Annotated in this window: 46 protein-coding genes and 1 rRNA gene; 13 read left to right on the forward strand and 34 right to left on the reverse strand. The window is 75.1% G+C overall.

Annotated elements, in window-relative coordinates:
- Positions 1–205 precede the first annotated feature (205 nt).
- A complete protein-coding gene (locus ACK586_RS15755; RefSeq protein WP_409331439.1) occupies positions 206–460 on the reverse strand; it encodes a LysM peptidoglycan-binding domain-containing protein in 255 nt (84 codons plus the stop codon).
- Positions 461–1,023: 563 nt separating this feature from the next.
- Here ACK586_RS15755 and lexA point away from each other — a divergent pair.
- The gene (gene lexA, locus ACK586_RS15760) at positions 1,024–1,800 is read left to right on the forward strand and encodes a transcriptional repressor LexA (protein ID WP_409331440.1); all 777 of its coding nucleotides are present in this window, start codon (positions 1,024–1,026) and stop codon (positions 1,798–1,800) included.
- Between the two features lie 35 nt (positions 1,801–1,835).
- On the opposite strand, the gene ACK586_RS15765 is transcribed toward lexA, so the two are convergent.
- The 3 genes from ACK586_RS15765 to hflX form a co-directional block, all read right to left on the reverse strand.
- Positions 1,836–2,969, reverse strand: coding sequence for an SMP-30/gluconolactonase/LRE family protein (locus ACK586_RS15765; protein ID WP_409331441.1), 1,134 nt, complete (start codon positions 2,967–2,969; stop codon positions 1,836–1,838).
- The gene (locus ACK586_RS15770) at positions 2,923–3,687 is read right to left on the reverse strand and encodes a phosphatase PAP2 family protein (RefSeq protein WP_409331442.1); all 765 of its coding nucleotides are present in this window, start codon (positions 3,685–3,687) and stop codon (positions 2,923–2,925) included. The genes ACK586_RS15765 and ACK586_RS15770 overlap by 47 nt, the downstream gene beginning before the upstream one ends.
- 74 nt (positions 3,688–3,761) lie before the next feature.
- Positions 3,762–5,258 carry a GTPase HflX gene (gene hflX / locus ACK586_RS15775; RefSeq protein ID WP_409331443.1) on the reverse strand — a complete coding sequence of 499 codons (1,497 nt, stop codon included), beginning with the start codon at positions 5,256–5,258 and terminating at the stop codon, positions 3,762–3,764.
- A 172-nt stretch (positions 5,259–5,430) separates the two neighbouring features.
- On the opposite strand from hflX, the gene ACK586_RS15780 reads away from it, so the two are divergent.
- Positions 5,431–5,634 carry a hypothetical protein gene (locus ACK586_RS15780; RefSeq protein WP_409331444.1) on the forward strand — a complete coding sequence of 68 codons (204 nt, stop codon included), beginning with the start codon at positions 5,431–5,433 and terminating at the stop codon, positions 5,632–5,634.
- 13 nt (positions 5,635–5,647) lie between these two features.
- On the opposite strand, the gene dapF is transcribed toward ACK586_RS15780, so the two are convergent.
- Genes dapF through ACK586_RS15795 form a run of 3 tightly spaced genes read right to left on the reverse strand, consistent with a single transcriptional unit; the run spans position 5,648 to position 8,333 of the window.
- Positions 5,648–6,565, reverse strand: coding sequence for a diaminopimelate epimerase (dapF, locus tag ACK586_RS15785; RefSeq protein WP_409331445.1), 918 nt, complete (start codon positions 6,563–6,565; stop codon positions 5,648–5,650).
- Positions 6,562–7,566 carry a tRNA (adenosine(37)-N6)-dimethylallyltransferase MiaA gene (gene miaA, locus ACK586_RS15790; RefSeq protein ID WP_409331446.1) on the reverse strand — a complete coding sequence of 335 codons (1,005 nt, stop codon included), beginning with the start codon at positions 7,564–7,566 and terminating at the stop codon, positions 6,562–6,564. The genes dapF and miaA overlap by 4 nt, the downstream gene beginning before the upstream one ends.
- Positions 7,563–8,333 carry a class III extradiol ring-cleavage dioxygenase family protein gene (locus tag ACK586_RS15795; protein ID WP_409331447.1) on the reverse strand — a complete coding sequence of 257 codons (771 nt, stop codon included), beginning with the start codon at positions 8,331–8,333 and terminating at the stop codon, positions 7,563–7,565. The genes miaA and ACK586_RS15795 overlap by 4 nt, the downstream gene beginning before the upstream one ends.
- A gap of 40 nt (positions 8,334–8,373) precedes the next feature.
- On the opposite strand from ACK586_RS15795, the gene ACK586_RS15800 reads away from it, so the two are divergent.
- Positions 8,374–9,978, forward strand: a complete 1,605-nt coding sequence (locus tag ACK586_RS15800) for a DUF349 domain-containing protein (protein WP_409331448.1) — start codon at positions 8,374–8,376, stop codon at positions 9,976–9,978.
- Between the two features lie 70 nt (positions 9,979–10,048).
- Here the strand turns inward: ACK586_RS15800 and miaB are convergent, their stop codons facing one another.
- Positions 10,049–11,536 carry a tRNA (N6-isopentenyl adenosine(37)-C2)-methylthiotransferase MiaB gene (miaB, locus tag ACK586_RS15805; RefSeq protein ID WP_409331449.1) on the reverse strand — a complete coding sequence of 496 codons (1,488 nt, stop codon included), beginning with the start codon at positions 11,534–11,536 and terminating at the stop codon, positions 10,049–10,051.
- 190 nt (positions 11,537–11,726) lie between these two features.
- Here miaB and ACK586_RS15810 point away from each other — a divergent pair, with 190 nt between their 5' ends.
- Positions 11,727–12,182, forward strand: a complete 456-nt coding sequence (locus ACK586_RS15810; protein ID WP_409331450.1) for a hypothetical protein — start codon at positions 11,727–11,729, stop codon at positions 12,180–12,182.
- Positions 12,183–12,213: 31 nt separating this feature from the next.
- Here the strand turns inward: ACK586_RS15810 and ACK586_RS15815 are convergent, their stop codons facing one another.
- The 8 genes from ACK586_RS15815 to ACK586_RS15850 form a co-directional block, all read right to left on the reverse strand.
- Positions 12,214–12,885, reverse strand: coding sequence for a regulatory protein RecX (locus ACK586_RS15815; protein WP_409331451.1), 672 nt, complete (start codon positions 12,883–12,885; stop codon positions 12,214–12,216).
- 5 nt (positions 12,886–12,890) lie between these two features.
- Positions 12,891–13,925, reverse strand: coding sequence for a recombinase RecA (gene recA, locus ACK586_RS15820; protein WP_409331452.1), 1,035 nt, complete (start codon positions 13,923–13,925; stop codon positions 12,891–12,893).
- A 229-nt stretch (positions 13,926–14,154) separates the two neighbouring features.
- The gene (locus ACK586_RS15825; RefSeq protein ID WP_409331453.1) at positions 14,155–14,349 is read right to left on the reverse strand and encodes a DUF3046 domain-containing protein; all 195 of its coding nucleotides are present in this window, start codon (positions 14,347–14,349) and stop codon (positions 14,155–14,157) included.
- Between the two features lie 10 nt (positions 14,350–14,359).
- A complete protein-coding gene (locus ACK586_RS15830; protein WP_409331454.1) occupies positions 14,360–14,995 on the reverse strand; it encodes a hypothetical protein in 636 nt (211 codons plus the stop codon).
- Positions 14,992–15,372, reverse strand: a complete 381-nt coding sequence (locus ACK586_RS15835; RefSeq protein ID WP_409331455.1) for a MarR family winged helix-turn-helix transcriptional regulator — start codon at positions 15,370–15,372, stop codon at positions 14,992–14,994. The genes ACK586_RS15830 and ACK586_RS15835 overlap by 4 nt, the downstream gene beginning before the upstream one ends.
- A 253-nt stretch (positions 15,373–15,625) precedes the next feature.
- Positions 15,626–16,390 (reverse strand): crotonase/enoyl-CoA hydratase family protein, encoded by a 765-nt coding sequence (locus ACK586_RS15840; protein WP_409331456.1) that lies wholly within the window; start codon positions 16,388–16,390, stop codon positions 15,626–15,628.
- A gap of 32 nt (positions 16,391–16,422) precedes the next feature.
- Positions 16,423–17,703, reverse strand: coding sequence for an MFS transporter (locus tag ACK586_RS15845; RefSeq protein WP_409331457.1), 1,281 nt, complete (start codon positions 17,701–17,703; stop codon positions 16,423–16,425).
- A 7-nt stretch (positions 17,704–17,710) separates the two neighbouring features.
- Entirely contained in the window at positions 17,711–18,856 is a 1,146-nt protein-coding gene (locus ACK586_RS15850; RefSeq protein ID WP_409331458.1) for an acyl-CoA dehydrogenase family protein, read from the reverse strand.
- 115 nt (positions 18,857–18,971) lie between these two features.
- Here ACK586_RS15850 and ACK586_RS15855 point away from each other — a divergent pair, with 115 nt between their 5' ends.
- Positions 18,972–23,582, forward strand: a complete 4,611-nt coding sequence (locus ACK586_RS15855) for an ATP-dependent helicase (protein WP_409331459.1) — start codon at positions 18,972–18,974, stop codon at positions 23,580–23,582.
- Here ACK586_RS15855 and ACK586_RS15860 read toward each other — a convergent pair whose 3' ends face one another.
- Positions 23,583–24,170 carry an antibiotic biosynthesis monooxygenase gene (locus ACK586_RS15860; protein ID WP_409331460.1) on the reverse strand — a complete coding sequence of 196 codons (588 nt, stop codon included), beginning with the start codon at positions 24,168–24,170 and terminating at the stop codon, positions 23,583–23,585. It abuts the gene before it with no gap.
- A gap of 213 nt (positions 24,171–24,383) precedes the next feature.
- On the opposite strand from ACK586_RS15860, the gene ACK586_RS15865 reads away from it, so the two are divergent.
- The 3 genes from ACK586_RS15865 (at position 24,384) to ACK586_RS15875 (ending at position 27,755) form a co-directional block, all read left to right on the forward strand.
- Entirely contained in the window at positions 24,384–25,274 is an 891-nt protein-coding gene (locus tag ACK586_RS15865) for an AAA family ATPase (RefSeq protein ID WP_409331461.1), read from the forward strand.
- 7 nt (positions 25,275–25,281) lie between these two features.
- Positions 25,282–26,796 carry a VWA domain-containing protein gene (locus ACK586_RS15870; RefSeq protein ID WP_409331462.1) on the forward strand — a complete coding sequence of 505 codons (1,515 nt, stop codon included), beginning with the start codon at positions 25,282–25,284 and terminating at the stop codon, positions 26,794–26,796.
- A 101-nt stretch (positions 26,797–26,897) separates the two neighbouring features.
- Entirely contained in the window at positions 26,898–27,755 is an 858-nt protein-coding gene (locus ACK586_RS15875) for a DNA-formamidopyrimidine glycosylase family protein (protein WP_409331463.1), read from the forward strand.
- A 70-nt stretch (positions 27,756–27,825) separates the two neighbouring features.
- Here ACK586_RS15875 and ACK586_RS15880 read toward each other — a convergent pair whose 3' ends face one another.
- Positions 27,826–28,668: a PspA/IM30 family protein gene (locus tag ACK586_RS15880; protein WP_409331464.1), complete on the reverse strand. Its 843-nt coding sequence runs from the start codon at positions 28,666–28,668 to the stop codon at positions 27,826–27,828.
- A gap of 146 nt (positions 28,669–28,814) precedes the next feature.
- On the opposite strand from ACK586_RS15880, the gene ACK586_RS15885 reads away from it, so the two are divergent.
- Positions 28,815–29,831 carry a carbohydrate kinase family protein gene (locus tag ACK586_RS15885; protein ID WP_409331465.1) on the forward strand — a complete coding sequence of 339 codons (1,017 nt, stop codon included), beginning with the start codon at positions 28,815–28,817 and terminating at the stop codon, positions 29,829–29,831.
- Between the two features lie 75 nt (positions 29,832–29,906).
- Here ACK586_RS15885 and ACK586_RS15890 read toward each other — a convergent pair whose 3' ends face one another.
- The 10 genes from ACK586_RS15890 to ACK586_RS15935 form a co-directional block, all read right to left on the reverse strand.
- Positions 29,907–31,232 carry an ABC transporter ATP-binding protein gene (locus ACK586_RS15890; protein ID WP_409331466.1) on the reverse strand — a complete coding sequence of 442 codons (1,326 nt, stop codon included), beginning with the start codon at positions 31,230–31,232 and terminating at the stop codon, positions 29,907–29,909.
- Positions 31,233–31,296: 64 nt separating this feature from the next.
- Positions 31,297–32,130, reverse strand: coding sequence for a carbohydrate ABC transporter permease (locus ACK586_RS15895; RefSeq protein ID WP_409331467.1), 834 nt, complete (start codon positions 32,128–32,130; stop codon positions 31,297–31,299).
- Positions 32,130–33,089: a carbohydrate ABC transporter permease gene (locus ACK586_RS15900; protein WP_409331468.1), complete on the reverse strand. Its 960-nt coding sequence runs from the start codon at positions 33,087–33,089 to the stop codon at positions 32,130–32,132. The genes ACK586_RS15895 and ACK586_RS15900 overlap by 1 nt, the downstream gene beginning before the upstream one ends.
- Positions 33,086–34,342 carry an extracellular solute-binding protein gene (locus ACK586_RS15905; protein WP_409331469.1) on the reverse strand — a complete coding sequence of 419 codons (1,257 nt, stop codon included), beginning with the start codon at positions 34,340–34,342 and terminating at the stop codon, positions 33,086–33,088. Before ACK586_RS15905 ends, ACK586_RS15900 begins: the two co-directional genes overlap by 4 nt.
- Before the next feature lie 168 nt (positions 34,343–34,510).
- A complete protein-coding gene (locus ACK586_RS15910; RefSeq protein WP_409331470.1) occupies positions 34,511–35,740 on the reverse strand; it encodes a DUF4032 domain-containing protein in 1,230 nt (409 codons plus the stop codon).
- A 106-nt stretch (positions 35,741–35,846) separates the two neighbouring features.
- The gene (locus ACK586_RS15915) at positions 35,847–36,347 is read right to left on the reverse strand and encodes a TetR/AcrR family transcriptional regulator (protein ID WP_409331471.1); all 501 of its coding nucleotides are present in this window, start codon (positions 36,345–36,347) and stop codon (positions 35,847–35,849) included.
- A 34-nt stretch (positions 36,348–36,381) separates the two neighbouring features.
- On the reverse strand, positions 36,382–36,786 hold the full coding sequence (locus tag ACK586_RS15920; protein WP_409331472.1) for a helix-turn-helix domain-containing protein: 405 nt from the start codon (positions 36,784–36,786) through the stop codon (positions 36,382–36,384).
- Between the two features lie 168 nt (positions 36,787–36,954).
- On the reverse strand, positions 36,955–37,713 hold the full coding sequence (pgsA, locus tag ACK586_RS15925; RefSeq protein WP_409331473.1) for a CDP-diacylglycerol--glycerol-3-phosphate 3-phosphatidyltransferase: 759 nt from the start codon (positions 37,711–37,713) through the stop codon (positions 36,955–36,957).
- Positions 37,710–39,155: a 30S ribosomal protein S12 methylthiotransferase RimO gene (rimO, locus tag ACK586_RS15930; protein WP_409331474.1), complete on the reverse strand. Its 1,446-nt coding sequence runs from the start codon at positions 39,153–39,155 to the stop codon at positions 37,710–37,712. Before rimO ends, pgsA begins: the two co-directional genes overlap by 4 nt.
- A gap of 107 nt (positions 39,156–39,262) precedes the next feature.
- On the reverse strand, positions 39,263–41,842 hold the full coding sequence (locus tag ACK586_RS15935; protein WP_409331475.1) for a DNA translocase FtsK: 2,580 nt from the start codon (positions 41,840–41,842) through the stop codon (positions 39,263–39,265).
- 74 nt (positions 41,843–41,916) lie between these two features.
- Between ACK586_RS15935 and ACK586_RS15940 the strand changes: the two genes are divergently transcribed.
- Entirely contained in the window at positions 41,917–43,863 is a 1,947-nt protein-coding gene (locus ACK586_RS15940) for a S9 family peptidase (RefSeq protein WP_409331476.1), read from the forward strand.
- Between the two features lie 76 nt (positions 43,864–43,939).
- Here ACK586_RS15940 and ACK586_RS15945 read toward each other — a convergent pair whose 3' ends face one another.
- Genes ACK586_RS15945 through ACK586_RS15960 form a run of 4 tightly spaced genes read right to left on the reverse strand, consistent with a single transcriptional unit; the run spans position 43,940 to position 47,889 of the window.
- Positions 43,940–45,637, reverse strand: a complete 1,698-nt coding sequence (locus ACK586_RS15945) for a ribonuclease J (RefSeq protein WP_409331477.1) — start codon at positions 45,635–45,637, stop codon at positions 43,940–43,942.
- On the reverse strand, positions 45,634–46,530 hold the full coding sequence (dapA, locus tag ACK586_RS15950) for a 4-hydroxy-tetrahydrodipicolinate synthase (protein ID WP_409331478.1): 897 nt from the start codon (positions 46,528–46,530) through the stop codon (positions 45,634–45,636). Before dapA ends, ACK586_RS15945 begins: the two co-directional genes overlap by 4 nt.
- A 45-nt stretch (positions 46,531–46,575) precedes the next feature.
- Entirely contained in the window at positions 46,576–47,061 is a 486-nt protein-coding gene (locus tag ACK586_RS15955; RefSeq protein WP_409331479.1) for a dihydrofolate reductase, read from the reverse strand.
- A gap of 9 nt (positions 47,062–47,070) precedes the next feature.
- Entirely contained in the window at positions 47,071–47,889 is an 819-nt protein-coding gene (locus ACK586_RS15960; protein ID WP_425330386.1) for a thymidylate synthase, read from the reverse strand.
- Positions 47,890–47,961: 72 nt separating this feature from the next.
- Here ACK586_RS15960 and ACK586_RS15965 point away from each other — a divergent pair, with 72 nt between their 5' ends.
- A complete protein-coding gene (locus ACK586_RS15965; protein ID WP_409331480.1) occupies positions 47,962–48,372 on the forward strand; it encodes a DUF1232 domain-containing protein in 411 nt (136 codons plus the stop codon).
- Here the strand turns inward: ACK586_RS15965 and ACK586_RS15970 are convergent.
- Complete coding sequence (locus tag ACK586_RS15970; RefSeq protein WP_409331481.1) at positions 48,362–49,582, reverse strand: winged helix-turn-helix domain-containing protein; 1,221 nt, start codon at positions 49,580–49,582, stop codon at positions 48,362–48,364. The two genes, ACK586_RS15965 and ACK586_RS15970, sit on opposite strands and share 11 nt — an antisense overlap.
- Before the next feature lie 62 nt (positions 49,583–49,644).
- Here ACK586_RS15970 and ACK586_RS15975 point away from each other — a divergent pair, with 62 nt between their 5' ends.
- Entirely contained in the window at positions 49,645–50,232 is a 588-nt protein-coding gene (locus tag ACK586_RS15975; protein ID WP_409331482.1) for a GNAT family N-acetyltransferase, read from the forward strand.
- Entirely contained in the window at positions 50,229–50,894 is a 666-nt protein-coding gene (locus tag ACK586_RS15980; protein WP_409331483.1) for a DUF2461 domain-containing protein, read from the forward strand. Before ACK586_RS15975 ends, ACK586_RS15980 begins: the two co-directional genes overlap by 4 nt.
- Positions 50,895–51,122: 228 nt before the next feature.
- Here the strand turns inward: ACK586_RS15980 and rrf are convergent.
- Positions 51,123–51,208: ribosomal RNA gene (gene rrf / locus ACK586_RS15985) — 5S ribosomal RNA — on the reverse strand; the annotation flags it as partial.

Raw genomic sequence — 51,208 nt, forward strand, 5'->3', positions numbered from 1 at the left:
CATCGGGAGCGGCACGGACGGTAGGAGCCAGATCACCACTGGCCAGGATCCCAACCACCGCAACCAGCCGGTGCGGTGCTCAGCACCCTGACACTGAGGGACGGTAGGTCGGCCGCCCCCGCCTCCCGGCGGACCGCAGCACCCCAGGGGTTGACGAAGATCGGCGACAGATTCGTCGACGCCACGGATAGACCTCCCCGCCCGATCACGGGACCTCGAGCACCTGCCCGGGCACCACCACGGCACCCTCCAGGTCGTTCAGCCGCTCGATCGCGTCGACCACCGCGCGCACGTCCTCCCCCGGGTCGGCCACCGCCGCCGCGATGGACCAGACCGTGTCCCCCGGCGCCACGACGACGCTGCTCCCGCCGGCGAGCTCGAGCCCGCTGCCGCTCCCCAGCACCGCGGACAGGACGAGCAGCGCGAGTGCGGACGCCGCGACGGCCAGCGCTGTCAGCACGACCCGCCCACGCCGGGTGAGTCGCAGCGGCCCGTTCCCGCACGGCGCGGGAACCCGCCGGCCCGATCGCACCCGCCCGGCGCCGGTCGCCGCCGCCCACGGAACGGGCCGCGCGGCCGGCCGCACGGTGTCACGGCGCGGCGGCGGCGCGCCTCCCGGGCGGACGCGCGACCGGACCGCCGCGCGTTCGCTCCCCGGTCGCCCGGGCCCGGCGACCCCCGAACCGGGCCCACCCTGCCGGCCGGACGGGACTGCACCTCCGCCGTGCAACCGTCCGCAGACCCCTGCCTCGCGCACCGTGCCCACTCCCGCGCCTCCTCCACGACGGCCACCGCGCACCGGCGGCCCATCGAACAGCCGTTCGAATCGAACGTCTGTGCGATGTCTACCGCACCCCGCCGACAGGAGCGAGCCCGACACGGTCGACTTCGAACATGTGTTTGAGAAGCCGGCCCGAACGCGCTACCGTCCGGGCACGCCTCCGGAACGGCCGGGCGAGGACCGCGGCCGGGCGAGCGGGGCGGACGGACGAGCCGTCACCGGACGGCCGGCGAGGAGGAGACGTGGCGGGCAGCAGCGGGACGTCGGGGGGGCGCGGCGGGTCGCGCCGCGCGGGCGGCACGGCGACCGGCACGCCGTCGGCCCCCACCGCGGAGGTCCGGACCTTTCCGGACCGGGGCGAGGCCGGCGATGGTCTGACCCAGCGGCAGCGGCGCGTCCTGGAGGTCATCCGCGACTCGATCGACCGCCGCGGATACCCGCCGTCCGTACGCGAGATCGGCGAGGCGGTGGGCCTCTCCTCGGCCTCCTCGGTCGCCCACCAGCTGTCGGTGCTGCAGAAGAAGGGCTGGCTGCGGCGCGACCCCAACCGCCCCCGCGCCCTCGACGTCCGGCTCCCCGGCGAGATCGCCGCCGCCGGTGCGGCCGCGCCGCCTCCGCCGGTCGCCGAGGACGCCGCGAGCCCGGCGCCGACCTACGTGCCGCTCGTGGGCCGGATCGCCGCCGGCGGTCCCGTGCTCGCCGAGCAGGCGGTCGAGGACGTCTTCCCGCTGCCCCGCGAGCTGGTCGGCGAGGGCACGCTCTTCATGCTCAAGGTGAGCGGCGACTCGATGGTGGAGGCGGCCATCTGCGATGGCGACTGGGTCGTCGTCCGGCAGCAGCCGACCGCCGAGAACGGCGAGATCGTCGCCGCGATGATCGACGGCGAGGCCACGGTGAAGACCTACAAGCGCAAGGACGGCCACGTGTGGCTGCTGCCGCACAACCCGGCCTACGAGCCCATCCCCGGCGACGACGCGACGGTGCTCGGCCGTGTGGTGACGGTGCTGCGCCGCGTCTGACCTGGAGCCCGGCCGGGTGAGGTCCGGCGCTGGGGTCAGCTGCGGGTCGGCCCGGCCGGCGGCGTGCTCCGGCGGCGTCGCCGGCCCACGAGCCACATGATCGCGGTCGCCAGGGCGGCGGCGAGGAGACCGGCCGTGAGCGGGGAGACGCCGTCCTCGGTCTCGGTGAGGACGTCGGCCAGCGAGCCGTCCGGCGCTCCGGTGGCGCCGGCCGGCGCGGTCGTCGTCGGCACCGGGACGACGCTGACGACGCTCGGGAGCCCCTCGCTGGCCACGACGACCGCGGTCCCGTCGGCGGAGAAGCTGATCGCCTCGCCCTGCGGAGACTCGGGCAGAGCGACGCGGACCGGATCGCCCGCCAGCGCCCCGACGACGTCGGAGCCGGTCAGCGGCCACACGTAGGCGTCGGTGTACGTGCGCAGCGCCAGGGCGGAACCGTCCGCGGCAACCGCGCCGCCGGTGACCAGCAACTGACCGGCCCGGCCCACCGGCCCGCCCGGGGTGCCGGTCAGGGTGAGGTCCACCGAGGCGACCTCGACCAGCCCGACGGTGCCGTTGGGCTCCAGTGCAGCCACCGGCCGGAAGACGTCGCTGGAGCCGAGCACCTCCTTGGTCACGATGTAGGGAGTGCCGTCGGGGGCCAGCAGCAGCGCCTCGGCGTCGTGCGGGCCGTCGGGGTAGGTCAGCCGGTGGACGGCGGTGGAGCCGTCCGGGCGCAGGGCGATCAACGCGACCGTCTCGCGGGTGCCGGTGTTGTCCCCGGTGTCGGCCAGCCAGACCGTGCCGTCCGTCCCGACCGCGAGGTCCTCGGGGTCGAAGGGATCCACGTCCGCCTCGTGCACGCGGATCACCTGGCAGGCCGGGTCGAGGGCGAAGACCTGCACGAGGTCACCGCCGTCGTTGATCGCGAGCATGGTGCCGTCCGCCCCCACGACGAGGCCGGACAGCTCCGTCAGCCGGGGATCGGTGATCTCGCACTGCGTGGTCGCCGGCGCGGCCTCCTCGGCGAGCGCGGCCGGTGCGAGCGCGACCGAGGAGCACAGGACCAGCGCCGGCCCGCCGACGGTCAGGAGGGCGGCAGCGAGCCCCGCGCCGGCCGAGCCTCGGGACGCGCCGGAGCCGTCACGGCGACGCTGGACCCCCGTGGTCCGATCGGCGCGGTGCGGCACCTACCCAGCGTGACAGGACCAGCGCGTCCACCGCGTGAACCACGCCCAGCAGGACGACACCCACGGCGGCGCCGGCGACCGCGTCGCTGACCCAGTGGAAGTTCAGGACGATCATCGCCAGGCCGCACAGCACCGGGCCGACGACCGCGAAGAACCACAGGATGCGCTGGGCTCGCGCGGGCAGACCGAACTCGACCGCCTGCCAGCGCGCCACCCCCCACAGCAGCACCGCGTTGGCCACGTGCCCGGAGGGGAAGGACTCGCCGTCGGGATGGTGCAGGAACTGGCCGCCAGCGAAGGCAGGCGCGGTCCGGCCGATCCCCCACTTCAGCTGGTAGACGACCACGCTCAGCAGCACCAGCGCGAGCACCACGCGCAGCAGCGGCACGACGGTGCGGTACCGAACGAGGAGCCAGCCGACCAGGCAGGCGAGGACGAGCAGCATCGTGCCCCGGCCGCCGATCTGGGTGACCAGCCACAGCGGCTGGTAGGCCGCCGAGTCACGCAGCCCCCACTCCGCCACCTGGTCGGACACCCGGTGGTCCACCCGCTCGGTCAGCCCGTGCCCCAGGAGGTCGAGCGTGAGGAGGGCGGCCACGGCGACCGCGATGAGGACCGCCCACCACGTCGGCCGGCCGGCGGACACGACCGGAGGGTGCTCGGGCACCGGTCGCCGGAGCATGGCCGGGAGGGAGCGCCGCACCACGCCGCTGGTCACCGGGTCACGGTACCCGGCCGTGACCCGATCGTGACCTCGGCCGGGCCGGTGCGCCGCTGCACGGGGTGGCCGGGTCAGGCGACCGGGCCGGCGAACTCCCCGAGGGCCGCGGCGAGGGCACCGTCGACCCGCGCGGCCAGCCGGGTGCCGCCGGACTCGTGGCTCTCGCTGAGCACCTCGCCGTCCCGGTGCACGCGGGCCACCAGGTCGCCGCGGTCGTAGGGCACCAGCACGTCCACCTCGATCTCGGGGTGCGGCAGCCGCGCGGCCAGGATCTCCCGCAGCCGCTCGATGCCCTCCCCGGTGCGCGCCGAGACCCACACCGCGCCGGGCAGCGCCTGGCGGAGGGTGAGCACGTCCTCCTCGGTCATGGCGTCGACCTTGTTCACCACGATGAGCTCGGGGACCGACGAGGCGTCGATCTCCTGGAGGACGACGTGGACGGCGTCGATCTGGCCGACCGGGTCGGGATCGGACCCGTCGACGACGTGCAGCAGCAGGTCGGCGGCGGCCACCTCCTCCAGGGTCGACCGGAAGGCGTCGACCAGCTGGTGCGGCAGGTGGCGCACGAAGCCGACGGTGTCGGTGAGGGTGTACTCGCGGCCCTCCTCGGTCTGCGCGCGGCGGACCGTGGGATCGAGAGTGGCGAACAGCGCGTTCTCCACCAGCACGCCCGCGCCGGTGAGCCGGTTGAGCAGGCTGGACTTGCCGGCGTTGGTGTAGCCGGCGATCGCCACGCTCGGCACGGCGTTGCGGTCGCGGTTGGAGCGCTGGGTCTGCCGGGCGGTCGCCATGCCGGCGATCTCCCGGCGCAGCTTGCTCATCCGCGAGCGGATGCGCCGCCGGTCGGTCTCGATCTTGGTCTCGCCGGGACCGCGGGTGCCGATGCCGCCACCACCGGCGACGCGTCCACCGGCCTGCCGGGACATCGACTCACCCCAGCCGCGCAGCCGCGGGAGCATGTACTGCATCTGCGCCAGCTCGACCTGGGCCTTGCCCTCCCGGCTGCTCGCGTGCTGGGCGAAGATGTCGAGGATCAGCGCCGTCCGGTCGACGACCTTGACCTTGAGGATCTTCTCCAGGGCGTTCAGCTGGCCCGGGGTGAGCTCGCCGTCGCAGATCACGGTGTCGGCGCCGGTCGAGGCGACGATGTCGCGGATCTCGGCCGCCTTGCCGGAGCCGACGTAGGTGCCTGCGTCGGGGGTCGGGCGCCGCTGGCTGACGGCCTCGAGCACCTGGGATCCGGCCGTCTCGGCCAGCGCGGCGAGCTCGGCCAGGGACCGGTCGGCGTCGGCCTGCGTGCCCTCGGTCCACACCCCGACCAGCACCACGCGCTCGAGGCGCAGCCGGCGGTACTCGACCTCGGTGACGTCGGCGAGCTCGGTGGACAGGCCCGCGACGCGGCGCAGCGCGCCGCGCTGCTCGAGGTCGTAGCTCCCGGTGGTGTCGTCGGGCTCGTCCCAGCGGCCGGCCGGACGCACGGCCTCCTCGGCGGGCGGGGTGGCGCCGGCGGCACGCTCGGCGCGGTCCTGCGCGTCGGCGAGCACGGCGCGGTTCTGTGCGGTGGTCATCGGCTCCAGCGTGGCATGCCCGTTCCGCCCGGGCACCTGAGTTGTCTCTTCCGTGGAGATCACTGCTCGTGTCATCGGTGGGTACAACGCCGGCGGAGCCCGCATGCATCCCGCCCCCGTGCGGGTAGGGCCGTCCCGACAGGGAGAGGACACCGGACACGAGGAGGCACCCGTGAGCACCAGCAGCAGCGAGGGGCTGGACGACCCGGGCCGCGACCCGGCAGGGCTCGACCCGCCGCGCAACCCGTTCGGCGGCCCGGACCAGGACACCGGCCGCGGACGGCCCCGGGGCACCGGCAACGTGGGTCCGGCGGACAAGCCCGAGGCGCCGACCGACGAGCCGGAGACACGGGCGGACACCCCCGACCGGCCCTGATCGGGGGAGCGGGTCAGGGCCGGTCGGCCGGCCCCTCCAGCCACTCGGCGGTGAGCTCGCCGACGGCGACGACGGCCGCCGGGCCGCGCAGCACGGTGGTCTGCGGCGAGACGTCGACGGTCAGCCGGCCGCCGGGGACGTCGACCACGACGGTCCCGGCGGCCGCGCCACCGGCGACCAGTGCGGCGTAGGCCGCGGCGCACGCACCGGTTCCGCAGGAGCGGGTCTCCCCCACCCCGCGCTCGTGCACCCGGAGCCGGACGTGCGCGTCGGCGCCCTCGACGTCCCGGCCCTCGGCTGCCCCGCGCAGCACGGTCACGAGCTCGACGTTGACGCCGTCGGGGAACAGCGCCGGGTCGACCTCCGGCCGGCCGGAGAGGTCCAGCGCGTCGAGGTCGACGTCGGTCAGGCAGGCCAGGTGCGGGTTGCCCATCGACACCGCGAGCCCGTCGAAGCGGTGCCCGCCCACCTCGGTCGAGCCGCGGCCGAACTCCCGGGCCGGGCCCATGTCGACCCAGTAGGTCCCGTCGTCCCCCGCACCCACCCGGCGCGGTCCGCCCCGGGTGCCGATCCACACCCCGTCGGCGCACGCGGCCCGGTCGAGCAGACCCTCGGTGACCAGCACGTGCAGGAACAGCCGCACGCCGTTGCCGCACATCTCGGCCAGGGAACCGTCGGCGTTGCGGTGGTCCATGAACCACTCGCAGCGGTCGAGGTCCTCGCCGAGCACCGCCGCGGCGTCGGGGACGTGGATGCTGCGCACGACCCGCAGGACGCCGTCCCCACCGAGGCCGGCGCGGCGGTCGCAGAGCCGGCGGACCATCGCGGCGTCCAGCCGGTCCTGCGGCCAGCGGTTGCCGTCGGGGTCGGGCAGGACGACGAAGTCGTTCTCCGTGCCGTGCCCCACCAGGACGCGGTCGTGCGTGCTCACGGGTCCTCCTCGCCGGCGCCCGCCGGTCGCGTGCGCGGCGCTGCTGTGCTGCTGCACGGCTCACCGCCGCGCACCCGGTCCAGGGTACGGCCGGTGATCACCGCGGCGACGGCGTCGGCCAGGTCGGGCCGCCCCGCGTCGAACCAGCTGGTCGCGGGGTCGCGCCGGAACCAGGAGCGCTGACGGCGCACGAAGCGCCGGGTGGTGGTGACGGTGCGCTCCCGCGCCCCCGCGGCGGAGAGCTCGCCGTCCAGCTGGGCGAGCACCTGGGCGTAGCCCAGCGCCCGGGACGCGGTGGGGCCCTCCCGGAGCCCCTCGGCGGCCAGCGCCTCCACCTCGGCGACGAATCCGGCGGCCCACATGCGGTCGACCCGGCGGGCGATCCGCTCGTCCAGCTCGGCCGGCTCCCGGTCCAGCCCGACGACCACGGCCGGGTAGTGCGGGCGGGGCTCGGGCAGCGAGGCGCGGAAGGGCCGACCGGTCAGCTCCACCACCTCCAGGGCGCGGACGATCCGCCGGCCGTTGCCGGGCAGCACCGCCGCGGCCGCGGCCGGGTCGACCGCGGCCAGGCGGGCGTGCAGCGCGGCGGGCCCCACCTCGGCCAGCTCGGCCTCCAGCCGGGCGCGCACCTGCGGGTCGGTCCCGGGGAAGTCGAGCTCGTCGAGGACCGCGCGCACGTACAGGCCGGAACCGCCGACCAGCAGCGGGAGCACGCCGGCCGCCCGGAGGCGGTCGATCTCGGCGCGCGCGCGGTCCCGGTACTCGGCCACCGACGCCGGCTGCCGCACGTGCCACAGGTCGAGCAGGTGGTGCGGGACGCCGCCACGCTCGGCGAGGTCGGGCTTCGCGGTGCCGATGTCCATGCCGCGGTAGAGCTGCATGGAGTCGGCGTTGACGACCTCACCGCCCAGCCGCCGGCACAGCGTGACGGCCAGGGCGGTCTTGCCCGTCGCCGTCGGCCCCACCACGGCGACCACCGGCGGTAGCGCCGGACCGGTCACGGTGCCGTCGGCGACGCCGTCGGGGCCGCCGTCCAGGACGCCACGAGGTAGCCGACCCCCAGCGGTGCCGCGTCGTGGTGCAGCCGCGCGGTGACCGTGCGGCCCTCGACCACCTGGCCCACCGCGCGCCACACGGGCACCCCGGCGGCCAGCAGCCGCTCCCCCTCCTCGGCGTCCAGGGCGGCGAGCGCCGCGGCGTCGCCGGCGGCGAGCGCGGCGGCGACCGCGGCGTCGAACGGCGCCGCGGCCCCGTCCAGGTAGCCGGGGGCCTTGACGCTGCGCCGGGCGGAGCCGTCGCCCAGGGCGAGGACCCCGACGGTGCCGCCGTCGAGATCGGCGAGGGCGGCGGCGAGGCCGGCCGGGCCGACGCCGAGCCGCAGCCCGGCGTACCCGGCCTGGTCGAGCAGCCAGGCGCCGAGGGTCAGCGCCGGCCGGGTGCGGCGGCCGCCGGGGCGCACGCCGCCGCTGAAGGCCACCTCGACGTCGACCCCCACGCCGCGCAGGTCGCCGGCATCACCGGCGCCGCAGCGGCCGTCGACGCCGGGAGCCACGACGACGACGGCCTCGGGCCCGTCGGCCAGCAGCGCCTCGACCGCCTCGGCGCACGCGCGCCGCAGCGCCGTCGTCTCCTCCGCCGGCCGGCCCTCGACCGCGGGGTGCAGCAGCGGCGGGCAGGGGCAGAAGGCGATCGACAGCGACCCCGCCGGGGCGCCGCCGGCGGACACGGCGGCCGGCACGGCGGCGTGTCCGGCCTGATCAGTCGTCACGGCAGCAGTGTCGCCGATGCGACGTGGGACACTGCGGTGCGTGTCGAGCACGGAGAGCCCCGTAGACGGTTCGCAGCAGGTCCCCACCCCCGACGAGGCCGGGTCCCCGGCCGCCACGGAGGCCGTCGCCCCGGAGGCCGGGACCCCGGCGGCGCCCAGCCCCGCGGACGCGGTGCTGGCCGATCCGACGGCCGCGGATGCCTCCGAGACGGCGGCTGAACCGGCTCCCGCGGCGGCCGCCGGGCCGGTCCCCGCGGAGCCCGCCGCCAGCGAGAGCCCGGCCGGCGCCGAGCCCCCGGCCGGCACCGAGCCGCCCGCGGAGCCGGTGGTGCCGGGCCCGCTGCCCGAGGAGGCGGGAGCCGCCGTCGCCGCTCACCCTGCACCGGCCGCCCTGCCCGCGCACCACGCCGGCGAGCCGGCCACGGCACCGGCGTCGGACCCGACCGCCTGGGGCCGGGTGGACGAGGACGGCACGGTCTACGTGCGCACCGCCGACGGCGAGCGCGCCGTCGGGTCCTGGCAGGCGGGTGATCCGGCTGCCGGCCTCGCCCACTTCGGGCGCCGCTACGACGACCTGGCCACCGAGGTCGCCCTGCTCGAGGCCCGGCTGCGGGCGCACACGGGCAACCCGGGCGAGCTGAAGAGCAAGGCGCAGGCGCTCGCCGAGCAGATCCCCACCGCCACCGCCGTCGGCGACCTCGACGGCCTGGCCGCCCGGGCCCGCGCCATGGTGGAGACGGCGGACTCCGCGGCCGCCGAGTCCCGGGCGGAGAAGGCGGCCCACCGCGCCGCGCAGATCGCGCGCAAGGAGGCGCTGGCCGCCGAGGCGGAGCAGATCGCCGCGGAGTCCACGGCCTGGAAGGCGGCCGGCGACCGGCTCAAGGCGATCGTCGAGGAGTGGAAGACGATCCGCGGCATCGACCGCAAGACCGACGAGGCGCTGTGGCAGCGGTTCGCCGCCGCGCGCGACGCCTTCGGTCGCCGGCGCGGTGCTCACTTCGCCGCCCTGGACGCGCAGCGCGGCGAGGCCCGGGCGGCCAAGCAGGAGCTGATCGCCGAGGCGCAGCGGTTGTCCACGTCGACCGAGTGGGGCCCGACCAGCGCGGCGATGCGCTCGCTCATGGACCGCTGGAAGGCGGTGCCGCGCACCGGTCGTGACGGCGACGACGACCTGTGGAAGCAGTTCCGCGCCGCGCAGGACGTCTTCTTCGCCGCCCGCACCGAGTCGGACAAGGCGCGCACGACCGAGGAGCTGGCCAACCAGCAGGCCAAGGAGCAGATCCTGGCCGAGGCCGAGAAGCTGGACCCGGCCAAGGACCTGCGCGGCGCGCAGAACGCCCTGCGCAAGCTGCAGGAGCGCTACGACGCCATCGGGCACGTCCCGCGCGGCGCCATGCGGTCGCTGGAGGACCGGATGCAAGCCGTCGAACAGCGGGTCCGCGGCGCGGCCGACGCCGGCCGGGTGCGCACCGCCCCGGAGAACCCGATGGTCATCTCGATGCGTGCGGCCGTGACGAAGGCCGAGGAGCAGCTGGCCAAGGCCGAGGCCTCCGCGGACGCCCGTCGGATCTCCGAGGCGCAGGCCAACCTCGCCACCCGGCGGGAGTGGCTGGCCGAGGCCGAGAAGGCCTCCTCCCGCCGGTGACCCACGAGGCATAGGAAGCTCTACCCACGTCCTCGGGCCGAGGACGTGGGTGGAGCTTCCTATGCCTGGGTCAGCAGCCGGTGGACACGGGCAGTGGCTCGGGCACGCCGATCCGCGGCATGCCCAGTGCGACTCCGGGGGTCGTCGGTCTCGTCCCGGCCTCGTATGCGTCGCCGGCCCGCGTGCGCCGGTGCGACAGCAGCGGCCCGTCGGCGACGAGGTGGTGCGGCGCGGCCTGGGTGATCACCGTCTGGACGACGTCGCCCGGGCGGACGCCGGTCGCCGCGGTGAAGTGCACGAGCCGGCCGTCACGCGCCCGTCCGGACAGCCGTCCGGTGCGCGCGTCCTTGCTGCCCTCCCCGGCGGCCACCAGCAGCTCCACCGTGCGGCCGACCTGCGCGCGGTTCTCGGCCCAGCTGATCTCGTCCTGCAGCGCGGTGAGCCGCAGGTAGCGCTCCTGGACGACGTCCTTGGGCAGCTGCCCGTCCATCTCCGCAGCCGGGGTCCCGGGCCGCTTGGAGTACTGGAACGTGAACGCGCCGGCGAAGCGGGCCTGCCGGACCACCTCGAGGGTCTGCTGGAAGTCGGCCTCGGTCTCCCCGGGGAAGCCGACGATGACATCGGTGGTGATGGCGGCGTCGGGCATCGCGGCGCGGACCCGGTCGATGATCCCGAGGTAGCGATCCTGCCGGTACGCCCGGCGCATCCGGCGCAGCACGTCGTCCGACCCCGACTGCAGCGGCATGTGGAGCTGGTGGCACACCGCCGGGGTCTCGGCCATGGCGGCGATGACGTCGTCGGTGAACTCCCGCGGGTGCGGGCTGGTGAAGCGGATGCGCTCGAGCCCCTCGATCCGACCGGCTGCACGCAGCAGGTCGGCGAAGGCGCCCTGCTCGCCGAACTCGACGCCGTAGGCGTTCACGTTCTGGCCGAGCAGCGTCACCTCGAGCACGCCCTGGTCCACCAGCGCCTGCACCTCGGCGAGGATCTCGCCGGGACGGCGGTCCTTCTCCCTGCCGCGCAGCGCCGGGACGATGCAGAACGTGCACGTGTTGTTGCACCCCACGCTGATCGACACCCAGCCGGCGTAGGCCGAGTCCCGCCGGGCGGGCAGCGTGGAGGGGAACACCTCGAGCGCCTCGGCGATCTCGATCTGGGCCTCGGCGTTGTGCCGGGCGCGCTCCAGCAGGGCCGGCAGCGACCCGACGTTGTGGGTGCCGAAGACGACGTCGACCCACGGCGCCCGCCGCACGATCTCGCCGCGGTCCTTCTGCGCCAAGCAGCCGCCGACGGCGATCTGCATGCCGGGCCGGGCGTCCTTCACCGGCCGCAGGTGCCCCAGGTTGCCGTAGAGCCGGTTGTCGGCGTTCTCCCGCACCGCGCAGGTGTTGAGGACGACGACGTCGGCGTCGTCCCCGTCGTCGGCCGCGGTGTACCCGGCGGCCTCGAGCAGGCCGGCGAGGCGCTCGGAGTCGTGCACGTTCATCTGGCACCCGTACGTGCGCACCCGGTAGGTGCGCGCCGGGGCGTCGTCGCGGGGCGAGGCTGCGCTGTCCATGTCGCCGACGAGCGTACGGCGGCCCGGCAGCCCGACCGCTGCGCCGGTTCCCGGCCGCCCCCGGCCGGGAGGCGGCGGCCGGAAGGCGGCGGGCGGGAGGCGGCGGGCGGGAGGCGGCGGGCGGGAGGCGGCGGGCGGGACCGTGGTGCGGCGGGCGGGACCCGGGTGGCGCATGGGACGGACGGCGGTCATGACCTCCCGAGGTACTGCCGAGAACCACGGCGTGGACACCGCTCTTCGCCCCGTCGTGCCGCCGCTGCCCGCGGTGACGCGGCTGTCCGACGACCAGCCGGACGCCGCGCAGGACTTCGTCAACCGGCTGCGCTCGGCCGCGCCGGCGTTCGCGACGGCTGCCGGCGCCGACACGGCGGTCGTGCGCGAGGTCGTGCCGCCCGCCCGGCACCGTCGGTCCCGCTGCCGCCTGGTGCTGCGCTTCCCCGGCGAGGTCGAGGTGGACCTCACCTTCCTCGGCGGGGTGAGCCGCCCGGGCACCGACGACGGCGACTTCGACGCCCAGATCCAGACCTGGCTGGCAGGTGACCGCAGCAACGAGCAGGCCTGGCTGGTGCCCGACGACGAGTCCCCCGACGGCCTGGCCGTCGACGTGACCGCGTGGGCCGGGCTCCTCCGGTCCGAGGCGGTCTGAGCGGACCGGTAGCGAGCCGCCTCGTGCTCGTTCACGGCAGGAACGCGTCGAGCCCCTGCTCGGGGTGACCTGCGCCGGCTCCGGCGTCGTCCTCCTCGGCGTCCCACGAGCCGTCGAGCGCCTCGCGGACCACGATGCCGGCCAGCCCCGCGCCGTAGCCCTTGCGGGCGAGCATGCCGAGCAGCCGGCGGTGGGCGGTCTCGCGATCGACGCGGCGCAGGCTCGGGACGCGCCGGGCCACCAGCCGGCGGGCGGCGTCCCACTCGTCCTGGTCGTCGACGAGGGCCAATGCCTCCTCGGCGTCCTCGGCCTGCACGCCCTTGGCACGCAACTCGGCGCCCAGTGCCCGGCGGGACAGCCCCCGGCCGGCCTGTCGCGAGTTCACCCACGCGCGGGCGAAGGCGGCGTCGTCGATCAGGCCGACCTCGCCGAAGCGGTCGAGGACCGCAGTGGCCGCGTCGGGCGGGACCCCCTTGCGCGCCAGGATCTCCGCGAGCTGGCGGCGCGTCTTCGCGGCCCCGGTCAGCGCCCGCAGGCAGATCGCCCGGGCGACGGCCTCGGCATCGCCGGGGTCGTCCGCCGGGTCGCCCGGCGGCGCGGCTGCATCCCGGTCCGGGGATGCGGCGCGCCGCCGACGCGACCGGGACGGAGCGGCACCCCAGGGGCCGTAGCCCTCGCGCCGACCCTCGGGCTCCTCGCCCACCGGGCTCAGAAGTCGGGGGCGTCGGGAACGGCCGGCGCGTCGATCTGCGGGCCGATGCCCAGCTTCTCCTTGATCTTCTTCTCGATCTCGTCGGCCAGGTCGGGGTTGTCGCGCAGGAACCCGCGGACGTTCTCCTTGCCCTGGCCCAGCTGGTCGCCCTCGTACGTGTACCAGGCCCCGGACTTCTTCACGATGGCCTGCTCGACGCCGATGTCGATGAGGCCGCCCTCGCGGCTGAAGCCGGCGCCCCAGAGCAGGTCGAGCTCGGCCTGCTTGAACGGCGCGGCCACCTTGTTCTTGACGACCTTGACGCGCACCCGGCTGCCGACCGCGTCGGTGCCCTGCTTGAGCGTCTCGATGCGCCGCACGTCCAGGCGCACCGACGAGTAGAACTTCAGCGCGCGGCCACCGGTCGTGACCTCGGGCGAGCCGTAGACCACGCCGACCTTCTCGCGCAGCTGGTTGATGAAGATCGCCGTCGTCCCGGAGTTGTTCAGGGCGCCGGTGATCTTGCGGAGCGCCTGGCTCATGAGGCGCGCCTGCAGGCCGACGTGGCTGTCGCCCATCTCGCCCTCGATCTCGGCGCGGGGCACCAGGGCGGCCACCGAGTCGATGACGATGATGTCCAGCGCGCCGGAGCGGATCAGCATGTCGGCGATCTCGAGCGCCTGCTCACCGGTGTCGGGCTGGCTCACCAGCAGGGCGTCGGTGTCGACCCCGATGGCCCGCGCGTACTCGGGGTCGAGGGCGTGCTCGGCGTCGATGAACGCCGCGATGCCGCCGGCGGCCTGCGCGTTGGCCACCGCGTGCAGCGCGACGGTCGTCTTGCCGGAGGCCTCGGGGCCGTACACCTCGACGACCCGGCCGCGCGGCAGGCCGCCGATGCCCAGCGCGATGTCGAGGGCGATCGAGCCGGTCGGGATGACCTTGATCGCCTGCGCGGCGCTGTCGCCCAGCCGCATGACCGAGCCCTTGCCGAACTGCTTGTCGATCTGGGCGAGGGCCATGTCGAGGGCCTTGTCGCGGTCGAGCGTTGCCATGGTGTTCACCTTCGGGAAGTCACGGTGCTGTGGGTGTCAATCGGATCGGTGCCGACGCTAGGGACGAGGTCTGACACTTCCGGGGGACCGACCGCACCTGTGGAGGAACACCCGGCCTGTGGAACACAGTAGGCCGAACACGTGTTCGACCGCCAGCCCGACACGCCACGGGTCCCAGCGGCCCCAGGAGGCCCGCGACGCGCTCCCCCGTCCGCCGGCTGGCGACCCCTCAGCGGTCCTTGACGGGGACCTCGTACTCCTCGCAGATGGCCAGCCACACCCGCCGCACGGGCAGTCCCGCCTCGAGCGCGTCGGCCGCCGTCCGGCCGCCGAGCGCGGCGAACACGTGGTCGCGCACGACGCTCTGCGCCCGCATCGACCCGAACTGCTCCTCGAGCCTGGCCCAGAACTCCTGCAGACGCACGTCCCCGACGCTAGCGTGCCGACGCGGCGCCCATCCCGGCACGCAGGCGCCGGACGAGCGCGGCCGGATCGTCGACGGCGATGCGCAGCTCGGTCACCGGCTCGGAGCCGGCGCGGCGGTGGGACAGGACGCGGGGCGTCCGCAGCTCGAGGTCGACCTGCGTCGCGGACGCCTGGTTCACCGACACGGCCCGATGCGGGCCGCCCACGTGCAGGCGCACCGTCCGCGAGCCCTCCACCGACCGGCGGCGCACCCGCACCGCCGCGATGTCCGCCCAGGGCAGGTGCAGGTCGACGGCGGCGAACCCGTGCCGCACCCGCAGCCCCGTGCCGTCCACCCAGTGCGGTGTCGTCCGCAGGGCGGCCAGCAGCCCGAGCATCCACAGCACCCCGTAGACCCCGGCGAGGTCCAGGACGAGGCGCAGGGCGTCCCACGGCACGAGCAGGTGCACGACGACGACCTCGATCGCCGAGACGACGACGAAGGCCCAGATCACCGGCGTCGAGGCGCCCGCGGACGGGAATGCCTCCGCCCCGTCGGGCACCCGGGGGCGGCGGAGCACCCAGCGCAGCAGCGCCCGCCACATGGCGAGTTCGAGCTCCAGGCCCCGGCGCGCCACGTCGGCGGCCCGGGCCGCCGCGCTCACGACGCCGCCCCGTCGACCAGCTCGCGCAGCCGCACCAGCACCTCGTCCAGGGCGGCGACCAGGCCCGCCAGGCGGTCCGGGCCGAGGCCACCGAGGAGCTGACCGGCCAGCTCGGCCTGCCCTTCGCCGAGGTCGGCGACCAGCCGGGAGCCGCGGTCGGTGAAGGAGACCAGCGTCGCCCGCCGGTCGGTGGGATGCGGGCCGCGCGCGACGAGCCCGGCGTCGGCCAGCCCGTCCACGAGCCCGGTGACGTTGCGGGGGGTCACGCCCAAGGCGTCGGCGATGGCGCGCTGGGTGCTCGGACCGTGCGCGCGCAGGTGCCACAGCAGGGTGGCCCGCGGGACCGTGAGCCCCAGCGCAGCAAGACCCTCCGCCATGTCGCGGCCGAGCAGGACGGTGACCTCGAGCAGCCGGTCGAGCGCGGTCAGCGGGTCCTCGGCACCGGGAATCGTGCATCTCCTTCATCGTGAAGTGCCTTCACGATAGCTCCCCGCGCCTATGCTGGAGACGTGATCACCACCGGATCGGCCGCCCTCGACACGGCGCTGCAGCTCGGCATCGCCGTCTGCCTGCTGCTGTCGCTGGTGCTGCTCTGGCGCAACTACCGCGGCCGCTGACCCGGCGCCGGGCTCACCGGTTGCGCCAGATCGGCGCCCGCTTCTCGGCGAAGGCCGCCGCGCCCTCCCGGGCGTCCTCGCTGGCCAGCACGGGGTCGCTGATCGCGGCCTGCTCGCGCCAGGCACGGTCGGCGTCCCACCCACGCGCGGCGACCGCGATCCGCTTGGTCGCCGCCACGGCCAGGGGGCCGTTCAGGGCGATGGTCCCGGCGAGTTCCAGAGCACCGGCCAGCGCCCCTCCGGACGCGGTCAGCCGGTTCACCAGGCCGACCTCGGCCGCCCGGGCCGCGTCGATCGGCTCGCCGGTCAGCAGCATCTCCAGCGCCAGCGCCCGGGGCATCCGCTCGGTCAGCCACAGCGCGGCGCCACCGGCGGCCACCAGCGACCGCTTGACCTCCGGCACGCCGAACCGCGCGTCCTCGGCGGCGACGACGAGATCGCAGGCCAGCAGCAGCTCGAACCCGCCGGCCAGCGCCCACCCCTCGACCGCGCCGACGAGCGGCTTGCGCGGCGGCGCCTGGACCAGACCGGCGAACCCTCGGCCGGGCACGACGGGCAGCTCTCCGCGCAGGAAGCCCTTGAGGTCCATCCCGCTGCAGAAGGTGCCGCCCGCACCGGTCAGCACGCCCACCCGGAGGTCGTCGTCCCCGTCCAGCAGGTCGACGGCCGCCGCGATCCCCTCGGCGACGGCGAGGGAGATGGCGTTGCGCGCCTCGGGCCGGTCGATGGTCAGGACGAGGACGGCGCCGCGGCGCTCCACCAGCAGTTCGTCGGTCACACCGACCTGCCTAGCGCATCGCGGGCCCCGGGTCACCCGCGCCGCGGGCCGGCCGTCGCCAGCAGGACGGCGACCAGCGGGAGCACCAGCGCCGCCGAGACGCCGGCGACCAGCCCGTACCCGCCCCAGCTCAGCAACGGGCCGCCCAGGACTCCGGCCAGCGCCGCGCCCAGGCCCATCAGCAGGTCGGTCCCGCCCTGGGCGGTGGGCCGCTGCGCGGCGTCGACCGACTCGGTGACCAGCGTCGACCCGGCGACGAGCCCGCACGACCAGCCCAGGCCGAGCAGGAACAGCCCCACGCCCAGCTGGCCCGCGTCGGCCGGACCGGCGGTGCCCGACAGCGCCGCGGCGGCGAGCAGCAGCCCGGCCGCGAGGGCCACGACCGCCCGCCGGCCCGCGCGGTCGGCCAGCCAGCCCACGACCGGCGAGAACAGGTACATGCCGGCCACGTGCACGCTGATGACCAGGCCGATCAGCCGCAGCGTCGTCCCCTCGGGGCCGTGGGCGTGGCCCATGTGCACCGGCGTCATGACCATCACGCCGACCATCACCGCGTGCGAGACCACGACGGCGGTGAGCCCCAGCCGCCCGCCGGGGGCAGCCCACACCGCGGCCAGCGCCGACCGCGTCGCGCGGCGCGTGCGCGCCGGCGCCCCCGCGCCGCCACCACGCAGCCTGCGGGCGAGCAGCAGCGGGTCCGGCCGCAGCAGGGTCAGCAGGAGCGCGGCGACGAGCAGGAAGACCGCGGCCGAGAGCGCGAAGCCGCCGCCCAGGGACGGCAGCCCGAGCCGCACCCCGAGGTCGGCGCCCGGGCCGGCCAGGTTCGGGCCGAGCACCGAGCCCACGCTCGTCGCCCAGACCACCAGCGACAGGTCGCGGCCGCGCCGCGCCGGGGTCGCGAGGTCGGCCGCGGCGTAGCGGGCCTGCAACCCGCAGGCGGTGGCCGCCCCGAAGGCGAACAACCCGGCCAGCAGCAGCGGCAGGGACGACAGCGCCGCCGCGACGACGGTGACCACCGCCCCGGCGACGGCGACGGCGAAACCGGCGGCCAGCCCCGCCCGGCGCCCGGCCCGGTCGCTGATCCGGGCCAGCGGGACGGCGAGCACCGCCGCCCCGAGCACTCCGGCGGTCTGCCCCAACCCGGATGCGGCGTCGCTGCCGGCGACGTCGCGGGCCAGCAGGCCGCCGAGGGTGATGCCGATCGTGACGCCGAGACCGCTCAGCGCCGTTCCCCCGGCGAGGACGGCGACCGTGCGCCGCTGGACCCCGGCGAGGTCCCGGGCGGCCGCGGGATCGGCGCGCGTGCTGTCCACCGGAGCCTCAGAGCCCCAGCGAGCGGCCGATGATCTCGCGCATGATCTCGTTGGTGCCGCCGTAGATCGACTGCACGCGCGCGTCCCGCCAGGCCTTCGACACCGGGTACTCGTCCATGTAGCCGTAGCCGCCGTGCAGCTGCAGGCAGCGGTCGGCCACCTTGTTCTGCAGCTCCGAGGTCCAGTACTTGGCCATGGACGCGTCGACGGCCGACAGCTCCCCGGCGTTCAGCCGCCGCACGCACTCGTCGACGAACGTGCGGGCGATGGTCGTCTCGGTGTGCAGCTCGGCGAGGACGAAGCGGCTGTGCTGGAAGCTGCCCACCGGCCGGCCGAACGCCGTCCGGTCACGGACGTAGTCCAGCGTCTGCGCGAGCACCGTCTCGGCCGAGGCGACGGCGGTGACCGCGATCGACAGCCGCTCCTGCGGCAGGTTGTCCATCAGGTGGCCGAAGCCGCCGTTCTCCGTGCCGAGCAGGTTCGCCGCCGGCACCCGCACCTCGTCGAAGAAGAGCTCGGCGGTGTCCTGCGCCTTGAGCCCGACCTTCTCGAGGTTGCGGCCGCGGGTGAAGCCGGGCATGCCGCGCTCGACCACCAGCAGGCTGGTGCCGCGCGAGCCCGGCGCGTCGGGATCGGTGCGGGCCACCACGACGACGAGGTCGGCGTTGATGCCGTTGGTGATGAACGTCTTGGCGCCCGACAGCACCCAGTCGGCGCCGTCCCGGCGGGCCGTGGTGGTGATCGCCTGCAGGTCGCTGCCGGTGCCGGGCTCGGTCATCGCGATGGCGGTGATCAGCTCTCCGCTGCAGAAGCCGGGCAGCCACCGCGCCTTCTGCTCCTCGGTGGCCAGGTCGCGCAGGTAGGGGCCGACGACGTCGTTGTGCAGGGTGAATCCGACGCCCGACGCGCCGATGCGGGCGAGCTCCTCGTCGACGACGACGTTGTAGCGGTAGTCACGCACCCCGCCGCCGCCGTACCGCTCGTCGAGGTCGGTCCCGAGCAGCCCCTGCGCGCCGGCGGAGGTCCACACCTCCCGCGGCACGATGCCCTCGGCCTCCCACCGGTCGTGGAACGGCGCGACGGTCTTCTCCGCCCAGGCGCGCACCGTGGCGCGGAAGTCCTCGTGGTCGGCCTCGTGGAGCGTGGAGCGCATGGCGGCAGTGTGCCCCAGGCCACCGACGCCGCCGCGTGACCCGATCAGGGGTACTCGGCGGCGGACGACCGGTCGCGCGCGGCGGAGTGTCGTACCCCGGGGTGACACTGGCTGCGTGTCCGCTCTCGACCGGTTCTCCGAGGCCACGAAGGCCTGGTTCACCGGTGCCTTCGCCGAGCCGACGGCCGCCCAGGAGGGCGCCTGGACGGCGATCAGCTCCGGCGGGCACGCCCTCGTCGTCGCGCCGACCGGCTCGGGGAAGACGCTGGCCGCCTTCCTGTGGTCGCTCGACCGGCTGGCCAGCACCCCGCCGCCCGCCGAGGAGATCCGCCGCTGCCGGGTGCTCTACGTCTCGCCGCTCAAGGCGCTCGCGGTCGACGTCGAGCGCAACCTGCGGGCACCGCTGACCGGCATCGGCCAGGCGGCCCTGCGGCTGGGCCTGCCCCGGCCGGAGATCACCGTGGGCATCCGCTCGGGCGACACCCCGGCCGAGGAGCGCCGCGCCTTCGCCAGGCGGCCACCCGACATCCTGATCACCACGCCGGAGTCGCTGTTCCTGCTGCTCACCAGCCAGGCGCGGGAGGCGCTGCGCGGCGTGGAGACGGTGATCGTCGACGAGGTGCACGCGGTCACCGACTCCAAGCGCGGCGCGCACATGGCGGTCACCCTCGACCGGCTCGACGAGCTGCTGGAGCGGCCGGCCCAGCGGATCGGGCTGTCGGCCACGGTGCGGCCGATCGAGGAGGTGGCCACCTTCCTCGCCGGTGGGCGCCCGGTGGAGGTCGTGGCGCCCGGCTCGGCCAAGCAGTGGGACCTGTCGGTCGTCGTCCCGGTCGAGGACATGAGCGCCCTGGGCCAGCCGACCGGCGAGCTGGACGGGTCGGCCGCGGGGAACCAGCCCCGGACGTCGATCTGGCCCGCCGTCGAGGAGCGGGTGCTGGACCTGGTCGAGGCCTCGCGCAGCACGATCGTCTTCTCCAACTCCCGGCGGCTGGCCGAGCGGCTGACCAGCCGGCTCAACGAGCTGGCCTACGAGCGGCAGACCGGCGAGCCGGTGCCGGCCGGCTCGACGCCGGCCCAGCTGATGGCGCAGGCCGGCGCCGGCGGGGGCGTACCCGAGGCGTTCACGCCGGTCGCCGCGGCCCACCACGGCTCGGTCTCCCGCGAGCAGCGGGCGGTGGTCGAGGAGGCGCTGAAGTCCGGCCGGCTGCCGGCCGTCGTCGCCACCTCCAGCCTGGAGCTCGGCATCGACATGGGCGCGGTCGACCTGGTGGTGCAGGTCGAGGCGCCGCCCACCGTGGCCGCGGGCCTGCAGCGGGTCGGCCGCGCCGGGCACCAGGTCGGCGCGGTGAGCCGCGGCGTGCTGTTCCCGAAGTACCGCGGCGACCTGGTGCAGTGCGCCCTGGTCGCCGAGCGGATGAAGGCCGGCGCGATCGAGTCGATCCGGTACCTGCGCAACCCGCTCGACGTGCTGGCGCAGCAGATCGTGGCGATCGTCTCCGAGAAGCCGCGCACGGTCGACGAGGTCGGCGCGCTGGTCCGCCGCTCGGCGCCGTTCGCCGGGCTGCCGGAGTCGGCGCTGCACGCGGTGCTCGACATGCTCGCCGGCCGCTACCCCTCCGACGCGTTCGCCGAGCTGCGGCCGCGGCTGACCTGGGACCGGGTCACCGACACCCTCACCGCCCGCGGCGGCGCCCAGCGGCTGGCGGTGACCAGCGGCGGCACCATCCCCGACCGTGGGCTGTTCGGCGTCTTCCTCGTGGGCGGCGAGACCGGGGGCCGGCGGGTCGGCGAGCTCGACGAGGAGATGGTCTACGAGTCCCGGGTGGGCGACGTCTTCCTGCTCGGGTCGTCGTCCTGGCGGATCGAGGAGATCACCCACGACCGGGTGCTCGTCTCCCCCGCCCCGGGCCAGCCCGGGAAGATGCCGTTCTGGCACGGCGACGCGCCCGGCCGCCCCCTGGAGCTCGGCCGGGCGCTGGGGGCGTTCCTGCGCGAGGTCGGCTCGGCCGGCCCCGAGGCCGCCCGCGAGCGGGCCCGCGCCGCGGGCCTGGACGAGTGGGGCGTCGACAACCTGCTGGCCTACCTCGCCGAGCAGAAGGCCGCGACCGGCCACCTGCCCGACGACCGGACGCTGCTGGTCGAGCGCTTCCGCGACGAGCTCGGCGACTGGCGCCTGGTCGTGCACTCCCCCTTCGGCGCGCAGGTCAACGCCCCCTGGGCGCAGGCGCTCGCCGCCCGGTTGCGCGAGCGGTACGGGGTCGACGTCGCGTCCATGCACTCCGACGACGGCATCGTGCTGCGGCTGCCCGACACCACCGGCGAGCCGCCCGAGGCCGACCTCGCCGTGCTCGATCCCGACGACGTCGAGCGCGAGGTGACCGCGCAGGTCGGCGACTCGGCCCTGTTCGCCAGCCGGTTCCGGGAGTGCGCCGCCCGCGCCCTGCTGCTCCCCCGCCGCGACCCGCGCCGGCGCACCCCGCTGTGGCAGCAGCGCCAGCGGGCGGCCCAGCTGCTCTCGGTGGCGGCCGAGTACCCCGGGTTCCCGATCACGCTCGAGGCCGCCCGCGAGGTGCTGCAGGACGTCTACGACGTGCCGGGCCTGGTCGAGCTGATGCGCGACGTGCAGGCCCGCCGGGTCAAGGTGGTCGACGTCCAGACGCAGACGGCGTCCCCGTTCGCCACCTCCCTGCTGTTCGGCTACGTCGGGCAGTTCCTCTACGAGGGCGACGCGCCGCTGGCCGAGCGCCGCGCCCAGGCGCTCGCCCTGGACACCGGCCTGCTCGCCGAGCTGCTCGGCCGCTCCGAGCTGCGCGAGCTGCTCGACGCCGAGGCGCTGGCCGAGGTCGAGGCCGAGCTGCAGCGGCTGCCCGCACCGCGGCACCCCCGCGACGTCGACGGCGCGGCCGACCTGCTCCGGTACGTCGGCGACCTCACCCCGACCGAGGCGGCGGCCCGCGGCGTCCCGGCGGACTGGCTGGCCGAGCTCGTCGCGTCCCGCCGGGCGATCGTCGTCCGCATCGCCGGCGAGGAGCGGCACGTCGCGATCGAGGACGCCGGCCGGCTGCGCGACGCGCTCGGCACCGCGCTGCCCGTCGGCGTGCCGGAGGCCTTCACCGAGCCGGTGGCCGACCCGCTGGGCGACATCGTCGGCCGCTACGCCCGCACCCACGGCCCGTTCCAGCCCGACGAGGTGGCCCGCCGGCTCGGCCTGGGCGTCGCGGTCGTCACGGCGACCCTGCAGCGGCTGGTGGGCACCGGCCGGCTGGTCACCGGCGAGTTCCGGCCCGGCGGCACCGGCCAGGAGTGGTGCGACGCCGACGTGCTGCGCTCGGTGCGCCGGCGCAGCCTGGCGAAGCTGCGCCAGGAGGTCGAGCCGGTGCCGATCGGCACCCTGGCCCGGTTCACCCCCGCGTGGCAGTCGGTGGGCAGCCGCCAGCGCGGCACGGACGGCGTTCTCGCCGTGGTCGAGCAGCTGGCCGGGGCCCTGGTGCCGGCCAGCGCGCTGGAGTCGCTGGTGCTGCCCTCGCGGGTGCGCGACTACTCCCCCGCGATGCTCGACGAGCTCACCAGCGCCGGGGAGGTGCTGTGGGCCGGCGCCGGCGCGCTGCCGGGCAACGACGGCTGGGTGAGCCTGGTGCCCGCCGACGTCGCGCACCTGCTGCTGCCCGAGGCGCTGGAGCCGCCGGAGGAGGGCGGGTACGGCGCCGCCGTCCTCGAGGGCCTCGCCGGCGGGCAGGCGATGTTCTTCCGCGGGCTGTCCGACCTCGTGGGCGCGACCGACGACGCCGCACTGGCCGACGCGGTCTGGGACCTCGTCTGGTCCGGGCAGCTCACCAACGACACGCTCGCGCCGCTGCGCACCCGGCTGGCCGGCGCCGGGACCCACCGCCGGGCTCCCGCGCCCCCGCGGGCCCGGGTTTCCCGCTACGGCCGCCCGCGGCTGGGACGGCCGGCGATGCCGACCCGCGGCGGGCCGCCCACGGTCGCCGGCCGGTGGTCGCGGCTGCCGGAGCGGGAGGCCGACCCCACCCGCCGCACCACCGCCCGCGCCGAGGCGCTGCTCGAGCGGCACGGCGTGCTGACCCGCGGCGCGGTCATGGCCGAGCAGGTCCCGGGCGGGTTCTCCGCCGTCTACCCGGTGCTGCGGGCGTTCGAGGAGAACGGCCGGGCCCGGCGCGGCTACTTCGTCGAGACGCTCGGCGCTGCCCAGTTCGGCACCCCCGGCTCGGTCGACCGGCTCCGCGGTTTCGCCGCACCCGACCGGCCCGCCACCGGCACGGTGGTGCTGGCCGCGACCGACCCGGCGAACGTCTACGGCGCCGCGCTGCCGTGGCCGGATCGTCCCGACGGGGCGGCGGCCGGGGCGGACGGCGACGGCGCCGTCGACACCGGCGCGGTCGACATCGGCGAGGGCACGGCGGCCCGGCGCGGCAGCGGCCACCGGGCCGGGCGCAAGGCCGGCGCCCTCGTGGTGCTCGTCGACGGCGACCTGGTGCTCTACGTCGAGCGCGGCGGCAAGACGCTGCTGTCGTGGACCGAGGACGAGCAGGCGCTCAAGGAGGCGGCGACGGCGCTGTCGGGCGCGGTGGCCGCCGGGGCCCTGGGCCGGATGGTGGTGCAGAAGGCCGACGGCGCGTCGGTGCACGAGTCCACGCCCCTGTCGGCGGCGCTGCAGGCGGCCGGGTTCGCCGCGACCCCGCGCGGGCTGCGGCTGCGGGGCTGACTACCGCCGGGTGGGTGGGTGGAGCCAGCCGTGCAGCAGCCGGGTCAACGCCGGCATGACCACGTAGCCGAGCAGCAGCACCACGACGGTGGCCGACAGCAGCAACCGTGCCGGGAGCGGCCAGCTCTCCAGGTGCGGCGCCACGAGGAGCTGGAAGCCGAGCGTGATGCCGAAGACGGCGACCACGGTCAGCACCGTCGAGCGCCAGCGCGGGCCGGGCCGGGCCGGCCGGGTGAAGAAGCTGTCGAGGCCGGCCACCCGCGAGATGCGCTCGCCGTCCACCATCTCCCGCATCGACGCCAGCGCTGCCTGCCGCTGCGGCGACCGCTCCCAGGCGGCCAGGGCCGCGTCGTCGCTGAAGCGGTAGACGAGGTGGTACTCGGAGCTGCCCGGGCCCGGGCGCAGCAGGGTGCCACCGAGGTTGCCGGGGAAGGTCCGGGCCACGCGCAGGACCTCCTCGGCCCACTCCTCGAAGGCCTGGCGCCGGTGCGGCCGGACGACGCGGGCGGCCGTCACCGTCACCGGCTCCGGGCGGTGCGCGACGACGTCGGTCCGGGCCAGCCGGGAACGGAGAGCGAGGGCCTGCACACTCGGGTCAACACGCACGCGCGGCGTGGTCATCCTGGTGTCGGCGCTCTCACAGCGCACGCGCCCGACCGGTCCCCGGCCGCACCGCCGCCGCATCCCCGCCACCTGGTCGTCGGGACCGGAGCCCGCCCCGCGGGTCGGCTACGTTGGCCGGCGGCCGGCCCCGGGGGCGGTCACGGGTGACGGCCGCGCCGTCCTGGCCGGGAGGCACCGATGTCGGAGACGTTCGTCGAGCCGTCCACGGCGGTCGCGACGCCGGGCGCGGTGACCGAGGCGCTGCGCGCGGTCGACTACCTGCCGGACGAGACGATCGCCGGGACCGTCCACCTGGCGGCCGCGCTGGAGAAGCCCGTCCTCGTCGAGGGACCGGCGGGGACGGGGAAGACCGAGCTGGCCAAGTCGGTCGCCCGCGCCACCGGCGCCCGGCTGATCCGCCTGCAGTGCTACGAGGGCCTCGACGAGGCCAAGGCGCTCTACGAGTGGGACTACCGCAAGCAGTTGCTGCGCATCCAGGCCGGCAACACCGGGCAGCCGACCGGCGAGCGCTGGGACGACGTCGAGGGTGACATCTTCAGCGAGCACTACCTGCTGCGCCGGCCGCTGCTCGAGGCCATCCGCGCCGAGGACGACGTCGTCCTGCTGATCGACGAGGTCGACCGGCTCGACGTCGAGACCGAGGCGCTCCTGCTGGAGGTCCTCTCCGACTACCAGGTCTCCATCCCCGAGCTCGGCACGGTGACCGCCCGCCGCCGGCCACTGGTGTTCCTGACCTCGAACAACAGCCGGGAGCTGTCCGAGGCGCTCAAGCGCCGGTGCCTGTTCCTGCACGTCGACTACCCGTCACCCCAGCGGGAGCGGGAGATCGTCCTCGCCCGCGTGCCGGGGATCTCCGACTCCCTCGCCGGCCAGGTGGCGAACGCGGTCGCCGGCCTGCGCCAGCTGGACCTCAAGAAGCGGCCCTCGGTGTCGGAGACGATCGACTGGGCGCGGACGCTGCTGCTGCTCGGCGTCGCGGAGGTCGACGGCGAGGCGCTGCTGCGGCACCTGTCCGTGCTGCTCAAGCACCAGAGCGACATCGAGCTGGCGCGGACCCGGCTCCGGTGAGCCCGGCGTGCTGACCGCCGTCGAGGGCCTGGTCGCCGAGCTGCGCGAGGTCGGCGTGCCGGTTCCGGTGAGTGCCGTCGTGGACGCCGCCCGCGCGATGACGCGCATCGACGTCCTCGACCGGGGCGCGGTGCGCGTCGCACTGCGCGCGGTCCTGATCAAGGACGCCGGGCACCTCACGACCTACGACACCGTCTTCGACACGTTCTTCGCACTGCAGGAGCCGGCCGAGGACGAGGAACCCGGCGGGGCCGGCGGGGACGGGGACGGCGGTCACCGGGGGCCGCGGCGCGGTCCGGCACGTGGCCTCCAGCACCTCGACGATGACGCGCTCCGCGACCTGCTGGTGCAGAGCCTGCGGGAGGAGGACGCCGTCCTGCTGCGGGCCCTCGCCCGCGTGGTGGTCGACCGGCACGCCGCCGTCCGGCCCGACCGGCCCCAGGACGTCGGCTACAACCTCTACCGGGCCTTGCGCATGATCGACTCCAACGAGATCGTCGTCCGCCTCGCCCACGCGGCGGACCCGGAGGCCGACGGGGACCGCGTGCCCTCCGAGGTCGCCCGGCTGGCGGCCCGGGCGCAGGCGCAGGAGCTGGGACGGGCGCTGGAGACCGAGATCCGCCGACGCCTGGTGGCCGACCGCGGGGCGGAGGACGTGGCCAGGAGACTGCGGACCCCGCTGCCCGAGAACATGGCGTTCCTGGGTGCGTCGCCGACCCAGGTGGCCGCGATGCGCGAGGCGCTGCGACCGCTCGCCCGCTCCCTCGCCGCCCGGATGGCCCGACGGCGTCGGCAGCACCACCACGGCGCGCTGGACATCCGCCGCACCCTGCGCACCGCCATGAGCACCGGCGGCGTCCCCGTGACGCCGCTGTTCCGCCGGCCGCACCCGGCCAAGCCGCAGCTGGTCGTCCTCGCCGACATCTCCGGGTCGGTGTCGACCTTCGCCACCTTCACGCTGCAGCTGATCCACGCGCTGCGCTCGGAGTTCACCTCCATCCGCAGCTTCGCCTTCGTCGACGCCATCGAGGAGGTCACCGACCTGATCGACGGGGCCGCGGACCCCACCGAGATCGCGCACGTGCTCAACGAGGCCGGAGCCGGCGTCGGGTTCAACGGGCGCAGCGACTACGGCAACGCCCTCGCCGGTTTCGCCGAGCGGTGGGCGCCGCAACTCACCCGCCGCACCACGGTCCTCGTGCTCGGGGACGCGCGCGGCAACGACCTCGATCCGAGGACCGAGGCCCTCGCCGACGTGCGCCGGCAGGCAGGGGCGGTGCACTGGCTCAACCCCGAGCCCCAGGAGTCGTGGGGCACCGGCGACTCGGACATCAGCCGGTACGCCGCGCACTGCGACACCGTCGTGGAGTGCCGCACGCTCCGCGACCTCCGTGCCTTCACCGAACGACTCGGCGCGGCGGCCGCCTCGGTCGCTCCCGGGGGGCAGCCGGCCGTGGCGGACGCGGGACGGCGACGGCACGACCACGCAGCCGGGCACCACCACCACCACCACGCGCACTGACCGCAGCGACCGCACCCGGCGCGTCGGCGGGGCCCGGTCCCCGGCAGCGCGGGGACACCGCCCCCGAGCCCGGGCCGGGCCGGGCGGGGACACTGGAGGACGTGCCCGAGGGAGACACCGTCTGGCTGGCCGCCAAGCGCATGGACCAGGCCCTGGCGGGGGCGACGCTGCGCCGCGGCGAGCTGCGGGTGCCCCAGCTGGCCGCCACCGATCTCGCCGGGCGGACCGTGCGCGAGGTCGTGCCCCGCGGCAAGCACATGCTCATCCGGCTGGCCGACGGCTGGACGCTGCGGACCCACTACCGGATGGACGGCAGCTGGCACGTCTACCGGCCCGGCGCCCGGTGGCGGGGCGGGCCGGCCTTCTCGGTGCGGGCGGTGCTGGCCACCGACGAGTGGGAGTGCGTCGGGTACCGGCTGCACGACGTCGCACTGGTCCGCACCGAGCACGAGGACACGCTGGTCGGCCACCTCGGCCCCGACGTCCTCGGGCCGGACTGGGACCTCGGCGAGGCGCTGCGGCGGCTGCGGTCCCACCCCGACGAGCAGGTGGGCGTCGCGATCCTCGACCAGCGCAACCTCTGCGGCCCCGGCAACCTCTACAAGGCCGAGGCGCTGTTCCTCACCGGCGTCCACCCCTGGGCCCGCGTGGGGGACGTCGACCACGCTCTCCAGCCGCTGGTGGACCGGGCCCGCACGCTCATGCTCGCCAACCGCGACCACCCGGAGCAGAGCACGACCGGCGACCTGCGCCGAGGCTTCGACCACTGGGTCTACGGGCGCCAGGGCCGGCCGTGCCGGCGCTGCGGCACGCCGATCCTCCTGGGCGAGCAGGGGCCGCAGCTGCAGGAGCGGGTGACCTACTGGTGCCCGGCCTGCCAGGCGGCACGGACGCCGATCGACCCGATGGCCCGCACCGGCGAGCCGGGCCGCCCGCGGCCGACCGCGACCCCCGGATGAGGAAGGACCCCGCTGCCCCCACCGCTCGCGAGCACGCGGCGGGCCCCTGCAGCGGGGGCCATCGGGTTCCTCAGGCGCCCTCGGGCCGCTGCACCGGCTGGGCCACGGGGTCGGCGGCGGCCGGCTCGGCCACCGGCGGGGCGCCCTGCTCGATCGCCCCCGCGGCCGGGGTGCCGGTCACCGCGGCCGGGCCGCCACCCATCGAGGCACGGATCTGGTCGAGCCGGGAGGCGCCGGCGACGTCGAGGGTCGCCTTCTCCACCTCGAGCATCCGGCCCTCGACCGAGGTCTGGGCGAGCTCGGCCTGCCCGAGCGCGTTGGCGTAGCGCCGCTCGATCTTGTCGCGGACCTCGCTCAGGCTCGGCGTGTTGCCCGGCGCCGAGAGCTCGTTGACCTGACGCATCGAGTCGGCCACGTGCTCCTGCATCTTGGCCTGCTCGAGCTGGCTCATCAGCTTCGTGCGCTCGGCCAGCGTGGTCTGCAGCCGCATGCGGCTCTGCTCGACGGCGCCGCGCGCCTGCTCGGCGGCCTGCAGCGCCTCGTCGTGGCTGCGCTTGAGGTCCTCCATCGCCTGCTCGGCGGCCACGAGCTGCGTCGCGAACGCCTGCGCGGCCTGCTCGTACTCGGCGGCCTTGGCGGCGTCCCCCTTGCCGCGCGTCTGATCGGCGAGCATGAGGGCCTGGCGTGCGGAGGCCTGGAGCTTCTCGACCTCACCGAGCTGGCGGTTGAGCCGCATCTCCAGCTGCCGCTGGTTGCCGAGCACGGCGGCGGCCTGGTTGGCCAGCCCCTGGTGCCGCTGCTGCTCGGCCTCGATGGCCTGGGCGATCTGGATCTTCGGGTCGGCCTTCTCGTCGATCTTCGCGTTCGCCGACGCCGTGAGGTACTTCCAGAACTTCACGAACGGGTTGGGCATGGGTCCTCCGCTGTCAGTCGCCGGCTGCGTCCCGCCTCGGCACCCGCGGGGGGCGCCGTCGGGCGTCGTCCTCCTCATCGTCCCAGGTGCCGGCGCTCCACAGCCACCAGAGGCCGCGCGGCGGCCGTCCTGGCTACGCTCGGCCGATGGCGGTCGCGGGCGAACCCCGGTTGACGGTGCTCGGTGAGCTGGTGGTCGACATGCTCCCCGATCCGGGGGACCAGGGCGGTCCGCACGGCACGGCGCCGCGGTACGTCGCCGCCCCCGGGGGCAACGCGCTGAACGTGGCGGTGGCCGCCGGCCGCCTCGGCGCGCCGGTGTCGCTGCTGGCCCGCCTCGGCACCGGTCCGCTGGCCGCGCCGCTGCGCCGGCACGCGGAGCAGTCCGGGGTGGACGTCAGCGGCTTCGTCGCCGCCACCGAGCCGGTGAGCCTCGCCGTCGTCGGGCTGGGACCGGACGGGTCGGCCGACTACGGCTTCCACGTCGCCGGGGCCGCCGACTGGCAGTGGACCGACGAGGAGCTGGCCGCGGCGTTCCCCGAGGCGACGGCGATCCTGCACGTCGGGTCCATCTCCAGCTGGACCCCGCCCGGCTGCGAGGCCATCGCCCGCCTCGTGGAGCAGGTCAGCGGCCGGCTGCTGGTGAGCGTCGACCCGAACATCCGGCCGATGCTCGCCGAGGGGCCGGTCGGCGCCTCGCTCGGCAACGACCCGGACGCCGTCCGGAAGCGGCTGCAGCGGCTGCTCGCGCACGCCGACGTGGTCAAGGTCAGCGCCGAGGACTTCGCCTGGCTGCACCCCCGGGCCGACCGGGACCTGGGGACGTCGGTGTGGGCCGAGCGCGGCCCCGCCCTGGTGATCATGACCGACGGCGGGCAGCCGCTGCGGGTGGCCCGGCCGGGTCGTCCGCTGCTGCGGCGGGAGATCCCCCGGATCGAGGTGGTCGACACCGTCGGCGCCGGGGACTCCCTCGCGGCCGGGCTCTTCGCCGGCCTGTTGCGCCGAGGGGTCGCCACGCGTGCAGCGCTCACGGCGCTGTCGGACGACGACCTGCTGGAGGTCGTGGACGAGGCCGCGCTGGTGGCCGCGCTCAACTGCACCCGCGCCGGCGCCGATCCGCCGACGCGCGCGGAGGTGGACGCGGCGCGGGGCCGGCCCGCCTGACGGCGGACACGGTCCCGGGCCCCGCCGTCCGGACGGGCGCGCTCCGCCCGGCCGGGACGGCTTGCTCCCCTAGACCTAGACGGCGCCGGCGCGGGTGGCGCCGCCTCCTCCGCCGACGGTGCCGCCGCTGTCGCCGCTGGTTCCGCCGCTGATCGTCTGCCCGGTCGACTGCGCGTGCTCCACCTGCTCCAAGCGGTCCTCGGCAGCCATCTCGGTGAGACGGGCGCCGGCCTCGGCGTCGCGGGTGAGGTTCTCGCCGGTCTGCGGGTCGAAGACGTGGACCTTGCGGCTGTCGAGCCAGAACTCCGCCTCCCGGCCCTCCCGGATCCGGCTGGTCGAGTCGATGGAGACGATCGCCTGGGTACGCAGCTCCTCGGAGTCCAGCTCGCGGGACAGGTCGCGCAGCTGGTTGCGGATCTCCTCGGGGGCGTCGTAGGGGATGTAGGCGAACTGCGAGTCGCCCAGCCACTCGGTGACGTCGACGCGGGCGCGGAACAGCGAGCCGTGCGGCCGCTTGGCCTCGTCGACCAGCGACGCGTCCTCGAAGTACTCCGGCCGGATGCCGACGAGCAGCAGGTCCCCCTTTCCGCGCACCGCCGCCAGCCGCTTCTCGTCGAGCTCGATGGTGCCGAAGGGCGTGGACAGCCGGTTGTCGCCCTCGAGCGTCGCCGGGAGGAAGTTCATCGGCGGCGAGCCGATGAAGCCCGCGACGAACAGGTTGACCGGCTGCTCGTAGAGCTCGCGGGGGGACGCGACCTGCTGGATCTTGCCCTTGCGCAGCACGCAGACCCGGTCGCCGAGGGTCATGGCCTCGGTCTGGTCGTGGGTGACGTAGACGGTGGTGATGCCCAGCCGGCGCTGCAGGCGGGAGATCTCCGTGCGCATCTGGCCGCGGAGCTTGGCGTCGAGGTTGGACAGCGGCTCGTCGAACAGGAACGCCTCGGCCTGGCGGACGATGGCCCGGCCCATGGCGACGCGCTGCCGCTGACCACCGGAGAGGTTGGCCGGCTTGCGCTCGAGGTGCTCCTTCAGCTCGAGCACGTCCGAGGCCTCGTTCACCCGGCGTCGCACTTCGTCGTCCGGGGTCTTGGACAGCCGCAGCGGGAAGGCGATGTTCTCGAAGACCGTCAGGTGCGGGTAGAGGGCGTAGTTCTGGAAGACCATCGACAGGTTCCGGTCACGCGGGGCGAGGTCGTTGACCCGCTTGCCGCCGATGACCATGTCCCCGCTGGTGATGTCCTCCAGCCCGACGATCATGCGCAGGAGCGTGGACTTCCCGCAGCCGGACGGCCCGACGAGGATCATGAACTCGCCGTCGGCGATGTCGAGGCTGACGTCGTTGACCGCGGGGAACCCGTCGCCGTACTGCTTGACGATGTTGCGCATCTCGATGGAGGCCATCAGTTCTCGTCCCCTCGGGAGGTCGGTGGGGTGGGGGGCTGGGCGATACGGGACACGGCGCGCGTCACCCCTTGACCGCGCCGTTGGTGAGGCCGGCGACGATGCGCCGCTGGAAGAGCAGGACCAGGACGACGACCGGGATGGTCACGATGACCGCGGCCGCGGCGATCGCACCGGTCGGGTCCTCGAACTGCGAGGCGCCGGAGAACAGGCCCAGCGCCGCGGGCACCGGGCGGGCCGCGTCGGTCGAGGTCAGCGAGATGCCGTAGACGAAGTCGTTCCAGGCGATGAAGAACGCGATGATCGCCGTGGTGAAGACGCCGGGCGCGGCCAGCGGCACGATCACCTTCCGGAACGCCTGCCAGGTCGTGGCGCCGTCGACCTGGGCGGCCTGCTCCATCTCCCACGGGATCTCGCGGAAGAACGCCGACATGGTCCAGATCGAGATCGGCAGGGTCAGCGACAGGTACGGGATGATCAGCCCGGGCCAGGTGTCGTAGAGGCCGATCTGCCGCCACACGTTGAACAGCGGCGTCACGATCGAGATCACCGGGAAGATCGCCACCACGAGGGCCGTGGACAGGATGAGCTTCTTGCCGGGGAAGTCCAGCCGGGCGATCGCATAGGCGGCGAACATCGACAGCAGGCAGGAGATCGCCGTGGCGATCAGGCAGATCCCGAAGCTGTTGCGCAGCGCTGGCAGGAACAGGTCACTGCCCTGACCGGTGAGGATCTCCGAGTAGTTCCCCCACGTGGGGTTGGACGGCAGGAACTGGCCGTTGGCCAGGTCCGACGGGGCCTTGAACGACACCGAGACGATCCAGGCGATCGGGAACAGGCAGTAGATCAGGATCCCGATGCCGGCGACGATCCACCAGTTCTTCTCCTTGCGGGACATCACTCACCCCTCGCCGACGACAGGTCGACCTTGAAACCCTTGATGAACGAGAGCGCGAGCAGCACCACGCTGGTGAACAGCAGCACCGAGACCGCCGACCCCAGCCCGATCTCCAGCCGGGAGATGGTCTGGCGGTAGGCCAGGAACGACACCGACTCGGTGTTGTTGGCCCCCGCCGTCATGATGAAGATGCTGTCGAAGACGCGGAAGGCGTCGAGGGTGCGGAACAGCAGGGCGACCATGATCGCCGCCTTCATGTTCGGCAGGGTCACCTTCCAGAGCCGCTGCCACCAGGTGGCGCCGTCGACCTTGGCCGCTTCCTGCAGCACCTCCGGCACCTGGGCCAGGCCGGCGAGCAGCAGCAGCGAGATGAACGGCGTCGTCTTCCAGATCTCGGCCAGGCAGATGACCAGCAGCGACGACCACTGGCCACCGAACCAGTCGGTGTCCGCGGAGACCCCCGGTATCCACGCGAACCAGCTGTTCACGAAGCCGGTGTTGATGTCGAAGGCGAACTGCCAGGCGAACGCCGACACGACGGTGATGACCGCGTACGGGATGAGGATCGCCGCCCGCACCAGCGGCCGCAGCGACCTGAGCATCTTGGCCATCACCATCGCCAGGGCAAAGCCGAGGACGAGCTCGACCAGCACGGTGACGACGGTGATGAACATCGTGACGCCCAGCGCCGTCCACCACAGCTGGTCGGTGAGGACCACCCAGTAGTTCGACAGGCCGTTGAAGGACCGGTTCTCCGGGTCGGTCAGCCGGTACCGGAACAGCGAGTCGTAGACCGCCTGCAGGATCGGGTAGGCGGTGACCGCCAGCATGACGAAGAACGCCGGGCCGGCCAGCATCCAGCCGAGCTTCCGCTCGGCCCGCGAACGGTCGCTGATGGTGCCGTGCGGAGCCGAGACGGGTTGGGTCTTCTCGACCGGGGGGAGCGTCGTCTGGGTCATAGCAGCTCGTCTCCTGCCAGGACGGATTCGATCAGGGCCGTGGCCGCGTCCGGGGTGGACTGCGGATCCACCGCCGTCGGCGGGTGGTACTCGCGCTGCAGCCCGCCGGACACCTCGCTGTAGTACGGGGTCTGCGGCCGCGGGGCGGCGAGCTCCAGCGACTCCCGGATGGTGTCGGCCATCGGGTAGGCCTCCTGCACCTCCGGGTCGTCGTAGACCGCGGTGCTGGCAGCCGGGTTGCCGTTGGTGATCATGTACTCGGCCTGGTTCTCGTCCGAGACGATGCACTCGGCTGCCTGGAAGGCCAGGTCGACGTTCTCGCTGAACGCACCGATGCCGAGGTTGATGCCGCCGTACGGCGGGGCCTGCTCGGTGTCGGCGTCCACCCGCGGGTAGAGCGTCCAGCGGTAGTCCTCGGGGACCGACGGGTCGAGCGTGCCGGCCTCCACCGCGGACAGGGCACGGGCGTAGACGAACGGCCAGTTGACCATGAAGCCGCCGCGGTCGCCCTCGAACCCGGTGGCCGAGGCGTCCTCGCCCTCGGTGGAGAACGCCGCGCTGACCTGCCCGGAACGGCCGACCGCCCGCATGACCTCTGCCGCCCGCCGCCCCTCGTCGGAGGTGAGGCCGAGCTGGATCTGCTGGGGGTCGTCGGCGTTCTCCGCGATGATCTCGCCGCCGGCCGAGGCGACCAGCGCGTTCAGCCACACCGTCAGCGACTCCGCGCGGGTGCCCTGGGCGCCGATGAGGACGTCCTGGCTCTGCGCCGCGGCGATGATCTCGTCCCAGGTCCAGGTGTCCGCGGCGTCGACGTCCAGGCCGGCGGCCTCGGCGACCGAGGCGCGGTACCAGAGCAGCTGGGTGTTGGCCCAGAACGGCACCGCGACGATCTCGTCGTTCCAGGTGGAGCCCTGCACGGCGCTCTCGACCACGCCCTCCGTCACCCGCTCGGCGAGGTCCTCGGGGACCGGGGCCAGGAAGCCGGCCTGCGCGAACTCGGGGATGAAGGGCGGGTCGAGGCTCATGATGTCGATCGACGCGTCATTGGCCGCCAGCCGCCGGACGAGCTGCTCGCGCTGGCCCGCCGCCTCTCGGGGCAGCACCGCGGTGCTGATCCGGTAGGCTCCGCCGGCCTCCTCCGTGCAGCGTTGCGCGATCGTCGCCTGTCCCCCGGAGTCCGGGTTGATGTACCAGGTCAGCGTGGGGGCACCCCCCGAGTCCCCGCCGCACGCGGCCAGCGTGGAGGCCAGCACCAGGGCTGCAGCACCCCCGCCTACCTGCCTCCGTCTCCGGTTGGACATCCGACACCGCCTCCGTCTCCGGCGAGCTCCGACGATCACCGCGTGAGAGGTACCGTGGCCCTGCTCACAACGGTCCGCAAGTCGGTCGTCACCGGTCCGAGACCGCCGCGTCCCCGGTGGTCACGGGCGGTTGACGATCGCCGAGGGGGTCGTGAGCTCCTGCGGGGTCCGGGGCAGCACCGTGGCGTAGTAGGACCGCGCCGCCCGGGTCGTCCCCACGTCACGCCCGGCAGACTCGGACAGGAACCACCGGTGCTCGAGGACCTCGTGGAACACCTCGGCCGGGGCGAGCCGGCCGGCCAGGTCCGGCGGAATGGCGTCGACCACCGGCTGGTACACCTCCGCGAGCCACCGGTGGGCGGCGACGGGCTCGGGCACCGGCCCGCCCGTCTTCTGCTCCAGCCAGGCCCGGAAGGCCCGGATGTCGTTGAGGAGCCGGCGCGCCTGGCGTTCCTGCACCTCCAGGCCCGTCAGCCGGAACAGCTCCCGGCGGTTCCCGCCCGGCTCGGATACGCGGGTCTCCACCCGGAGCCGCACGCCGTCGGGGGTGTCGAGCAGCTCGACCTCGCCGACGTCGAAGCCCAGGTCGTTGAGCCGCTGGAGGCGCTCGGCCACGCGGTAGCGCTGCTCGTCGCGCGAGAAGAACTCCTCCCGGGTCACCTCGTCCCAGAGGGCGGCGTAGCGCTTGGGCAGGTCGTCGGCCACCTCGATCGGGTCGATGCCGTCGGGGAGGAGGCCGCCGGCCATCAGGTCCATGAGCTCCGCGCCGACCCGCTCCCGGGCGAGCTCGACGTCGTACAGCCGGCGGCCGGCCGAGAGGGACGGCTGCCGGTCGACGGTCTCGGCGTCGACCAGGTAGGCCGCCAGCGTGCCGGCGTCGAGCCGGAACAGCGTGTTGGACAGCGAGCAGTCGCCCCAGAAGATGCCCGCCAGGTGCAGCCGGACGAGCAGCACCACCATCGTGTCGAGGAACTGCTCGGCGCTGTGGTCGCCGGTCGGCCGCGAGAACAGGTACCGGTAGGACATCGAGTACTCGAGGTACCGGGTGACGAGGATGGCCTGCTGGTCGTCGGGCCGGTCCACGCAGATGCCGAGCACCGAGACCGCCGGCAGCCCCTCCTCCTCGAACTGGCTCAGCAGGGCGTACTCGTGGCGGGCGAGCGGCTCGGCGATCTCCTTGAGGGCGTAGACCCGCCCCTCGGTGGCGACGAACCGGACGACGTGGCGCGAGATGCCGCGCTGCGGCACGTCGATCGTCAGCTCCGGGTCCCACTCCTCCAGCGGCTGGTGCCACGGCAGGGCGAGCAGCGCCGCACCGTCGCTGGCCGGGGGTCGGAAGAGGTACCGCAACGCATGTGCTCCGCAGGGTCCGGGCGCGCCGCACCGCTGGGGTCGCGACGCTGCGAGGAGATCACTGTGGCACGGTCGCGGGCCCTCCGCACCGACAGCCGCGCCCTCAGCCCGGTAGCTCGGGCGTGCCGAGGACGGTGGCCAGCCGCCACGCCTGCCGCCGCCGTGCGGCCGCCTCGGCGGGCTGGAGCACCAGGCCGAGCAGCCAGCGGCCGGCGACCTGCGCGCCGTCGGCGTCGGCGGGCAGCGCCGCGGCCAGCAGCGCGGTCAGCTCCGCCCAGCGGTGCGGACCGGCGCCCAGCAGGGCGACGAGCGGACCGGGGTCGGTGGCCGCCATCGTGCGCAGCACGGGGTGCCCGGCCACCTCGTCGGCCAGCAGCACCAGGGCCTCGGGCGGGGAGAGGACGGCGGCGGCGTCGGCCAGCCGGCGCAGCTCGGCCGCCAGCAGGGCGCGGACGACGTCGTCCTTGGTGCGGAAGTGGTTGTACAGCGTCGCCTTGGCCACGCCGGCGGCCGCGGCGATGCCCTGCATCGTGGCGCCGCGCACCCCGGTGGCGGCGAGTGCGACCGCGGCGCCCCGCAGCAGACCGGCGCGCGTGCGGCTCATCGCCGCCCGCGGCCCCGGGGAGGGGTGCACCCGGCTACGCGGCCAGGGAGACCGCCTCGCCGCGGCGCAGCCCCGCGCGCGCGGGCTGACCGGCGCCGACCAGGGCCAGCGCGGGCTCGGCTGCCGGGGCCTCCGCGGCCTCCGCGGCGGCCTCCGGCGCCGGGCGGGCGCCCGCGGCGGTCGGCGGCACCGGACGCAGGCCGCCGTCGGCGCCGCGCAGCTCCGAGCTCACCTCGGCGAGCAGGTCGGCGAGCCCGAGGTCGAGCGCGTCGCAGATCGAGGCGAGCAGTTCCGAGGACGCCTCCTTCTGCCCGCGCTCGACCTCCGACAGGTAGCCGAGGCTGACGCGTGCGGCGCCGGAGACGTCGCGCAGCGTGCGGCGCTGCCGCAGCCGGTGCCCGCGCAGGGTGTTCCCGAGCTGGGTGCGCAACAGCGTCATCGGCCGTCTCCTGTCCTGCTGGTGCGGAAGCGGCGACACCCCGGCGGTGTGCTCGGAGGCGTCGTGCGCTCACGGTACGCGGCGCCGGGGACAGGGGTGCGCCCATCCCGCCGGCGTCCGCTCATGGCGTAACGCCGAGGTCGTGCCGGTCCTTCCGCCCCCGGCCGATCACTGCCCGGCGGGACCGGCCCCCTCGTAGGGGCCCGTCGCGAGCCTGCGCGTGGCGGGCGGAGAGGGAGCCCGTCCGGCGGGGTGCTCGCCGGCGCCCCCTGTGGCCCCGCCGGTGGCCCCCCCGGCGGCCTGGGCCCTGCGGGCGGTGGCGGCCCGCATCGCGCGGGCGCTGGTGCGCCGCAGGGACAGCGCGCGGACGACGTAGTCCAGCCCCGTCAGCAGGGTGAGCACCAGGGCCACGGCCATGACCCACCAGCGCGCCGAGGCCAGCAGGCCGGTCAGCGGCAGGATGTACAGGCCGATCGCCAGCGCCTGGACGACGGTCTTCGCCTTGCCCCCGCGGCTGGCGGCGATGACGCCGTGCCGGATGACCCAGAACCGGAGCAGGGTCACCCCCACCTCGCGGACCAGGATCGCGAGCGTCACCCACCACGGCAGCAGCCCCAGCACCGACAGGCCGATGAGGGCGGTGCCGGTGAGCGCCTTGTCGGCGATCGGGTCGGCGAGCTTGCCGAACTCGGTGACCTGGCCGGTGCGTCGCGCGATCATCCCGTCGTAGCGGTCGGTGATGATCGCCAGCCCGAAGAAGACGGTCGCCCAGACCCGCCGGGACTCGTCCAGGCCGTCCTCGGTGAGCAGCAGCGCCGCGAAGACCGGCACCACGGCCAGCCGCAGCATCGTGAGCGCGTTGGGCAGGTTGACCAGCCGCGCCGACTGGACCGGCGTCGCGGCCGGGTCGGGAGCGACGTCGCTCACGGCGCCCGGCGTCCCGTCGCGGCCAGTGCCGGGACGACCGCCGCGGCGACCAGGTCGACGCCCTCGCTGGCCACCACCTCGGCGGCCACCAGCCGGCCCGGGACGGCGTCGGCGGGCACGCCGGTCACCGTCGTCGTCCCGTCGGCGTCGGGGTCCTGGTGCGCGGCGTGGCCGAGCCAGACGCCGGCCCCCTCCTCCGCGGCCAGGTCCTCGGTCAGCAGCACCTCGACCCGCTCGCCGACGCGTTCCTCGGCGCGCTGGGCGGTGAGCTCCTCGACCAGGTCGGTGATCCGCCGGACGCGGGCGTCGATCTCGTGCTGGTCGAGCTTGCCGGGCAGGCCCATGGCCTCGGTGCCCTCCTCGTCGGAGTAGCCGAACACGCCGACGGCGTCCAGCCGGCCCTCGACGAGGAAGCGCTCGAGCTCGGCGACGTCGTCCTCGGTCTCCCCCGGGAAGCCGAGGATGACGTTGGTGCGGAAGCCCGCCGCCGGAGCCAGCGCGCGCGCCCGCTCGATGAGGCCCAGGAAGTCCTCGGTGCCCCCGAACCGGCGCATGCGGCGCAGCAGCGACGGGGACGAGTGCTGGAACGACAGGTCGAAGTAGGGAGCGACACCCTCGGTCCCGGCGATCACCTCGACCAGCCCCGGCCGCAGCTCGGCCGGTTGCAGGTAGGCCACCCGGATGCGGGCGATGCCCTCGACCGCGGCGACCTGCGGCAGCAGCTTCTCCAGCGCCCGCAGGTCGCCGAGGTCCTTGCCGTAGGAGGTGTTGTTCTCGCTGACCAGGACCAGCTCGGCGACGCCCTGACCGGCCAGCCAGCGCGCCTCCTCGAGGACCTCGGCGGGGAGGCGCGAGACGAACGCGCCGCGGAAGGACGGGATGGCGCAGAAGGCGCAGCGGCGGTCGCAGCCCGAGGCCAGCTTCAGCGCGGCGGAGGGACCCGAGGCCAGCCGCCGGCGCTGCAGCCAGGCGTGACCGGGGATGGCCGGCGCGTCCTCGCCGACGACCGCCGCGGTGCGCTCGACGGGGCTGATCGGCAGCAGGGTGCGGCGGTCGCGCGGCGTGTGCGGCACGAGCGGGCGGCCGGCGAGGACGTCGTCGAGCCGGTCGCCGATGGCCGTGTAGTCGTCGAAGCCCAGGACGGTGGCCTCCGGCAGCGCCCCGGCGAGCTCGGAGCCGTAGCGCTCGGCCATGCAGCCGACCGCGACGACCTCGGCGCCGGAGTCGGTCGCGGCCAGGATCGCGTCGACGGAGTCCTTCTTGGCCGACTCGATGAAGCCGCAGGTGTTGACCAGGACGGCGTCGGCGCCGTCGGCGTCCTCGACGAGCCGGTAGCCGCCGGCGGCGAGCCGGCCGGCGAGCTCTTCGGAGTCGACCTCGTTGCGGGCGCAGCCGAGGGTCACCACCGCCACGGTTCGGTCAGGGCGGGGCGGAGGTGTCACCTGGCCATCGTAGTCGCCGCCCCGGCGCCCGTCGGGCGAACGGAGGGTGACGCCTGCCCCTCGCCCTGCCGTCCGCGCGCCCGGCGCGGCGGGCGGACGGCGTCGCGTCAGGCCTCGGCTCCCCCGCCGTTGCGCAGGAGGAACAGCGTGCCCTCCAGCTCGTCGGGCTTGACCAGCACGTCGCGGGCCTTGGAGCCCTCCGAGGGCCCGACGATGCCGCGGGTCTCCATGAGGTCCATGAGCCGGCCGGCCTTGGCGAACCCGACGCGCAGCTTGCGCTGCAGCATCGACGTCGACCCGAACTGGCTGGTGACCACGAGCTCGACCGCCTGGACGAGCAGCTCCAGGTCCCCGCCGATGTCCTCGTCGATCTCCTTCTTCTCGCCGGCCGCGGCGGTGAAGACCTCCTCGCGGTACTCCGGCTCGGCCTGGCGCTTGGTGAACTCGACGACCGCCTCGATCTCGGCGTCGGAGACGTAGGCGCCCTGCACGCGGACCGGCTTGCCGGCGCCGATCGGCATGAACAGGGCGTCGCCCATGCCGATCAGCTTCTCCGCGCCCGGCTGGTCGAGGATGACCCGGCTGTCGGTCTGGCTGGAGGTGGAGAAGGCCAGCCGCGAGGGCACGTTGGCCTTGATCAGGCCGGTGACCACGTCGACCGAGGGCCGCTGCGTGGCCAGCACCAGGTGGATGCCGGCGGCGCGCGCCTTCTGGGTGATCCGGACGATCGACTCCTCGACGTCGCGCGGCGCGACCATCATGAGGTCGGCCAGCTCGTCGACGATCGCGAGGATGTACGGGTAGGGCCGGTAGACCCGCTCGCTGCCGGGCGGGGCCGTGATCTCCCCGCGCTCGACCTTGCGGTTGAAGTCGTCGATGTGCCGCACGGCGGAGGCGCGCATGTCCTGGTAGCGCTGCTCCATCTCCTCGACCAGCCAGGCCAGCGCGGTGGCGGCCTTCTTCGGGTCGGTGATGATCGGCGTGATCAGGTGCGGGATGCCGTCGTAGGGGGTCAGCTCGACCATCTTCGGGTCGACCAGGATCATCCGCAGCTGGTCCGGGGTCGAGCGCAGCAGCAGCGACGTCAGCAGCGAGTTGATGCAGCTGGACTTGCCGGCACCGGTGGCGCCGGCCACCAGCAGGTGCGGCATCTTCGCCAGGTTCGCGCAGACGAAGCCGCCCTCGATGTCCTTGCCCAGCCCGACCAGCATCGGGTGCGGGTCCTGCTTGGCCGCGTTGGAGCGCATGACGTCGCCGAGGCTGACGGTCTCGCGGTCGGTGTTGGGCACCTCGATGCCGACGGCCGACTTGCCCGGGATCGGCGCGAGGATCCGGATGTTGTCGTTGGCGACGGCGTAGGCGAGGTTGCGGGTGAGCTGGGTGATCTTCTCGACCTTGACCGCCGGCCCGAGCTCGACCTCGTAGCGGGTGACGGTCGGGCCGCGCGTGAACCCGGTGACGGCGGCGTCGATGTTGAACTGCTCCAGCACGCCGGCGATGGCCTCGATGGCGGCGTCGTTGGCCTGCGAGCGGGCGCGCGGCGGCGTGCCGGGGCGCAGCAGCGACAGCGAGGGCAGGGCGTAGTCGCCCTCGACCGGCTGGATGACCAGCTGCTGCGGCTCGTCGATCGGCGGCAGGTCCTCCGGCGGAGCCGTGCGGTCGACGACCTTCGCCCGCGCGGCCGGCGCCGGGACCGGCGGGAGCCCGGTGGGCACCTCGACGTGGTCGGGCGCGGTGGTCCTGGTGGCCTCGGGGGCCTCGGCCAGGGCGGCGTGGTCGATGACCGGGCCGGTGGCGAGCAGGTCCTCGGCCAGGGCCTTGCGGCCGCGGCGCTTCGGGGGTGCGGCCTCCTCCGCCTCGTCGGCCTCCCAGTCCTCGTCGTCCCAGTCCCCGTCGTCGTCCTCGTCGTCGTCGTCGCGGCCCAGCACCCGGTCCAGCCAGCCGCGCAACCGCTCGGGCACCTGGTGGACGGGGGTGGCGGTGATGACGAGCAGGCCGAAGACGGCGAGCAGGACCAGCAGGACGACGGCGACGACGCGGCCGACACCGGCGGCCAGCGGCGTGCCGATCGCCCAGCCGAGCAGCCCCCCGGACCCGGGGTCGGTGGCGGCCATGTCGGCGTCGGCCCCCACGACGGAGGCCACGCCGACCACCGACAGCAGCGCGCAGGTCCACCCGATGAGCAGCCGGCCGCGGGCCTCCGGGCGCGGGCCGCGCCGCAGCAGCAGCAGCGCGGCGACGAGCAGCACGGCCGGCAGCACGAGCACCAGCACGCCCACGAGGAAGGCGACCCCGGCCGCCAGACCGGTGCCCACCGGGCCGATGCCGTCGCTCCACGCGGCCGCGCCGAGGACGACGGCGAGGCCGAGGACGGCCAGGCCGACGCCGTCGCGGCGGTGCTCGGGCGCCAGCGACTCGCTCTCCTCCGGCCGGGCGACCGAGCGGGCCAGGCCACCGGCGCCGCGGGCGAGCAGCGACCAGCCGCTGCTCACCGCCCGCCACACCGAGGCGGCCGCACCCGGGCCGGACGACTGCCGCGCCGGGGGCTTGCGGGCCGTGGTCGTGCGGGTGGCCGGCTTGCGACCGCCCTTCGCCGGCGGCCGCTTGCGGCTCGCCGTGGACCCCGACCGGCCGCGGGCGGAACCCCGACCGGCCGCGGGGCGGGTCGTCGTTCCGCGCGCAGGCATGCGTCAGACGGTAAGCCCGCGGCGGCCCCGGTCCGGTCAGGCGGACGGACGTGTCCCCCGCATACGGTCGCGCCATGACCGACGCGACCCCCGTTCCGCACGGCAGCTGGCCCACCCCGATCACCTCGGCACTGGTGGTGCGCGCGGCCGCGCGGCTGGGCGAGGTGGTGGTCGACGACGGGGAGCTGTGGTGGTCGGAGTTCCGGCCCGGCGAGGCCGGCCGGTCGGCGCTGGTGCGCCGCTCCCCCGGCGGCACGGTGACCGACGTCCTGCCGCCCCCGTGGAACGCGCGGACCCGCGTGCACGAGTACGGCGGCGGCGCCTGGATCGTCGCGGCCGGCGTGCTCTGGTTCGCCGAGTTCTCCGACCAGCGGCTGTACCGGCTGGCTCCCGGGGACGACGCGCCGGTCGCGGTGACGCCGGAGCCGTCGATCCCCTCCGGGGTGCGCTTCGCCGATCTGCGGGTGGTGCCCGGCGGGGTGCTGGCGGTCCGCGAGACGCACGCGGCGTCGGGGGCGGCGGCCGACGTGGTGAACGAGCTGGTGCGGGTCGCCGACGACGGCTCGGTCGAGGTGCTGGTCAGCGGCCCGGACTTCGTGTCCGACCCGCGGCCGGGGCCCGGCGGCGCCCTGGCCTGGCTGCAGTGGGACCACCCGGCGATGCCCTGGGACGCCGCCCAGCTCGTCGTCCGGACCCCCGGCGGGGCGGAGACGGTCGTCGCCGGCGGCCCCGGCGAGTCGGTGGTGCAGCCGGTGTGGGACGCCGACGGCTCGCTGCTGTTCTTCTCCGACCGCACCGACGTCTGGTCGCTGTACCGCTGGCGTCCCGGGGGCGGGGTCGAGGAGGTGCTCGACGTGGGCGCCGACCTGGCCGGTCCGCAGTGGCAGTTCGGGGCCAGCCGCGTCGCGCTGCTCCCCGGCGGGCGGCTCGTGGTCGCCGTCCCGGCCGAGGCCGGGGAGCAGCTCGCCGTCCGGGAGGCGGACGGCGAGCTGCGCGTGCTGCCGACGCCGGGGTACGCCGCCTTCCGGTCCCTGACCGCGTCGGGCGACGCGGTCGTCGTCGGCGCCGGTGGCCCGGCCGCCGAGCCGGTGGTGCTGCGGGTGCCGTCGGACGGGTCGACGGCCGAGGTCCTGCGCCCCGCCCGCGACCTGGGGCTGGCCCCGGCGTGGTTCTCCCGGCCGGAGCGCGTCTCGTTCCCGACCCCGGACGGCGGCACCGGCATCGGCACCGCGCACGCGCTGGTGTACCCGCCGGCCAACCCCGACGTCGAGGGCCCCGAGGGAGGGCTGCCGCCCCTGCTCGTCGTCGTGCACGGCGGCCCGACCGCAGCCGCCACGCCGGTGCTGAACCTGGACGTCCAGTACTGGGCCTCCCGCGGCTTCTGCGTGGCCGACGTCGACTACCGCGGGTCGACCGGCTACGGGAGGCGCTACCGAGACGCGCTGCAGGGCCGGTGGGGCGTCGTGGACCTCGACGACGTCATCGCCTGCGCGCGCTTCCTCGCCGGCTCCGGGCGGGTCGACCCGGCGAGGATGGCCATCCGCGGCGGGTCGGCCGGGGGGTTCACCACGCTCGCCGCGCTGGCCCTGCGGCCGGGCACGTTCTCCGCCGGCGCCAGCCACTACGGCGTGGCCGACCTCGGCGCGCTGGCCCGCGACACGCACAAGTTCGAGTCCCGCTACCTCGACGGGCTCATCGCTCCGTGGCCCGACCGCGCCGAGGTGTACGAGGAGCGCTCGCCGCTGTCGCACGTGGACACGCTGGACACCCCGCTGGCGGTCTTCCAGGGCGCGGAGGACCGCATCGTGCCGCTGGAGCAGGCCGAGGCCATCGTCGCCGCCCTGCGCGCCCGCGGCGTGCCGCACGCCTACCTGCTGTTCCCCGGCGAGCAGCACGGCTTCCGGCGGGCGGAGAACATCCGCGCCGCGCTGGACGGCGAGCTGTCCTTCTACGCCCAGGTGTGGGGCTTCGACCTCCCCGCCGCCGACGCCGTCACCCCGATCGACGTGGTCCGCGGCTGAGTGGGGGGGGGGGGGGGGGGGGGGGGGGGGGGGGGGGGGGGGGGGGGGGCGCCCCCGCCCCCACCCCCCACTCCACTCAGACCTCGAGGACCGTCGGGATGATCATCGGGCGGCGGCGGTAGGTGTCGCTCACCCACTTGCCGATGGTCCGGCGGATCACCTGCGACAGGCGGTGGGCGTCCACCTCGCCGTCGTCCAGGGTGCGCTTGAGGTTGTCCTCGACCAGCCGCAGCGCCTCGTCGAACGCGGACGGGTTCTCCGAGAAGCCGCGGGTGGACAGGTGCACCGGCCGCACGATGGTGCGGGTCGAGGGCTCGACGACCACGGTCACCGCCACGAAGCCCTCGTCGCCGAGGATCCGCCGCTCCTGCAGCGACTCCTCGCCGACGTCGCCGACGTTGAGGCCGTCGACGTAGACGTTGCCGATCGGCACCGAGCCGACGATCGAGGCCTTCCCGTCGACCAGGTCCACGACCACGCCGTCCTCGGCGAGGATGATGCGGTCGGTGCTCATGCCGGTCTGCTCGGCCAGCGCGGCGTGCGCCCGCAGGTGCCGCCACTCCCCGTGCACCGGCATGAGGTAGCGCGGCTTGGCGACGTTGAGCAGCGTGCGCAGCTCGCCGGCGGGCGCGTGCCCGGAGACGTGCACCATCGCCGTCTCCTTGTGGACCACGGTGGCGCCCAGCCGGGCCAGGCCGTTGATGACCTTGTAGACGGCGGTCTCGTTGCCCGGGACCAGGGACGAGGCCAGCACGATGGTGTCGCCGGCCTCGATGGTCACCTGGTGGTGCTCGCCGCGTGCCATCCGGCCCAGCGCCGACAGCGGCTCGCCCTGCGAGCCGGTGCTCACCAGCACGACCTGCTCGCCCGGCATCTTGGTCGCCTCGTCCAGGGAGACCATCAGCCCCGGCGCCATCCGCAGCAGGCCGAGGTCGCGCGCGACGCCCATGTTGCGGACCATCGACCGGCCGACGAAGGCGACCTTGCGGTCGTGCTTCTCCGCGGCGTCGAGCACCTGCTGGATGCGGTGCACGTGGCTGGCGAAGCTGGAGACGATCAGCCGCTGGGTGGCGCGGCGGAACACGTCCTCGAGCACCGGGCCGATCGCGCGCTCGCTGGTGACGAAGCCGGGGATCTCCGCGTTCGTCGAGTCGGCCAGCAGCAGGTCGATGCCCTCGATGCCCAGCCGGGCGAAGGCGCCCAGGTCGGTGAGCACGCCGTCCAGCGGCAGCTGGTCCATCTTGAAGTCACCGGTGTGCACGAGCAGTCCGGCCGGCGTGTGGACGGCGACGGCGAGCGCGTCGGGAATCGAGTGGTTGACGTCGATGAACTCGCAGTGGAACGGCCCGGCGAGGTGGTCGTCCCCTCCGGCCACCTCGACGAGCACCGGGTCGATCCGGTGCTCGCGCAGCTTGGCCCGGACCAGCGCGAGGGTGAACCGGGAGCCGACCAGCGGGATGTCGCCGCGCAGCCGCAGCAGGTAGGGCAGCGCACCGATGTGGTCCTCGTGCCCGTGGGTGAGGACGACGGCGTCGATGTCGTCGAGCCGGTGCTGGATCACGCCGAAGTCGGGGAGGATCAGGTCGACGCCGGGCTGCTCGGCCTCGGGGAACAGCACCCCGCAGTCGATGACCAGCAGGCGGCCCTCGAACTCCAGGACGGCCATGTTGCGGCCGATCTCCCCCAGCCCGCCGAGGGCCATCACGCGCAGCCCGCCGGCGGCCAGCGGCGGCGGGGTCTTCAGGTCCAGGTGTGGCTGGGTCGGGACACTCACAGGGGGACGCCTCCGGCGGCGAGATCGGTGCGCAGCTGCTGGAGCTGCTCGGGGGTGGCGTCGACCAGCGGCGGGCGGACGGGGCCGCTGGGCAGGCCCAGCTCGCGCAGCGCCGCCTTGACCAGGATGACGCCCTGGGTGCGGAAGATGCCGGTGCACACCGGCAGCAGGCTCTCGTTGACCGCCCGGGCCCGGACGAGGTCGCCGGACTCCACGGCGGCCACGAGCTCGGCCAGCCGCGGTCCGACCAGGTGCCCGACGACGCTCACGACGCCGACGGCGCCCAGCGCGAGCAGCGGCAGGTTCAGCACGTCCTCGCCGCTGTAGTAGGCGAGATCGGTGCGCGCCATCGTCCAGGCCACGGCGCCGAGGTCGGCCTTCGCGTCCTTGACCGCGACGATCCGCGGGTGCTCCGCAGCGCGGACCAGCGTCTCGACCTCGATCGGCACCACGGTGCGCGGCGGGATGTCGTAGAGCATCACCGGCAGGCCGGTGGCGTCGGCGACGGCGGTGAAGTGCCGCAGCAGGCCCTCCTGCGGCGGCTTGTTGTAGTAGGGGGTGACGACCATGAGGCCGTGGGCGCCCAGGCGCTCGGCGTCGCGGGCCTTCTCGATCGAGTGCGCGGTGTCGTTGGTGCCCACGCCGGCCACGACGACGGCGCGGTCGCCGACGGCGTCGAGCACGGCCTCGAGGACGGCGCGCTGCTCCGCGTCGCTGATCGTCGGGGACTCCCCCGTCGTCCCGGCGACCACCAGGCCGTCGTGCGCGCCCCGGTCGACCAGGTGCGCGGCCAGTTCCTGGGCGCCGGCGAGGTCGATCGACCCGTCCTCGGCCAGCGGGGTGACCATCGCCGTGAGTACGCGGCCGAAGGGCCGCACGGGGTCGCCGGTCATGGGGAGAATCTACCCAGCGGCGTCCGCGCCACCCGCCGCGCCGGCTCAGCGACGGTGGTCGGAGACCGCGTAGCGCAGCCCGGTGGACGGCGAGGTGGCCCAGCCCTCGGCCGGGGTCCGGGACACCACCCGCCACCCGGTGCCGAGAACGGGGGCGCGGGTGTCACCCTCGACGTCCAGGTCGACCTCGGTGACCACCGCGCGCTCGGCGTGCGGCAGGAACTCCGCGTACACCGTGCCGCCGCCGATCACCCAGCAGTCGGGGAACTGGCCGAGCACCTGGCCCACCGAGTACGCGGGCCGGGCTCCCTCGGCCCACCACAGCGGGTCGCCGGTGAGCACGACGTTGGTCCGCCCCGGCAGCGGCCGGAACCGGTCGGGCAGCGACTCCCAGGTGCGCCGGCCCATGACCACGGTGGACCCGCTCGTGAGCTCCCGGAAGTTCCGCAGGTCCTCGGGCAGGTGCCAGGGCAGCGTGCCGTTCGCGCCGATCACGCGGGCGCGCGCCTGCGCCCAGATCAGCGAGATCATCTGTCCGGGTCAGACGGCGACGGCGGCGCGGATGGCCGGGTGGGGGTCGTAGCCGTGCACCGTGACGTGCCCGGGCGTGTAGTCGAACAGCGACGGGGCCGGGGCCAGCTCCAGCGTCGGGAACGGCCGCGCCGGGCGGGACAGCTGCTCCCGTACCTGCTCGTGGTGGTTGTCGTACACGTGGCAGTCGCCACCGACCCAGACGAAGTCGCCGGGTCGCAGGCCGACCTGCGCGGCGACCATGTGCGTGAGCAGCGCGTAGCTGGCGATGTTGAACGGAACGCCGAGGAACATGTCGGCGCTGCGCTGGTACAGCTGGCAGGACAGCCGCCCGTCCGCGACGTGGAACTGGAACAGCGCGTGGCAGGGGGCCAGCGCCATGTCCGGGATGGCGGCGACGTTCCACGCGGAGACGACCATCCGCCGGGAGTCGGGGTCGCGGCGCAGGGTGTCCAGGACGCCGGAGATCTGGTCCACGTGCTCGCCCGAGGGGGTCGGCCAGGACCGCCACTGGACGCCGTACACCGGCCCGAGCTCGCCGGTGGGCGAGGCCCACTCGTCCCAGATGGAGACGCCGTGCTCGTGCAGGTAGGCGACGTTGCTCTCCCCGCGCAGGAACCACAGCAGCTCGACGACGATCGAGCGCAGGTGCACCTTCTTCGTGGTCAGCAGGGGGAAGCCGGCGGAGAGGTCGTAGCGCAGCCGCTCCCCGAACAGGCTCACCGTGCCGGTGCCCGTCCGGTCGGACTTCGGCGTCCCCCGCTCCAGCACCCGCCGCAGGAGGTCCTCGTACTGCGTGTCGACCGGCTGCCCGGCAGTCCCCACCACGGGGATGCAATCTACGGGGCCGCACCGACAGGTCGGCGGACCCGGCCGGACCGACGGGCCACACTCTCCGGCATGGAGTGGTGGGCCACGCTGCTGGCCGTCGTGGGAGGCCTGCTGCTCGTGTGGGCGCTGCTGCTCGTGCTGCTGTGGCGGGCGCGGCCGGAGGACCTCACCGTGCGCGAGGCGCTGCGGCTGCTGCCGGACCTGGTCCGGCTGCTGCGGCGGCTGGCCCGCGACCGCTCGGTGCCCCGCGGCGTCCGGGTGTGGTTGTGGCTGCTGCTGGCCTACCTGCTCTCTCCGGTGGACCTGGTGCCCGACGTCGTCCCGGTGCTCGGCTACGCCGACGACGTCGTCGTCGTCGCGCTGGCGCTGCGCGCGGTGCTGCGCCGGGCCGGCACCGGGGCGCTGGACCGGGCCTGGCCGGGCAGCCCCGCCGGACTGGCGGTGGTGCGGCGGCTGGCCGGCGTCCGGCTCACGGGCTGACGGCGGTGGCCGCGGCCAGCTCCGGCGCGAGGTCGCCGGCGCCGGTGACGACGACCCGGTCCAGCTCCAGCCAGTCGGCCACCAGCCGCAGCTCGGCGGCCAGCTCCGCGGCGACCGCGGCCCGGTCCACGCCGTCCTCTCCGTGCACGGCCTGCACGAGCAGCGCCCCGGCCGTGCGGTCGGCCTTGAGGTCGGCGCGGGCGACCAGGCGGTCGCCGAGGAGGAAGGGCAGCACGTAGTAGCCGTGCACGCGCCGCGCGGCCGGCGTGTAGATCTCCAGGCGGTACCGGAAGCCGAAGATGCGCTCGACCCGGGGGCGCTCCCAGACCAGCGAGTCGAAGGGGCTCAGCAGCGCCCTGGCGGTGATCCGGCGCGGCCGGCGGGCGGCCGGGTCCAGCCACGCCGGGGCATCCCAGCCGTCGACGGTCACGGGGAGCAGCTCGCCGGCCTCGGTCAGCTCGGCGATCGCCGCGCGTGCCACCGCCGGCCGCAGCCGGAAGTAGTCACGCAGGTCGCGCTCGGTGGCGACCCCCAGGGCCCGGGCCGCCGTGCGCACGAGCTCTCGGATCGCCGCCGCGGGCTCCGGGGTGGGGGCCTGCACGACGGCGGCGGGGAGCACCCGCTCGGTGAGGTCGTAGACGCGCTCGAAGCCCGCGGTGCGGCTGCGGGCGGTGAGGGCGCCGGTGAAGAAGAGCCACTCGAGGGCGATCTTGGCCGGGTGCCAGTTCCACATCGTGCCGGGCCGCTCCCGCCGGGTCTCGAGCAGCTCGCCGGCCCTGGTCGGCCCCTGCTCACGGACGCGGTCGAGCACCTCCGCGACGTAGCCGGGCCGTTCCCGCTGCAACCGGACCATGTTCCCCCAGGCGTGCTCCTCGGCGGCCGCCATGCGCCAGCGCAGGAACGGGTGCAGCCGCACCGGCAGGTAGGAGGCCTCGTGCGCCCAGTACTCGACGACCTCGTGGCGGCGGTTCGTGAAGTCGTCGAGCGCGGCACGCGGATAGGCGCCCAGACGGCTGAAGTAGGGCAGGTAGTGCGACCGCGACAGGACGTTGACCGAGTCGATCTGGACGACCGACAGCCGGTCGGTGACCCGCCGCAGCGCCCGGCTGCCGACGACCCCGGTCGGCCGGGGCTCGCCGAACCCCTGGGCAGCCAGCGCGATGCGCCGGGCCAGCGGGGCCGGGAGCCGGTCGACGGCGGGAGCGGTCACGGCTGCCGATCCTGCCCGCCGGGTACGACGGACGCCGTGCCACCTGCGCCTACGCTGCCCGGGTGGAGCCTCCCTCCTTCCCCCGGCTGAGCGGGCGCGTGACCGTCTCGGTCCGACCGGCACGCCCCGGGGACGTCGCCGACATGGCACGCGTGCAGGCGGTCACCTGGCGGACGGCGTTCCGGGCGGTGCTCCCGCCCTCGGTGCTGGACGAGTGGGACGAGGACGCGGCGGCCGCGGTCTGGCTGGCCGCGGTCGTGTCCCCGCCCACCCCGGCCCACGGGGTTCTCGTCGCCGTGGACGGGGACGCGGTGGTGGGTCTCGCCGCCTACGGCCCGCCCGAGGTGTCCGCTGACGACCCCGGGACGCCGGACGAGCCGACGACGGAGGTGGCGACCCTGCTGGTGGAGCCGCGGTGGGGCCGGCGTGGGCACGGCAGCCGGCTGCTGGCCGCGGTCTCCGACCTGGCCGTCGCGTCGGGCGCGGGCCGGCTGACGATGTGGGTGCCGGAGGCCGACGCGGTGACGGCCCGCTTCCTCGAGTCGGCGGGCTGGGCCCGGGACGGCTGGGCCCGCACCCTCGACACGGGTGGCGATCCGCTGCGCGAGGTCCGCTGGCACACGCTGCTCGAGGCGGAGGCGGCACGGTGACGTTCGAGGGCTTCCCCGACGAGGGCCTGGTCTTCTACGAGGGCCTGGAGGCCGACAACAGCAAGACCTACTGGACCGGGCACCGCCCGCAGTACGAGTCGTGCGTCCGCGCACCGCTGCAGGCGCTGGTGGACGAGCTGGCCGGGGAGTTCGGGCCGGCCAAGCTCTTCCGCCCCTACCGGGACGTCCGCTTCAGCAACGACAAGACGCCGTACAAGACGCACCAGGGCGCTGTGGTGGAGCCGCCGGGCCGCGGCGCAGGCGCCTGGTACGTGCAGATCTCCGCCGACGGGCTGCGGGTGGCCGGAGGCTGCTGGCGGCTGGAATCGGACCAGGTGACCAGGTACCGCCGCGCCGTGGAGGACGACGTGCAGGGTCGCCGCCTGGCCGACGAGGTGGCCAGGCTGGCGACCCGCGGGTGGGAGGTGGGCGGCGACCGCCTGACCCGGCAGGCCCGCGGCTTCGACGTCCCGGACGACGACCGCGCCAATCTGCTCAGACACCGCTCGCTGCACGTCTGGCAGCAGTTCGAGCCCGCGCCGTGGCTGCACCAGCGCGAGGCACTGGACCGCGTCCGGGAGACCTGGCGGGACGTCGAGGCGCTCAACGCCTGGCTCGCGGACAACGTGGGGGCGACGGCGAAGGAGCCGCGCCGCCGCTGACGGCTCACCGTGCCCGGACGTCGCCATGGCCGGCCCGTGCCGCCCGCACCCGACAGCTCACGGCGAGCAGCTGGGGCGGCAGTGTGCGCCCACGGCGCAGGCGGGGGCCGAGATGGTGGCGTGCGCCCAGCCGCCGGCCCGGGCGGCGGTCGGAGCGGCGGGGTGGTGAGGATCAGGGGAGGCAGAAAGGGCCCCAGCCGTGTGGCTGGGGCCCTTTCTGGAATGGTTGTCCGGCGGTGTCCTACTCTCCCACCCCGTCTCCAGGGCAGTACCATCGGCGCTGAGAGGCTTAGCTTCCGGGTTCGGAATGGGAC

This window comes from Trujillonella humicola (genome assembly GCF_046233715.1).
Classification (GTDB): domain Bacteria; phylum Actinomycetota; class Actinomycetes; order Mycobacteriales; family Geodermatophilaceae; genus Trujillonella; species Trujillonella humicola.

What these genes read in the sequence shown, in the direction of transcription:
- dapA (WP_409331478.1), bottom strand. Translation starts at nt 46,530, where the DNA reads ATGACCGGCGACCCCGTGCGGCCCTTCGGCCGCGTACTCACGGCGATG.
- ACK586_RS15940 (WP_409331476.1), top strand. Translation starts at nt 41,917, where the DNA reads ATGACCGACGCGACCCCCGTTCCGCACGGCAGCTGGCCCACCCCGATC.
- ACK586_RS15965 (WP_409331480.1), top strand. Translation starts at nt 47,962, where the DNA reads ATGGAGTGGTGGGCCACGCTGCTGGCCGTCGTGGGAGGCCTGCTGCTC.
- ACK586_RS15915 (WP_409331471.1), bottom strand. Translation starts at nt 36,347, where the DNA reads ATGAGCCGCACGCGCGCCGGTCTGCTGCGGGGCGCCGCGGTCGCACTC.
- ACK586_RS15850 (WP_409331458.1), bottom strand. Translation starts at nt 18,856, where the DNA reads ATGCGCTCCACGCTCCACGAGGCCGACCACGAGGACTTCCGCGCCACG.
- ACK586_RS15885 (WP_409331465.1), top strand. Translation starts at nt 28,815, where the DNA reads ATGGCGGTCGCGGGCGAACCCCGGTTGACGGTGCTCGGTGAGCTGGTG.
- ACK586_RS15880 (WP_409331464.1), bottom strand. Translation starts at nt 28,668, where the DNA reads ATGCCCAACCCGTTCGTGAAGTTCTGGAAGTACCTCACGGCGTCGGCG.
- ACK586_RS15810 (WP_409331450.1), top strand. Translation starts at nt 11,727, where the DNA reads ATGACCTCCCGAGGTACTGCCGAGAACCACGGCGTGGACACCGCTCTT.
- ACK586_RS15935 (WP_409331475.1), bottom strand. Translation starts at nt 41,842, where the DNA reads ATGCCTGCGCGCGGAACGACGACCCGCCCCGCGGCCGGTCGGGGTTCC.
- hflX (WP_409331443.1), bottom strand. Translation starts at nt 5,258, where the DNA reads ATGACCACCGCACAGAACCGCGCCGTGCTCGCCGACGCGCAGGACCGC.
- miaB (WP_409331449.1), bottom strand. Translation starts at nt 11,536, where the DNA reads ATGGACAGCGCAGCCTCGCCCCGCGACGACGCCCCGGCGCGCACCTAC.
- ACK586_RS15835 (WP_409331455.1), bottom strand. Translation starts at nt 15,372, where the DNA reads ATGGCGGAGGGTCTTGCTGCGCTGGGGCTCACGGTCCCGCGGGCCACC.
- recA (WP_409331452.1), bottom strand. Translation starts at nt 13,925, where the DNA reads ATGGCAACGCTCGACCGCGACAAGGCCCTCGACATGGCCCTCGCCCAG.
- ACK586_RS15895 (WP_409331467.1), bottom strand. Translation starts at nt 32,130, where the DNA reads ATGTCCCGCAAGGAGAAGAACTGGTGGATCGTCGCCGGCATCGGGATC.
- ACK586_RS15900 (WP_409331468.1), bottom strand. Translation starts at nt 33,089, where the DNA reads ATGACCCAGACGACGCTCCCCCCGGTCGAGAAGACCCAACCCGTCTCG.
- ACK586_RS15920 (WP_409331472.1), bottom strand. Translation starts at nt 36,786, where the DNA reads ATGACGCTGTTGCGCACCCAGCTCGGGAACACCCTGCGCGGGCACCGG.
- ACK586_RS15865 (WP_409331461.1), top strand. Translation starts at nt 24,384, where the DNA reads ATGTCGGAGACGTTCGTCGAGCCGTCCACGGCGGTCGCGACGCCGGGC.
- ACK586_RS15955 (WP_409331479.1), bottom strand. Translation starts at nt 47,061, where the DNA reads ATGATCTCGCTGATCTGGGCGCAGGCGCGCGCCCGCGTGATCGGCGCG.
- ACK586_RS15890 (WP_409331466.1), bottom strand. Translation starts at nt 31,232, where the DNA reads ATGGCCTCCATCGAGATGCGCAACATCGTCAAGCAGTACGGCGACGGG.